The organism is Pseudomonas lini, assembly GCF_001042905.1.
Classification (GTDB): domain Bacteria; phylum Pseudomonadota; class Gammaproteobacteria; order Pseudomonadales; family Pseudomonadaceae; genus Aquipseudomonas; species Aquipseudomonas lini.
Genome location: NZ_JYLB01000004.1, coordinates 1 through 57671, shown reverse-complemented (window position 1 = coordinate 57671; position 57671 = coordinate 1). Strand labels below are relative to the sequence as shown.

General features: G+C 59.2%; 54 protein-coding genes and 1 other RNA gene (1 of these 55 running past the window's edge). 20 read left to right on the top strand and 35 right to left on the bottom strand.

Translation table 11 applies throughout. The features are described 5' to 3' along the window. Together TU81_RS12550 and TU81_RS12545 are read left to right on the top strand one after the other, a co-directional pair. On the top strand, positions 1 to 147 hold the 3' portion of the coding sequence (locus TU81_RS12550; RefSeq protein WP_038981651.1) for an NAD(P)/FAD-dependent oxidoreductase. Its footprint begins 981 nt before the window's first position; the window shows 147 of its 1128 coding nt (coding positions 982-1128); its start codon lies beyond the left edge, outside the window; the stop codon is at positions 145 to 147. A 98-nt stretch (positions 148 to 245) separates the two neighbouring features. Continuing rightward, positions 246 to 887, top strand: coding sequence for a helix-turn-helix transcriptional regulator (locus TU81_RS12545; protein ID WP_038981650.1), 642 nt, complete (start codon positions 246 to 248; stop codon positions 885 to 887). Positions 888 to 1011: 124 nt separating this feature from the next. On the opposite strand, the gene TU81_RS12540 is transcribed toward TU81_RS12545, so the two are convergent. Both TU81_RS12540 and hmpA read right to left on the bottom strand, forming a co-directional pair. Then, on the bottom strand, positions 1012 to 1788 hold the full coding sequence (locus tag TU81_RS12540) for an ABC transporter substrate-binding protein (protein WP_048395415.1): 777 nt from the start codon (positions 1786 to 1788) through the stop codon (positions 1012 to 1014). A gap of 238 nt (positions 1789 to 2026) precedes the next feature. Continuing rightward, positions 2027 to 3208 carry an NO-inducible flavohemoprotein gene (gene hmpA / locus TU81_RS12535; protein WP_048395413.1) on the bottom strand — a complete coding sequence of 394 codons (1182 nt, stop codon included), beginning with the start codon at positions 3206 to 3208 and terminating at the stop codon, positions 2027 to 2029. Positions 3209 to 3355: 147 nt separating this feature from the next. Here hmpA and norR point away from each other — a divergent pair, with 147 nt between their 5' ends. The 5 genes from norR to TU81_RS12510 all read left to right on the top strand — a co-directional run bounded on the left by norR (position 3356) and on the right by TU81_RS12510 (position 7804). Next, positions 3356 to 4906, top strand: coding sequence for a nitric oxide reductase transcriptional regulator NorR (gene norR / locus TU81_RS12530; protein WP_048395411.1), 1551 nt, complete (start codon positions 3356 to 3358; stop codon positions 4904 to 4906). A 202-nt stretch (positions 4907 to 5108) separates the two neighbouring features. Continuing rightward, a complete protein-coding gene (locus TU81_RS12525) occupies positions 5109 to 6011 on the top strand; it encodes a chemotaxis protein CheV (protein WP_007905472.1) in 903 nt (300 codons plus the stop codon). Between the two features lie 27 nt (positions 6012 to 6038). Then, positions 6039 to 6497, top strand: coding sequence for a GNAT family N-acetyltransferase (locus tag TU81_RS12520; protein ID WP_048395408.1), 459 nt, complete (start codon positions 6039 to 6041; stop codon positions 6495 to 6497). Between the two features lie 147 nt (positions 6498 to 6644). Continuing rightward, positions 6645 to 6971 (top strand): hypothetical protein, encoded by a 327-nt coding sequence (locus TU81_RS12515; RefSeq protein WP_048395406.1) that lies wholly within the window; start codon positions 6645 to 6647, stop codon positions 6969 to 6971. Positions 6972 to 7054: 83 nt separating this feature from the next. Beyond that, complete coding sequence (locus TU81_RS12510; protein WP_048395404.1) at positions 7055 to 7804, top strand: YkgJ family cysteine cluster protein; 750 nt, start codon at positions 7055 to 7057, stop codon at positions 7802 to 7804. Positions 7805 to 7960: 156 nt separating this feature from the next. Here the strand turns inward: TU81_RS12510 and TU81_RS12505 are convergent, their stop codons facing one another. Together TU81_RS12505 and TU81_RS12500 are read right to left on the bottom strand one after the other, a co-directional pair. Continuing rightward, entirely contained in the window at positions 7961 to 8218 is a 258-nt protein-coding gene (locus TU81_RS12505; protein WP_007905458.1) for a hypothetical protein, read from the bottom strand. Positions 8219 to 8585: 367 nt separating this feature from the next. Further along, positions 8586 to 8954: a DUF6124 family protein gene (locus TU81_RS12500; protein WP_048395402.1), complete on the bottom strand. Its 369-nt coding sequence runs from the start codon at positions 8952 to 8954 to the stop codon at positions 8586 to 8588. 662 nt (positions 8955 to 9616) lie between these two features. Between TU81_RS12500 and TU81_RS12495 the strand changes: the two genes are divergently transcribed. The 5 genes from TU81_RS12495 (at position 9617) to TU81_RS12475 (ending at position 17717) form a co-directional block, all read left to right on the top strand. After that, the gene (locus TU81_RS12495; protein WP_048395400.1) at positions 9617 to 10777 is read left to right on the top strand and encodes an efflux RND transporter periplasmic adaptor subunit; all 1161 of its coding nucleotides are present in this window, start codon (positions 9617 to 9619) and stop codon (positions 10775 to 10777) included. After that, positions 10774 to 13881: a multidrug efflux RND transporter permease subunit gene (locus tag TU81_RS12490; protein ID WP_038981641.1), complete on the top strand. Its 3108-nt coding sequence runs from the start codon at positions 10774 to 10776 to the stop codon at positions 13879 to 13881. Before TU81_RS12495 ends, TU81_RS12490 begins: the two co-directional genes overlap by 4 nt. Positions 13882 to 13890: 9 nt before the next feature. Continuing rightward, positions 13891 to 14568 carry a heavy metal response regulator transcription factor gene (locus tag TU81_RS12485; RefSeq protein ID WP_038981640.1) on the top strand — a complete coding sequence of 226 codons (678 nt, stop codon included), beginning with the start codon at positions 13891 to 13893 and terminating at the stop codon, positions 14566 to 14568. Continuing rightward, positions 14558 to 15922, top strand: a complete 1365-nt coding sequence (locus TU81_RS12480; RefSeq protein ID WP_048395398.1) for a heavy metal sensor histidine kinase — start codon at positions 14558 to 14560, stop codon at positions 15920 to 15922. Before TU81_RS12485 ends, TU81_RS12480 begins: the two co-directional genes overlap by 11 nt. 298 nt (positions 15923 to 16220) lie before the next feature. Continuing rightward, positions 16221 to 17717 carry a sensor domain-containing diguanylate cyclase gene (locus TU81_RS12475; RefSeq protein ID WP_048395396.1) on the top strand — a complete coding sequence of 499 codons (1497 nt, stop codon included), beginning with the start codon at positions 16221 to 16223 and terminating at the stop codon, positions 17715 to 17717. A gap of 155 nt (positions 17718 to 17872) precedes the next feature. On the opposite strand, the gene lpxC is transcribed toward TU81_RS12475, so the two are convergent. The 18 genes from lpxC to rsmI form a co-directional block, all read right to left on the bottom strand. Beyond that, positions 17873 to 18784, bottom strand: a complete 912-nt coding sequence (gene lpxC / locus TU81_RS12470; protein WP_007939852.1) for a UDP-3-O-acyl-N-acetylglucosamine deacetylase — start codon at positions 18782 to 18784, stop codon at positions 17873 to 17875. Between the two features lie 112 nt (positions 18785 to 18896). Next, positions 18897 to 20090 (bottom strand): cell division protein FtsZ, encoded by a 1194-nt coding sequence (gene ftsZ, locus TU81_RS12465; protein ID WP_007904318.1) that lies wholly within the window; start codon positions 20088 to 20090, stop codon positions 18897 to 18899. 67 nt (positions 20091 to 20157) lie between these two features. Next, positions 20158 to 21417 (bottom strand): cell division protein FtsA, encoded by a 1260-nt coding sequence (ftsA, locus tag TU81_RS12460; protein WP_007904319.1) that lies wholly within the window; start codon positions 21415 to 21417, stop codon positions 20158 to 20160. A 15-nt stretch (positions 21418 to 21432) separates the two neighbouring features. Next, on the bottom strand, positions 21433 to 22299 hold the full coding sequence (locus TU81_RS12455) for a cell division protein FtsQ/DivIB (protein ID WP_038981637.1): 867 nt from the start codon (positions 22297 to 22299) through the stop codon (positions 21433 to 21435). Positions 22300 to 22303: 4 nt separating this feature from the next. Next, on the bottom strand, positions 22304 to 23263 hold the full coding sequence (locus tag TU81_RS12450; protein ID WP_048395391.1) for a D-alanine--D-alanine ligase: 960 nt from the start codon (positions 23261 to 23263) through the stop codon (positions 22304 to 22306). After that, a complete protein-coding gene (gene murC / locus TU81_RS12445; RefSeq protein ID WP_038981635.1) occupies positions 23260 to 24720 on the bottom strand; it encodes a UDP-N-acetylmuramate--L-alanine ligase in 1461 nt (486 codons plus the stop codon). Before murC ends, TU81_RS12450 begins: the two co-directional genes overlap by 4 nt. Continuing rightward, positions 24713 to 25783 carry an undecaprenyldiphospho-muramoylpentapeptide beta-N-acetylglucosaminyltransferase gene (gene murG, locus TU81_RS12440; RefSeq protein ID WP_038981634.1) on the bottom strand — a complete coding sequence of 357 codons (1071 nt, stop codon included), beginning with the start codon at positions 25781 to 25783 and terminating at the stop codon, positions 24713 to 24715. The genes murC and murG overlap by 8 nt, the downstream gene beginning before the upstream one ends. Next, positions 25773 to 26990, bottom strand: coding sequence for a putative lipid II flippase FtsW (gene ftsW / locus TU81_RS12435; RefSeq protein ID WP_038981633.1), 1218 nt, complete (start codon positions 26988 to 26990; stop codon positions 25773 to 25775). The genes murG and ftsW overlap by 11 nt, the downstream gene beginning before the upstream one ends. Further along, on the bottom strand, positions 26987 to 28333 hold the full coding sequence (gene murD, locus TU81_RS12430) for a UDP-N-acetylmuramoyl-L-alanine--D-glutamate ligase (protein WP_048395390.1): 1347 nt from the start codon (positions 28331 to 28333) through the stop codon (positions 26987 to 26989). Before murD ends, ftsW begins: the two co-directional genes overlap by 4 nt. Positions 28334 to 28338: 5 nt before the next feature. Then, positions 28339 to 29421, bottom strand: a complete 1083-nt coding sequence (gene mraY / locus TU81_RS12425; RefSeq protein WP_007904350.1) for a phospho-N-acetylmuramoyl-pentapeptide-transferase — start codon at positions 29419 to 29421, stop codon at positions 28339 to 28341. Beyond that, the gene (locus TU81_RS12420; RefSeq protein WP_048395388.1) at positions 29421 to 30788 is read right to left on the bottom strand and encodes a UDP-N-acetylmuramoyl-tripeptide--D-alanyl-D-alanine ligase; all 1368 of its coding nucleotides are present in this window, start codon (positions 30786 to 30788) and stop codon (positions 29421 to 29423) included. The genes mraY and TU81_RS12420 overlap by 1 nt, the downstream gene beginning before the upstream one ends. After that, a complete protein-coding gene (locus TU81_RS12415; protein WP_048395386.1) occupies positions 30781 to 32244 on the bottom strand; it encodes a UDP-N-acetylmuramoyl-L-alanyl-D-glutamate--2,6-diaminopimelate ligase in 1464 nt (487 codons plus the stop codon). Before TU81_RS12415 ends, TU81_RS12420 begins: the two co-directional genes overlap by 8 nt. Further along, the gene (locus tag TU81_RS12410) at positions 32244 to 33983 is read right to left on the bottom strand and encodes a peptidoglycan D,D-transpeptidase FtsI family protein (protein WP_173667541.1); all 1740 of its coding nucleotides are present in this window, start codon (positions 33981 to 33983) and stop codon (positions 32244 to 32246) included. Before TU81_RS12410 ends, TU81_RS12415 begins: the two co-directional genes overlap by 1 nt. After that, a complete protein-coding gene (ftsL, locus tag TU81_RS12405) occupies positions 33983 to 34276 on the bottom strand; it encodes a cell division protein FtsL (protein ID WP_038981628.1) in 294 nt (97 codons plus the stop codon). Before ftsL ends, TU81_RS12410 begins: the two co-directional genes overlap by 1 nt. Beyond that, on the bottom strand, positions 34273 to 35220 hold the full coding sequence (gene rsmH, locus TU81_RS12400) for a 16S rRNA (cytosine(1402)-N(4))-methyltransferase RsmH (protein WP_038981627.1): 948 nt from the start codon (positions 35218 to 35220) through the stop codon (positions 34273 to 34275). The genes ftsL and rsmH overlap by 4 nt, the downstream gene beginning before the upstream one ends. Next, positions 35217 to 35672, bottom strand: a complete 456-nt coding sequence (mraZ, locus tag TU81_RS12395) for a division/cell wall cluster transcriptional repressor MraZ (RefSeq protein ID WP_003205355.1) — start codon at positions 35670 to 35672, stop codon at positions 35217 to 35219. Before mraZ ends, rsmH begins: the two co-directional genes overlap by 4 nt. A gap of 353 nt (positions 35673 to 36025) precedes the next feature. After that, positions 36026 to 36379, bottom strand: an RNA gene (gene rnpB, locus TU81_RS29130) — RNase P RNA component class A. A 73-nt stretch (positions 36380 to 36452) separates the two neighbouring features. Then, positions 36453 to 37358, bottom strand: coding sequence for a 16S rRNA (cytidine(1402)-2'-O)-methyltransferase (gene rsmI, locus TU81_RS12390; RefSeq protein WP_161794736.1), 906 nt, complete (start codon positions 37356 to 37358; stop codon positions 36453 to 36455). A gap of 177 nt (positions 37359 to 37535) precedes the next feature. Between rsmI and TU81_RS12385 the strand changes: the two genes are divergently transcribed. The 4 genes from TU81_RS12385 to TU81_RS12370 all read left to right on the top strand — a co-directional run bounded on the left by TU81_RS12385 (position 37536) and on the right by TU81_RS12370 (position 40982). After that, a complete protein-coding gene (locus tag TU81_RS12385; protein ID WP_038981625.1) occupies positions 37536 to 39347 on the top strand; it encodes a penicillin-binding protein activator in 1812 nt (603 codons plus the stop codon). After that, entirely contained in the window at positions 39347 to 39709 is a 363-nt protein-coding gene (locus TU81_RS29555; RefSeq protein ID WP_007904371.1) for a YraN family protein, read from the top strand. Before TU81_RS12385 ends, TU81_RS29555 begins: the two co-directional genes overlap by 1 nt. Before the next feature lie 104 nt (positions 39710 to 39813). Then, positions 39814 to 40407: a phosphoheptose isomerase gene (locus TU81_RS12375; protein WP_007904374.1), complete on the top strand. Its 594-nt coding sequence runs from the start codon at positions 39814 to 39816 to the stop codon at positions 40405 to 40407. Then, a complete protein-coding gene (locus TU81_RS12370) occupies positions 40404 to 40982 on the top strand; it encodes a BON domain-containing protein (protein WP_030129808.1) in 579 nt (192 codons plus the stop codon). The genes TU81_RS12375 and TU81_RS12370 overlap by 4 nt, the downstream gene beginning before the upstream one ends. 178 nt (positions 40983 to 41160) lie before the next feature. Here the strand turns inward: TU81_RS12370 and TU81_RS12365 are convergent, their stop codons facing one another. From TU81_RS12365 to rplM, 7 genes are all read right to left on the bottom strand, one after another. Next, positions 41161 to 41574, bottom strand: coding sequence for a ClpXP protease specificity-enhancing factor (locus tag TU81_RS12365; RefSeq protein WP_008004998.1), 414 nt, complete (start codon positions 41572 to 41574; stop codon positions 41161 to 41163). Between the two features lie 16 nt (positions 41575 to 41590). Beyond that, positions 41591 to 42208 (bottom strand): glutathione S-transferase N-terminal domain-containing protein, encoded by a 618-nt coding sequence (locus TU81_RS12360; RefSeq protein WP_007905304.1) that lies wholly within the window; start codon positions 42206 to 42208, stop codon positions 41591 to 41593. Positions 42209 to 42358: 150 nt separating this feature from the next. Beyond that, positions 42359 to 43141, bottom strand: a complete 783-nt coding sequence (locus TU81_RS12355; protein ID WP_038981623.1) for a cytochrome c1 — start codon at positions 43139 to 43141, stop codon at positions 42359 to 42361. Beyond that, on the bottom strand, positions 43141 to 44352 hold the full coding sequence (locus TU81_RS12350) for a cytochrome b (RefSeq protein ID WP_038981622.1): 1212 nt from the start codon (positions 44350 to 44352) through the stop codon (positions 43141 to 43143). Before TU81_RS12350 ends, TU81_RS12355 begins: the two co-directional genes overlap by 1 nt. Next, complete coding sequence (petA, locus tag TU81_RS12345; RefSeq protein ID WP_038981621.1) at positions 44352 to 44945, bottom strand: ubiquinol-cytochrome c reductase iron-sulfur subunit; 594 nt, start codon at positions 44943 to 44945, stop codon at positions 44352 to 44354. The genes TU81_RS12350 and petA overlap by 1 nt, the downstream gene beginning before the upstream one ends. 267 nt (positions 44946 to 45212) lie before the next feature. Beyond that, complete coding sequence (gene rpsI / locus TU81_RS12340) at positions 45213 to 45605, bottom strand: 30S ribosomal protein S9 (protein ID WP_002555064.1); 393 nt, start codon at positions 45603 to 45605, stop codon at positions 45213 to 45215. Between the two features lie 14 nt (positions 45606 to 45619). Next, positions 45620 to 46048, bottom strand: a complete 429-nt coding sequence (gene rplM / locus TU81_RS12335; RefSeq protein ID WP_007905295.1) for a 50S ribosomal protein L13 — start codon at positions 46046 to 46048, stop codon at positions 45620 to 45622. Between the two features lie 245 nt (positions 46049 to 46293). Between rplM and TU81_RS12330 the strand changes: the two genes are divergently transcribed. After that, a complete protein-coding gene (locus TU81_RS12330; RefSeq protein WP_048395382.1) occupies positions 46294 to 47334 on the top strand; it encodes an NADP(H)-dependent aldo-keto reductase in 1041 nt (346 codons plus the stop codon). Positions 47335 to 47437: 103 nt separating this feature from the next. Here the strand turns inward: TU81_RS12330 and TU81_RS12325 are convergent, their stop codons facing one another. Then, positions 47438 to 48574 carry an acyl-CoA dehydrogenase family protein gene (locus tag TU81_RS12325; protein ID WP_038981619.1) on the bottom strand — a complete coding sequence of 379 codons (1137 nt, stop codon included), beginning with the start codon at positions 48572 to 48574 and terminating at the stop codon, positions 47438 to 47440. A gap of 244 nt (positions 48575 to 48818) precedes the next feature. Between TU81_RS12325 and TU81_RS12320 the strand changes: the two genes are divergently transcribed. Further along, complete coding sequence (locus TU81_RS12320; RefSeq protein WP_173667540.1) at positions 48819 to 49715, top strand: GlxA family transcriptional regulator; 897 nt, start codon at positions 48819 to 48821, stop codon at positions 49713 to 49715. 173 nt (positions 49716 to 49888) lie between these two features. Here the strand turns inward: TU81_RS12320 and zapE are convergent, their stop codons facing one another. The 3 genes from zapE to TU81_RS12305 all read right to left on the bottom strand — a co-directional run bounded on the left by zapE (position 49889) and on the right by TU81_RS12305 (position 53083). After that, on the bottom strand, positions 49889 to 50983 hold the full coding sequence (gene zapE, locus TU81_RS12315; protein ID WP_008004987.1) for a cell division protein ZapE: 1095 nt from the start codon (positions 50981 to 50983) through the stop codon (positions 49889 to 49891). 90 nt (positions 50984 to 51073) lie between these two features. Then, positions 51074 to 52429 (bottom strand): tryptophan--tRNA ligase, encoded by a 1356-nt coding sequence (locus TU81_RS12310; protein WP_048395379.1) that lies wholly within the window; start codon positions 52427 to 52429, stop codon positions 51074 to 51076. Positions 52430 to 52453: 24 nt separating this feature from the next. Further along, positions 52454 to 53083 (bottom strand): alpha/beta hydrolase, encoded by a 630-nt coding sequence (locus TU81_RS12305; RefSeq protein WP_048395377.1) that lies wholly within the window; start codon positions 53081 to 53083, stop codon positions 52454 to 52456. 145 nt (positions 53084 to 53228) lie between these two features. On the opposite strand from TU81_RS12305, the gene TU81_RS12300 reads away from it, so the two are divergent. Then, positions 53229 to 53663 (top strand): YhcB family protein, encoded by a 435-nt coding sequence (locus TU81_RS12300; RefSeq protein WP_048395375.1) that lies wholly within the window; start codon positions 53229 to 53231, stop codon positions 53661 to 53663. A 268-nt stretch (positions 53664 to 53931) separates the two neighbouring features. Here TU81_RS12300 and TU81_RS12295 read toward each other — a convergent pair whose 3' ends face one another. Together TU81_RS12295 and TU81_RS12290 are read right to left on the bottom strand one after the other, a co-directional pair. Then, positions 53932 to 54657 carry an OmpA family protein gene (locus TU81_RS12295; protein ID WP_038981614.1) on the bottom strand — a complete coding sequence of 242 codons (726 nt, stop codon included), beginning with the start codon at positions 54655 to 54657 and terminating at the stop codon, positions 53932 to 53934. Positions 54658 to 54773: 116 nt separating this feature from the next. After that, complete coding sequence (locus TU81_RS12290) at positions 54774 to 55418, bottom strand: MBL fold metallo-hydrolase (RefSeq protein WP_038981613.1); 645 nt, start codon at positions 55416 to 55418, stop codon at positions 54774 to 54776. 215 nt (positions 55419 to 55633) lie between these two features. On the opposite strand from TU81_RS12290, the gene TU81_RS12285 reads away from it, so the two are divergent. Beyond that, positions 55634 to 57671, top strand: a 2038-nt coding sequence (locus TU81_RS12285) for a M10 family metallopeptidase (RefSeq protein WP_048395372.1), incomplete at its 3' end; no start/stop codon positions are given.

The window sequence follows — 57671 nt, the reverse complement described above, 5'->3', positions numbered from 1 at the left end:
GTCGCGGCGCAAGGCGGCTACGGCATCCAGACGTCACCGGCCATGGGCCAGGCCAGCGCTGCACTGGTACGCGGTGAAGCCTTGCCCGAGCAACTCACCCGTTTCGGCCTGGACGCCGAGATGCTCTCCCCCGCCCGCCTGGGCTGATCCTGATCCTCCCCTCAGGTGACGTGTCCACACGATTGCGGCAAACTTCCAGCGCCCCCTTTTTAACGGGGCGCTGACGCTGCCTGGAGTTCCACTGTATGAACGCACCTGAAAAAGACTCGGCCCTGGACGCTACGTCCATGGACAACTTCCGTGCGATTGCCGATGCGATCGCCACGTTGTTCTTCCCTCACGCCGAGGTGGTGCTGCACGACCTGCGCACGCAAAAGGTCGATTACATCGCCAACAACCTGTCCAAACGGGAAATCGGCGACGACTCCTCGCTGGAAGACATGCTCAGCGAAGAGGTCAGCGAACGAAACATCGGGCCGTACGAAAAGCTCAACTGGGACGGCCAGAAAATTCGCAGCCTCAGCAGCGTGCTGCGCGACAGCGAGGGTCGTCCGCTGGCGGTGCTGTGCATCAACCTGAATATCTCGCTGTTCGAGAACGCGAAAGCGGCGCTGGATTTGTTCCTGTCGCCGACCAAGCTGATCCCGCAACCGGACTCACTGTTTCGCGATGACTGGCAGGAACGGATCAACACCTTTCTGCACGCCTGGTTGCGCGAACGTCAGTTGAGCCTGAACGTGCTGACCCGCGACCACAAACGCGAACTGGTGCTGGCGCTGCACGCCGAAGGCGCCTTCAAAGGCAAAAGCGCCTCCAACTATGTGGCCAATGTGCTGAACATGGGGCGGGCGACGGTGTACAAGCATTTGAAGGAATTGAAGGGCTGAGCCCTAAGATGTGTACAGCCTGATAGGGCCCCTTCGCGAGCAAGCCCGCTCCCACAGTTGATCGAGTTCTTCCTGAAGAAATGCGATCGAATGTGGGAGCGGGCTTGCTCGCGAAGGCGATTTATCAGTCGCCGTAAATATCCGACCTGAAGTACTTCTGCGAAATCTTCTGATACTCGCCACTAGCGCGAATCTCGTCGATCGCCTTGTTCAGATCCGCCACCAACTGCGTGTTGCCCTTGCGCACGGCAATCCCGGCGCCCTCGCCCACGTATTTCGGATCCTTCAACTCCGGACCTACGAATGCGTAGCCTTTGCCACGAGGCATCGACAGGAAGTCATTCAATGGAATGGTGTCGGCAAAAATCGCATCGAGACGACCGGCCGCCAGATCCATGTAGATTTCTTCGTTGTTGCCGTAGCGCTTGACGTTGATGCCCTTGGGTTCGAAAACCTCGGTGGCGTAACGGTCGGTGGTGGTTGCGCGCTGCACGCCGATATTCTTGCCCTTGAGGCTGGCGTACTGGTCATCCACTACGGCGCCATCCTTCATCACCAGACGCGATGAGGTGAAGTAATACTTATGAGTGAAATCCACCGATTTCTTACGGTCTTCGTTGATCGTCATGGACGATAGCGCCATGTCGATTTTCTTCACCTTCAGGGAAGGAATCAGACCGTCGAACTCGCCTTCGACCCACTCACACTTGACCTTCATCTGCGCGCACAGGGCATTGCCGATGTCGTAGTCGAAACCGACTATTTTGCCTTCCTGGGTTTTGGACGCGAACGGCGGATAGGCCGCTTCGATGCCGATGCGCAGGTTTTTCTCGGCGGCGAACACGCTACTGCACGCCAACAGGCTCAAGGCCAGACCGGTGATGAGGGGGAATTTCTTCATATTCGTTCTCTCGCGGGTTGTTGTTGGTTTGGCAAGACAGAAGAAAAAACTGAAACGGGGGAAATGCCTTTTTTGTACTTAGAATTCCATACTGGACTTTTATGTATTTTCCGTCAATCAGGTAGGCAGCCTCATACCCGGCCTCTGGTCGGGTGCTAGCCAAATGTAAAAAAGGCCGGGTCGGTGCTTCGCTAACAAGCGAAACACCAACCCGGCCCTCAGGAATTACCGCAAACAGTTATTCGAGCGCCGCAGCCGGCCCGAAGAACTCGTAACGGCTCTGCTTCTCTGGCACACCCAAGGCCTTGAGGTGACGCTTGATCGCGGCCATGAAGCCTTTAGGCCCTAGGAAGTACGCATCCACATCGCGCTGTTCCGGCAACCACTCGCCAAGTTGCGCCTGGCTCAACAGGCCAACCTTGTCCGCCGCCGGGCTGACGCCATCGTCTTCGGCATAGCAATAAAAACGCTTGAGCTGCGGATGACGCTCGGCCAGGCCATCGATCCAGTCACGGAAAGCATGCACGCTACCGTTGCGCGCGCAGTGAATAAAGTGCACCGGCCGCTCGGTCGCCAGCGCCGCTTCGAGCATCGCCAGCGTCGGGGTGATGCCGACGCCGCCACTGATCAGCACCAGCGGTTTGTCGCTGGCGGTCAGGGTGAAATCGCCCGCTGGCGGGAACAGCAGGATGCTCGCGCCGACGTGCAGTTGATCGTGCAAATGGTTGGAAGCGCGGCCGCCGGCTTCACGCTTGACGCTGATGCGGTACTGGCCCTTGTTGGCCAGCGCCGACAGCGAATAGTTACGTCGAATTTCTTCGCCATCGAGGATCAGTTTCATGCCGATGTACTGGCCAGGCTCTGCCGCGAGAATCAGCCCCTTGTCCGCCGGTTCGAAGTAGAACGAGGTGATTTCCGCGCTCTCCTCGACCTTGGCCGCCACGATGAATTCCCGCGCGCCACGCCAGCCGCCCGGCGCCTGCGCTTTTTGGTCGTAGATGCTGGCTTCGGCGCCGATCAGGATCTCGGCCAATTGACCGTAGGCCGCGCCCCAGGCACTCATCACTTCAGGCGTGGCAATCTCTTCGCCCAGTACTTCGGAGATCGCGCGCAACAGGCAGCTGCCGACAATAGGGTAGTGTTCCGGAAGAATTTGCAGCGCCACATGCTTGTTGATGATCTTGGCCACCAGGTCGCCCAACTGATCGAGCTGGTCGATGTGCCGCGCATACATCAATACACCGTTGGCCAAGGCGCGAGGCTGATCGCCGCTGGCCTGGTGGGCCTGGTTGAACAACGGGCGCACTTCCGGATATTCGGAGAGCATCATGCGGTAGAAGTGAGTGATCAACGCTTCGCCGCCGCTTTCCAGCAACGGCACGGTGGACTTGACGATGGCACGGTCTTGAACGCTAAGCATAAGAGCAACCCCTGGGCTTTATATGAATAACCTTTACGTATCAGTTTCCATGCCAACAATTAAATCCTTATAAATCAGTAAATTAAAAACACAGTAGTCATATCGACACACAACGCTTTATAGTCATACCGACTACACGGAGTCATTATGACTGCAAAATTATTGCTCACGACCCTGCTGCCCCTGGTCTCCGACCTGTCCCGCGAATTGCCCGAAGGCGAGCGCTACCGACGCCTGCTCGAAGCCATGCGCGCCCTGCTCCCTTGCGACGCCGCGGCCCTGCTGCGACTCGATGGCGAATGGCTGGTGCCGCTGGCCGTGGACGGGTTGAGCACCGACACCCTGGGCCGACGTTTCAAGGTCAGCGAACACCCACGCTTCGAAGCACTGCTCAGCAGTCCCGGCCCGACTCGCTTCGCCGCCGACAGCGATTTGCCCGACCCTTATGACGGTCTGGTCGATGGTCTTCACGATCACCTGGAAGTCCACGACTGCATGGGCTGCCCGCTGTTTATCGACGAGCGTCCGTGGGGTTTGCTGACCCTCGACGCGCTCGACCCTGAACGTTTCGAACCGATCGAACTGGACGCCCTGCAAGCCTTCGCCAGCCTCGCCGCCGCCACGGTCAACGCCGCCGAGCGCATCGAGCGGCTGGCCAATCGCGTCGAAGACGAACATCAGCGCGCCGAGGTTTACCGTCAGGCCAGCGGCCAACAGAACCGCGAAATGATCGGCCAGAGCAAGACTTACAAACGACTGGTGGAAGAGATCAGCCTGGTGGGCGGCAGCGACCTGACGGTGCTGATCACCGGCGAAACCGGAGTCGGCAAAGAGCTGGTTGCCCAGGCCATCCACGCGGCATCCCCACGGGCCGACAAACCGATCATCAGCCTCAATTGCGCCGCCCTGCCAGACACGCTGGTGGAGAGCGAATTGTTCGGCCATGTGCGCGGTGCTTTCACCGGCGCGACGAATGATCGTCGCGGCAAGTTCGAACTGGCCAATGGCGGCACGTTGTTCCTCGACGAAGTGGGCGAACTGTCGCTGACGGTGCAAGCCAAATTATTGAGGGTGCTGCAGAGTGGTCAACTGCAACGCTTGGGCTCAGACAAGGAGCATCAGGTCGACGTGCGATTGATCGCAGCGACCAACCGCGACCTGGCCGAAGAAGTGCGCAGCGGTCGCTACCGTGCCGACTTCTATCATCGCCTGAGCGTTTACCCGTTGCTGGTGCCCGCACTGCGCGATCGCGGTAGGGATGTGTTGCTGCTCAGCGGCTATTTCCTGGAACAAAACCGCTCACGCATGGGCCTCAACAGCCTGCGCCTGACCAGCGATGCGCAAGCGGCATTGTTGACGTATGACTGGCCGGGGAACGTGCGGGAGCTGGAGCATTTGATTGGTCGCAGTGCGCTGAAGGCCTTGGGCAACTGCAAACAACGGCCGAAGATTCTCAGTTTGAGTGCGGCGGATCTGGACTTGCCCGGCAGCGTTGAACCCGCGCCAGAACCGGTGGATGCTGCGCCGGCGGCGGTGTTGGTTTCAGGGGATTTGCGTGAAGCCACCGAACATTATCAGCGCCAACTGATCAGCGCTTGCCTGGAACGGCACCAGAACAACTGGGCCAGCGCGGCGCGGGAGCTGGGTCTGGATCGGGCGAACCTTGGACGGATGGCCAAGCGGCTTGGCATGAAATAAGCCAAGATCGCAGCCTTCGGCAGCTCCTACAGGTTCACGCCAATCCCTTGTAGGAGCTGTCGAGCGAAGCGAGGCTGCGATCTTTTGATCTACCCAACATTCATTGGCACTAAAGCCTGCCCCCAACAAGTCGATAACCCGGCATCGATAGCTGTTGGCGATCTTCACAATCGCCCATCACCTTTCTCCACAGAAGGTTTTTATGTCTTCCAACAAAGCCCGCGCAGATTCACTTTCGCTTCTGCTGTTTACCTTGCGCAGCGGCAAGCTGATGGCGATCAACCTGCTGAAAGTCAGCGAAATCATCCCCTGCCCGCCGCTGACCAAGCTGCCGGAGTCGCACCCCCACGTCAAAGGCATCGCCACCCTGCGCGGCGCCTCGTTGTCGGTGATCGACCTGAGCCGCGCCATTGGCGAGCGACCGCTGGAAGACCCGAACGGTGGCTGCCTGATCGTCACCGACGTCAGCCGCTCCAAGCAGGGCCTGCACGTTCAGGCGGTGAGCAAGATCGTCCATTGCCTGACCACCGACATCCGTCCACCACCCTTCGGCTCCGGCGGCGTGCGCTCGTACATCACCGGCGTGACCTCGGTCGACGGCACGCTGGTGCAAGTGCTGGACATCGAAAAGGTCATCCACGGCATCGCTCCGGCGCAGATCGAAACAGCCCCGACCGAACTGAGCATGGAAGACGCCGAAGTACTCGGCAATGCGCGAATCCTGGTGGTCGATGACAGCCAGGTCGCCCTGCAACAATCGGTACACACCCTGCGCAACCTCGGCCTGCAATGCCACACCGCACGCAGCGCCAAGGAAGCCATCGACTGCCTGCTGGACCTGCAAGGCACTGCCCAGCAGATCAACCTGATCGTCTCGGACATCGAAATGTCGGAAATGGACGGCTATGCCCTCACCCGCACATTGCGCGAAACGCCGGACTTCTCACACCTCTATGTATTGCTGCACACCTCGCTGGACAGCGCCATGAACAGCGAGAAAGCGCGACTGGCCGGGGCCAACGCGGTGCTGACCAAATTCTCTTCGCCGGAACTGACCAAATGCCTGATCGCGGCGGCCAGGGCCGTCGCCGAACAAGGTCACTGAGTTGTGGCTGAGGTTTTTTGTTTTCTGATGCGGCGCAACCTCGCTGAGGATGTGCCGCCTTTTACTTGGCCAAATGGCATTGAGTTGACCGACTACCGCCCTGAACTTGCCGAAGACGTTCATCACTTGATGGAGCTGGGCTATCTGGAAGGTAGCGGTCGCGTACCGGCGCTGGAAGTCTGGCAACGGCGCTTCGAAACCGATCCTGAATACGATCCGTCCCTGTGCTTCATCGCGTTCGACGCCGAAGGCATCGTCGGCGTCGCTCAGTGCTGGACCAGTGCCTACATCAAGAGCCTGGTGGTGCATCCGCGCGCTCAAGGCCTCGGACTTGGCCGTGCGCTGCTGCTGAATGCATTCAACGTGTTTCAGCAACGCCGCGAAGGTTTTGTGGATTTGAAGGTGCTGGAAAACAACCTTCGGGCTCAGCGTTTGTATGAAAGTGCCGGGATGTATGTGGTCCGCCGGGAGCCGGTTCCAACCTGACACCACCTTCGCGGGCAAGCCTCGCGCCCACAGGATTTAGGTGATCCCTGTGGGAGCGTGGCTTGCCCGCGAAGAGGCCCGCACAACCACCCAAAACCATCAGGCATACTCCGACCTCGGCCACTACACGCCAAGGATGCCCAAACCATGAAAGCCATCACCCCGACCTTCCTCTGCCTCACCGCCCTCGCCACCCAAGCCCATGCCTCCAGCCCCGACGCCTGGGCCGCCTACGACAAAGCCGTGCTCGCCAGTTGCACCAAAACCAGCGGCCTGAAAAACGTCAAACCCGTCGGCAACGCCGCGCAGTTCGATGACCGAGTCGGTTATACCGCGCTCCTGCTGCAAGGCCAGTACCCGCAAAAACACATGAAAGGCCAGCAAGGCATCGAGCTGTGCCTCTACAACAAGAAAAGCAAAACCGCCTACGTGACCGAGTGGGACTCCATCCGCCCAACAGCAAAAGCGCAGTGAATGGCGCATAACTTGCTTCGGCACAGGCCTTTGCGGTGGCTTTTTGTCGCCATTTCATGCCCCCACAGGTGACTGGCCGTTAGATGAATACAACGTTTTCCTGCGTAGGTTGTGGCAAATGCTGCAACGACCACCACGTGCCCCTGACACTGGCCGAAGCCCGGATGTGGGCGGCCGATGGCGGTCAGGTGATCGTGCTGGTGGAGGCCTTCCTCGCCAATGGCCTGGGCCTGCCCATGCAGCAACGCGAACACGCCGAACGCCGTTCAATTGTGGTTCGAAGCGGCGCCTGCGAGGCGCATGTGGCGATCACCTTTGCCGCGTACAACGTCGGTCCCTGCCGGAATCTTGACGAAGACAACCTCTGCCGCATCTACCAACGCCGACCGCTGGTGTGCCGCATCTACCCGATGGAAATCAATCCGCACATCCCGCTCAACCCGGCGATCAAAGAATGCCCACCCGAGTCCTGGGAAACAGGGCCGGATTTGATCATTGGGGGTGAGCTGGTGGATCAGGAACTGGCAGGATTGATCCAGCGCTCGCGTCAGGCGGATCGCGATGAGATTCAGGCCAAGGAAGCGATTTGCGCGTTATTGGGGATTCGGACGACAGCGCTGAAGGGCGATGGATTTACTGCTTATCTGCCGGACATGACGGCGTTTGCCATGGTCATTGATCAGGTGGCGCAACAGCCGTTGGCGGGGTCGGGCGGTGAATGGGTCTTTCATGTTTCAGGCGATGATATTGCCGGGCAAGTGCTGGCAGCCGGGGCGCAAGTGGCGACTGAAGCGCCGCTGAACTATGCGTTTATTTCGTTGCGGGCGGCCTGAGCCCAAGATCTGTGGTGTTTGTGCTGGCCCTTTCGCGAGCAAGCCCGCTCCCACAGTGGATTTGTGTCGTACACCGAATCTGTGAACGACGATGAACTACTGTGGGAGCGGGCTTGCTCGCGAAGACGGCAGATCAGGCACCGCAGAGGTAAAGACTCAGCGCTTACCCATCGAACGACGAGTGCCAGGAGGCGCTGCACCCGGGGTCTTGGTGTGACCATTCTTGGCGCCGTTCTTGTACCAAGGCTGGCTGGCATTCTTCGCCGCGGCCAATTCACCCGGCTTGAACGGAAACTTGAACGCTGGAATCGCCGCTTTGGTTTCGCTGTCTGCGCTGGAGTCGACGCTGTCTGGCAGGTCTGCCTGGTCGTCGCTCAAAGCGTCGGCAACCGGCGGTTGTGTCGGGGAAGTCATGAAAGCTCCGGGTGATGCTCAAAGAGTCGGGCCCGGTAGGCGAGCCGCGAAAGGCGGCAGTATACCTGTGTCGGGAGCCGCAAGCTGCAGTTGGTCAGTTGGGTTTTGTGTTGACTGACCAACCGCTTTCGCGGGCAAGCCTCGCTCCTACAGGCGCATTGTGTCGTGCACTGAATCCGTGAACAACAATAATCCCTGTGGGAGCGAGGCTTGCCCGCGATAGCGGTGTGTCAGTCACAGGGACGTTGGATGTGCCGCCGTCATCGCGGGCAAGCCCGCTCCCACAAGTGGAGCGGTCATATACAAAATCTGCGTACGACACAAATCCTGTGGGAGCGAGCCTGCTCGCGATGAACGATAACGCGGCCTACGCCGGATCGACGTTATCCAGCGCCCGGTTCACCGCCAGCTCTGCCAGCATGATGACCTGCTGAATTGCCAACGCCGTATGACGCTGCGGGCCGATCAGGTTGTTGGCGAAATCGGTGGCCAGGACACTCGCTGAGGCCAACGATTCACAGGCGTGGGCCAGCAGGCTTTCGGTGCCTGCACCCGGGGCGACCATGAACATGGTGCTGGGGCGGCGGGGTTTTTCGGTGTATTGCGCCGGGGGATCGAGGTAGTAGTCGAGGGCGCGTTTTATGGCTTCGCGGTCTTTGAGTAATTCTTCGGTGCGCGAGGCTTCGGCGTTTGGGTTGGTTTTGTTGAACTTCGAATCAGAATTATCGTTTTCCATTTGTAGCTCCTAATCTCAATTGGAGCCATCACTTGCCGTTATGGTCGTGAGGCTTTCGCCTACTCGTTTCGGGGATCTCACGCCCGGTCGCTGAATGTGCAGCGACAGCCAAAGACTAGAGAGCCTGCTTCCGACGGACAACCTGAAAAATGCGTGGGAAAGTTCCATGTTTTGACACATCCGTTAAACATTCAAAAGCGGAACGCGGAGCGTCCCGGGCGGCATTCCCACGCTGGAGCGTGGGAACGATCAATCCCGCGTCTGACACCGAATTCTCGTCTGACACGGATGACTGTAGGAGCTGTCGAGTGAAACGAGGCTGCGATCTTTTGATCTTGAAAATCAACGTCAAAAGATCGCAGCCTTCGGCAGCTCCTACGGGGGGTTGCGTACACCCGCGATAGATTGGTCGGCTGTCAGGCCGCCTTCGCGAGCAAGCCCGCTCCCACAGTAGAGCGGCGTACACCCGCCCCTTACCGCAGAAATGGATATGTACTCAATCAACAAGAACCTGGTCGGCTATAAGGCCGCCAAGATCAAGATTCCGGCCAAAACTGACAGCGCCGTCAGTTACCAGTCACTCTCCTGACGGGCGAACAGGTTTATAAAGGAAGGTATAAACCTGACAAAACTCCGACCACTCTGCCCGGCGCCCCACTCGCATGCGAATTCAGAAAAAAACCGCCCTGTTCGCCGCCCTTCTGATCGTCCTGGCAGCGCTGGGCGTGTGGTACGCCGCCAAACCCGCCACGACCAAACTGGCCACCTCCACCGCCATCCCCGTGCGAGTAGTCAGCGTCGCCGAAAAAGACGTGCCCCGCTACATCAGCGGCATCGGCTCGGTGCTGTCATTGCACAGCGTGGTCGTACGTCCGCAGATCGACGGCATCCTCACCAAGCTGCTGGTCAAGGAAGGCCAACTTGTGAACAAAGGTGATTTGCTGGCCACCATCGACGACCGCTCGATCCGCGCCAGCCTCGATCAGGCCCGGGCGCAACTGGGCGAAAGCCAGGCGCAACTGCAAGTGGCACAGGTCAACCTCAAGCGCTACAAACTGCTGAGCGTCGACGATGGCGTGTCCAAGCAGACCTACGACCAGCAACAAGCGCTGGTCAACCAACTCAAAGCCACCGCCCAAGGCAATCAGGCCTCGATCGACGCCGCTCTGGTGCAGCTTTCCTACACACAGATTCGCTCCCCAGTCACCGGTCGCGTCGGTATTCGCACAGTGGATGAAGGCAACTTCCTGCGCATGACTGACACCCAAGGCTTGTTCACCGTGACCCAGATCGACCCGATTGCCGTGGAGTTTTCCCTGCCGCAACAAATGTTGCCGACCCTGCAAGGTCTGATCAACGATCCACAACACACGCTGGTCAAGGCCTACATCGGTGCCGACACCGACGGCGAAACCGGCAACCTGCTGGGCGAAGGCCACCTGACCCTGATCGACAACCAGATCAACGCCAATACCGGGACCATCCGCGCCAAGGCTGAATTCGCCAACCCCGCACAGAAACTCTGGCCGGGCCTGCTGGTAACGGTAAAAATTCAGACAGCACTGGATAAAAATGCGCTGGTGGTGCCGCCCACTGTCGTACAACGTGGCCTCGATCAACATTTCGTCTACCGGGTCAATGGCAACAAGGTCGAAGCCGTTCAGGTGCAGATGGTTTATCAAGGCAGCGGCCAGGACATCATCAAGGGCGTGAAACCGGGCGATGTGCTGGTCAGCGACGGCCAGTCGCGGCTCAAACCTGGTTCGACCGTGCAGGTAGTGACCGACCCACCACAAGTGGTGCAATCGGAGCCGAAACCATGAAGGGCCATGGCTCGGTTTCCGCGTGGTGCATCGATCATCCGGTGGCGACGGTCCTGCTGACTTTTGCCTTAGTGCTGCTCGGTGTCATCGCCTTCCCGCGACTGCCGATAGCGCCATTGCCGGAAGCGGAATTCCCGACCATCCAGGTGGCTGCGCAACTGCCCGGCGCTAACCCCGAAACCATGGCCTCGTCGGTGGCCACGCCGCTTGAAGTGCAATTCAGCGCCATCCCCGGCGTGACCCAAATGACCTCGAGCAGCGCCCTGGGCTCGACCATTCTGACCCTGCAATTCACCCTAGACAAAAGCATCGACACCGCCGCGCAGGAAGTCCAGGCCGCGATCAACACCGCCGCCGGCAAGCTGCCCAAAGACATGCCGAACCTGCCGAACTGGAGGAAGGTCAACCCGGCCGACAGCCCGGTGCTGATCCTCAGCATCAACTCACCGCAAATGCCCGGCACCGAAGTCAGTGACCTGGTGGAAACTCTACTCGCCCGTCAGATCAGCCAGATCGATGGCGTAGGCAATATCAACATCACCGGTCAGCAACGTCCGGCAATCCGCGTGCAGGCGTCGGCGGACAAACTCGCCGCCATTGGCCTGACCCTGGCGGACATTCGCCTGGCGATCCAGCAGACCAGCCTCAACCTGGCCAAAGGTGCGTTGTACGGCGAGTCAAGCATTTCGACCTTGTCCACCAACGACCAATTGTTCCACCCGCAGGAATACGGTCAGCTGATTGTTTCCTACAAGGACGGCGCACCGGTTCATCTCAAGGATGTAGCCAAAGTCGTCAACGGTTCGGAAGACGCCTACATCCAGGCCTGGGCGGATGGTCAGCCGGGGGTGAACCTGGTGATTTTCCGGCAACCGGGAGCCAACATCGTCGCGACCGTCGATCGTATCCAGGCGGCCCTGCCCACGCTGACGGCCATGCTGCCGGCCTCGGTGCAGGTCAAGGTGTTGGTCGATCGCACCCAGACCATCCGCGCGTCGTTGCATGAAGTGGAAGTCACCCTGCTGATCGCGATCCTGCTGGTGGTGGCGGTGATGGCGCTGTTCCTGCGGCAGTTGTCGGCGACCCTGATCGTGGCGTCGGTGCTCGGTGTGTCGTTGATCGCCAGTTTTGCCCTGATGTACATCATGGGCTTCAGCCTGAATAACCTGACGCTGGTGGCGATCGTGGTGTCCGTCGGGTTTGTGGTGGACGATGCAATTGTGGTGGTGGAAAACATTCACCGCCACCTGGAGGCCGGCGACGGCATGCGCGAGGCGGCGATCAAGGGCGCCGGCGAGATCGGTTTTACCGTGGTCTCGATCAGTTTCTCGCTGGTGGCGGCGTTCATTCCGCTGCTGTTCATGGGCGGCGTGGTCGGGCGGCTGTTCAAGGAGTTCGCCCTGACCGCCACCTCGACCATCATGATTTCCGTGGTGGTGTCCCTGACGCTGGCGCCGACCCTGGCCGCGCTGTTCATGCGCGCGCCGGTGCATCACGCCCACGACAAACCGGGTTTTGGCGAACGCTTGCTGGCGCTGTACGAGAAAGGCCTGCGCCGCGCCCTCGCCCATCAGAAATTGATGATCGGTGTGTTCGGCCTGTCCCTCGGCCTGGCGGTCGCCGGGTACATTTTTATTCCGAAGGGTTTCTTCCCGGTGCAGGACACCGGTTTCGTCCTCGGTACCACCGAAGCGGCGGCGGACATTTCCTACGGCGACATGGTGAAAAAACACCTGGCGATGGCCGAAATCGTCGCCGCCGATCCTGCCGTCGAGACGTTCTCCCACTCAGTCGGCGTTTCGGGCAGCAACCAAACCATCGCCAACGGACGGTTCTGGATTTCGTTGAAAAAACGCGGCGACCGTGACGTGTCCGCGAGCCAGTTCATCGACCGGATTCGCCCACAGCTGATGAAAGTCCCGGGCATCGTTCTCTATTTGCGCGCTGGCCAGGATATCAACCTCAGCTCCGGCCCGAGCCGCGCGCAGTACCAATACGTGCTCAAGAGCAACGACGGTGCACTCCTGAGCACCTGGACCCAACGCCTGACGGAAAAACTGCGCAGCAACCCGGCGTTCCGCGACATTTCCAACGACCTGCAACTGGGTGGCAGCATCACCCACATCAGCATCGACCGCAGTGCGGCGGCGCGTTTCGGCCTGACCGCCAGTGATGTCGACGAAGCGCTGTACGACGCCTTCGGCCAGCGGCAGATCAACGAGTTCCAGACCCAGACCAACCAGTACAACGTGATTCTGGAGCTGGACACCAAACAGCGTGGCAAGGCCGAAAGCCTCAACTATTTCTACCTGCGCTCACCGCTGAGCGGGGAAATGGTGCCGCTGTCGGCCTTGGCGAAATTCGATGCGCCGACCATCGGTCCGTTGTCCATTGCTCACGACGGGATGTTCCCGGCGGCCAACCTGTCGTTCAACCTGGCGCCCGGTGTCGCGTTGGGCGATGCGGTGATCATGCTCAATCAGGCCAAGACCGATATCGGCATGCCGGTAGCCATCAGCGGTAATTTCCAGGGCGCGGCCCAGGCGTTCCAGAGTTCGCTGGCCAGCCAGCCGTGGCTGATTCTGGCGGCGCTGGTGGCGGTGTACATCATTCTTGGCGTTCTGTACGAAAGCTTCGTGCACCCGCTGACCATCATCTCGACCCTGCCCTCGGCGGGTCTCGGGGCGGTGATCATGTTGTGGATCTGCGGCCAGGACTTTTCGATCATGGCGCTGATCGGGCTGGTGTTGCTGATCGGCATCGTCAAGAAGAACGGCATTCTGATGATCGACTTCGCACTGGACGCCCAGCGCAACCGTGGCTTGCCGCCAGAAGAGGCGATCTATGAGGCCTGTATGACGCGGTTCCGGCCCATCATCATGACCACCCTCGCCGCCCTGCTCGGCGCCCTGCCGCTGATGCTCGGCTACGGCACCGGCGCCGAATTGCGCCAGCCGCTGGGGATCGCGGTGGTCGGCGGCTTGCTGGTGAGCCAGGCGCTGACGCTGTTCACCACGCCGGTCATATACTTGTGGCTCGAGCGGCTATTCCATCGACCTAAACCAGCCCCAGCACCACTGCCGGTGCAGGCGACCACAGACTGAGGCGGGGTCATGCGCGTTCTGATTATCGAAGACGAAGAAAAAACCGCGGACTATCTGCATCGCGGCCTGACGGAACAGGGTTACACCGTGGACGTGGCTGGCGATGGTGTCGAAGGCCTGCACCTGGCGCTGGAAAGCGATTACGCAGTAATTGTCCTCGACGTCATGCTGCCAAGCCTCGACGGCTTCGGCGTATTGCGTGCGTTGCGGGCACGCAAACAAACGCCGGTGATCATGCTCACCGCCCGCGAGCGGGTGGAAGACCGCATCAAGGGCCTGCGCGATGGCGCTGACGATTACCTCGGCAAACCGTTTTCCTTCCTCGAACTGGTGGCGCGTCTGCAAGCGCTGACCCGTCGCAGCGGTGGCCACGAACCGGTGCAGGTGAGCATCGCCGACCTGTGGATAGATTTGATCAGCCGCAAGGCCACCCGCGCCGGCACTCGCCTGGACCTGACCGCCAAGGAGTTTTCGCTGCTCAGCGTGCTGGCGCGGCGGCAAGGGGAAATCCTTTCGAAAACCGCCATCGCCGAGATGGTCTGGGACATCAATTTCGACAGCGACGCCAACGTGGTCGAAGTCGCGATCAAACGCCTGCGGGCTAAACTCGACGGGCCGTTCGAAGAGAAATTGCTGCACACCATTCGCGGCATGGGTTATGTGCTGGAGAGTCGTAGTGTCCAGTAATTCGATCGCGCTACGCCTGAGCGGGATGTTCACGCTGGTGGCGCTGCTGGTGTTTCTGTTGATCGGTGGTGCGCTGTATCAACAGGTCGACAAGGGTTTGGGCCTGCTGCCCGAAGCCGAGCTGGATGCGCGTTACAGCGTGCTTGAATCAGCGCTCAACCGTTACGGCACGCCCGAGCATTGGGTGAAGATCAACGCCAAGCTCAAGCTGCTGAGCGAAGAAGACAAGCGCATCCGCTTTTGGGTAGTCAGTGGCAATCCCGGTTATGAATACGGCCAACCCGATGCGCCGATCCGCGCTTTCGCCCAGGGCCCATTGGGCATGCGCGACATGCAATTGCCCGACCATCCGTACCCGCTGAAAGTGCTGGTCACTGAGCTGCCAGCCAAGGATCAGCGCCCGCCGCTGCGCTTCATGATCGGCATCGACACCGAAACCTTTTACGAGACGCAGCACCACTTGCTGATCGCCCTGATCAGCCTGGCGATCGTGGGTGTATTGCTGGCCTCGGCACTCGGTTACTGGGTGGCGCGGATCGGCCTCAAGCCGCTGATCAAGTTGTCACAGGAAGCCCAGCGACTGGCGCCGCCGAGGTTGTCCGGGCGCCTGCAACTGTCGCCATTGCCACCTGAACTGAATCAGTTTGTCAGCTCGTTCAACGCGACTCTGGAGCGGGTCGAACAGGCCTACTCGCGACTGGAATCGTTCAACGCCGACGTGGCCCATGAACTGCGCTCGCCGCTGACCAACCTGATCGGCCAGACCCAGGTTGCACTGACCCGTGGGCGTTCGGCCGAACATTATTTTGAAGTGCTGCAATCGAACCTCGAAGAGCTCGAACGGCTGCGCTCGATCATCAACGACATGCTGTTCCTCGCCAGCGCGGACCAGGGCAGCAAGGCCACTAAACTGACGTCCACCTCATTGGCCGACGAAGTGGCGACCACGTTGGAATATCTGGATTTGATTCTTGAGGATGCGCAGGTTCAGGTCGAGGTCAGTGGCGATGCGCAGGTACGAATCGAGATCGCCCATTTGCGTCGGGCGTTGATCAACTTGCTGAGCAACGCGGTGCAGCACACCGAGCCCGGGCAAGTGATTCAGGTACGGATCGAAGTCGAAGCGCATCAGGTCAGCATCGGCGTCGCCAACCCGGGATCGCCGATTGCCAATGAGCATCTGCCACGATTGTTCGAGCGCTTCTACCGGGTCGATGCATCGCGCAGTAACAGTGGCAACAATCACGGTCTGGGACTGGCAATCGTCAAGGCGATTGCGCTGATGCATGGCGGGGATGTGTTTGTGCGCAGTGATCATGGGATGAATACGTTCGGCATCCACCTTCCGGTCTGACAGACCTCAAAAGATCGCAGCCTTCGGCAGCTCCTACAGGGGAACGCATTCCAACGTAGGAGCTGCCGAAGGCTGCGATCTTTGCCTTTTCCCTCGCAACGATGCACTGGGTACCGGGTAATTATCGACTACCCGCTGAATGTCTTCTAAGCTTCAATTAGCAAAAGGCCAGCATGTTTTGCTGGTCTTTTTTTTATCCGGCATTTATACAGGCGCTCTGGACGCGACCGGTTTCTGGGACTCTGCCCGATTCTTGTAAAAGAACTTTCATAACGCCTTATTTGCAGAAGTCAGAACCATGAGTGTGAGCAGTGCGAAATCTCAACATCCGATCCGTTCGACACGATCGGAGCAGCTTCTGGTTCTCGGCAGTTCGTTGTTGGTGATTGCAATACTCAGCATCGTGACTTTTCTGCTGATCCGTGAACGCGCCAATGCCGAATTGTCCGCTGCTCGCGCCGCCAACAATATCGTGCAATTGATCGACGCCGACGTGCTGCGCAATGTCGAACTCTATGACGTGTCGCTGCTGGGTTTGATCGCTGCCTCCCAGCGAGAAGACCTCAAGAGCGTTTCTCCAGCCATTCGCCATCTGGCCTATTTCGATCGCGCCACTGCCGCGCCGTACAAGGGCAACATTTTGTTGCTCGACAACAAGGGCGACGTGATCGCCGACTCGGCCTCGGTGGAGCCCAGGCAGGGCAACTATGCCGATCGCGAATACTTCCAGTCTCACGTGAACAACCCGGATCCGGGCATGTTCATCAGTCCCCCCTTCAGAGCCAGGTCGCCCGAACAGGATTGGCGGATCAGTTTCAGCCGGCGGGTGAACGGCTCCCAGGGTGAGTTTCTGGGCGTGGCCGAAGCAGCCATGCGCTTGAGTTACTTCGATCAGTTGTTCAACAGTTTGAGCATCGGCCGTGACAGCACGGTCAATCTGATCAGCAAGGACGGGACGCTTCTGGCTCAGCAACCACACCTGGCCGAAGAGCTGATCGGCAAGAACTTCAGTAACCGCCCCAACTTCCAGCGCATCGTCAAGGAAGGTAACGGCAGCTTCACCAGCATGTCCGATCGATACAAGGACAAGCGCCTGTACACCTTCTCCAAGGTCGGGAACCTGCCGTTGATCGTCATCGTTGCGCTGTCCAGTGATGAAGTCTTTGCGGCCTGGAAGCGCACTGCGGTGGTGGTCAGCTTTGCGACTGTCGCCCTGTGCGTGAGCCTGCTGTGGCTGACCTGGTTGCTCTGCCGGGAATTGCGTCGGCGCCAAAGTGCCGAACAGGAACTGGCACAACTGGCCGCCACCGACCCCTTGACCGGTCTGGCCAATCGCCGAACCCTGGATCAGGCCCTGCGCCATGAATGGTTTCGCGCCCAACGTTCCGGTCTGCCACTGTCGTTGTTGATGATTGATGTCGATCACTTCAAGGCGTTCAACGATCGTCATGGTCACCAGGGCGGCGACGATGCCTTGCGCTGGGTGGCCAAGGTGATCAGCACTCATGTTCGACGGCCCGCGGATCTGGTCGCCCGTTACGGTGGCGAGGAGTTTTCGGTGATCCTGGCTGAAACCGACAGCGCCGGCGCCCAACAGATTGCCGACAACGTCCGTGCAGCAGTGGAGCAGTTGCCGTTGGTGGGGGGCGATACGTCGTCGATTACTGTCAGTATTGGTATCAGCACCTGGACGACAGCATCCGATATCAGCCTGGAGCAGTTGTTGTTTGCGGCGGACAAGGCGCTGTATCAGGCCAAGGAAAGTGGGCGGAATCGGGTGGTTTGCGCGGATTAGAAGCCAGAATCAAAAGATCGCAGCCTTCGGCAGCTCCTACATTTGGAACGCGTTTCCCTGTAGGAGCTGCCGAAGGCTGCGATCTTTTGATACTGATCCAGCCATAAAAAAAGGCCACCCGAAGGTAGCCTTTAAAAACTAGAGAGGTTTTTTGCTTACACGGCCGCAACAGGACGCATGTAAGAGATCGGTGCAGTGCTGGCGTCTTCGAAAGTCACGACTTCCCAAGCATCTGTCTGCTCAATCAACTTGCGCAGCAGCTGGTTGTTCAATGCATGTCCGGACTTGAAGCCCTTGAACTCACCAATCAGGCTATTGCCCAGCAGGTAGAGGTCACCAATTGCATCGAGGATCTTGTGCTTCACGAATTCGTCTTCATAGCGAAGGCCGTCTTCGTTCAGTACACCATCCGCGTCGACCACAATAGCGTTTTCAACGCTGCCGCCGAGTGCGAGGTTGTGCTTGCGCAGGTACTCGATATCACTCATGAAACCAAAGGTACGGGCGCGGCTGACTTCTTTTACGAACGAAGTACTGGAAAAATCCACGCTTGCACTTTGTGTGCGGTCACGGAAAACCGGGTGATCGAAATCGATCTCGAAGCTCACTTTGAAACCTTCGAAAGGGACGAAAGTGGCGCGCTTGTCGCCGTCTTCCACTGTCACTTCCCGCAGGATCCGGATGAACTTCTTGGCGGCGTCCTGTTCTTCCAGGCCGGCCGATTGAATCAGGAATACGAAGGGTCCAGCGCTACCATCCATGATCGGGACTTCGGACGCGGAGAGCTCGACGTAGGCGTTATCGATGCCCAGGCCAGCCATGGCCGAGAGCAGGTGCTCCACCGTGTCCACCTTGACGTCACCGTTAACAAGCGTGGTCGACATAGTGGTTTCGCCAACGTTTTCCGCGCGGGCAGGAATCTGCACCACAGGGTCGAGGTCAGCACGACAAAACACAATGCCGGTGTCGACGGGCGCTGGCTTGAGGGTCAGGTAGACCTTCTCCCCGGAGTGCAGGCCGACACCTGTGGCACGGATAATATTCTTCAGGGTGCGTTGTTTTATCATGGCATGGGCCGCTTCAGCGCAAATTGCGAACTGGTATCAACAAAGGCTGGCGATGATAGCAGACCAGACCTTTGCTGAACACCAATCACCCTAATACCCCTGATACATTTCATCAATCGGCCTGACGACGCAGGAAAGCCGGGATGTCCAGGTAGTCCAGGTCATCTTGCGGGTTCATCTTCGCGGCAGTCGCAGCACCGGCCTGAGCCTGGTTGCGCATGACGGTCGGACGATCCAGGTCACGGTAGTTCACCGCAGGCTGTTCTTGACGAACAGGGGCTTGTTGTTGTGGCTGGGAAGCCATCGAGGTGTGAACGGTATTGTCGATGACCTTCACAGGCTTCTCGATTTTAGCGCCTAAACCAGTGGCAACAACAGTCACGTGTAGCTCGTCGCGCATATCCGGATCGATAACGGTACCGACCTTGACCATTGCGTGCTCGGAAGCGAAGGCTTCGATGATGCTACCCACGTCGGAGTACTCGCCCAGGGACAGGTCAGGACCGGCGGTGATGTTCACCAGGATGCCGCGTGCGCCTTGCAGGTTCACGTCTTCGAGCAACGGGTTGCGAATGGCCGCTTCGGTGGCCTCACGTGCACGGTTCGGACCGCTGGCGCAGCCAGTGCCCATCATCGCCATGCCCATTTCGCTCATCACGGTACGCACGTCGGCAAAGTCGACGTTGATCATGCCCGGACGCTTGATGATGTCGGAGATACCGCGAACGGCGCCGGCCAGTACATCGTCGGCCTTGGCGAAAGCCGACAGCAGGCTTGCGTCTTTACCGAGGATGGTCAGCAGCTTCTCGTTGGGAATGGTGATCAACGAGTCGACGCTTTCAGACAGCAGACGAATACCTTCGTCGGCGATCTGCATACGCTTGCGACCTTCGAACGGGAACGGACGAGTCACCACCGCAACGGTGAGGATCCCCATTTCCTTGGCCACTTCGGCAATGATCGGCGCAGCACCGGTACCGGTACCACCGCCCATGCCGGTAGTGATGAACACCATATTGGTGCCCTGCAGGACTTCGGCAATGCGCTCACGGTCTTCGAGAGCGGCCTGACGACCTACTTCAGGGTTGGCGCCAGCGCCCAGACCTTTGGTCACGCCGGTACCCAGTTGCAGGATGGTCCGCGCGCCGATGCTTTTCAGCGCTTGGGCATCAGTGTTGGCGCAGATGAATTCAACGCCTTCAATGTTGCTCTTGACCATGTGATTGACAGCGTTGCCGCCGCCACCGCCAACACCGATAACTTTAATTACCGGGCTTGCGGGGATGTTGTCTACGAGTTCGAACATTTTCCCTCTCCTTACATTCTCTAGTTTTTTCGCCTACTGCTGTTTGAAGCGGTGTTGCGGTAAAGCTTTAGAAATTGCCTTGTACCCAGCTCTTGAAGCGATCGAGCAAGGCGACTTTCGGTTCGTCATTGCTGTAGCTGTCGCGGCTGCCGATGCCCGAGAACGAAATCCCGTCGGACTGCTTCTGCAGGCCGTACATCAACAGGCCAACGCCGGTGGAATAAATCGGGTTGCGGACCACGTCGTCCAGACCCTTGACGCCATGCGGCACGCCCAGGCGAACCGGCATGTGGAAGATCTCTTCGGCCAGTTCGACCGCGCCTTCCATCTTCGACGTACCGCCGGTCAGCACGATGCCGGCCGGGATCAGGTCTTCGTAGCCACTGCGACGCAGCTCAGCCTGGATCAGGGTGAACAGCTCGTCGTAACGCGGCTCGACCACTTCGGCCAGGGCCTGACGGGACAGCTCGCGCGGTGGACGATCGCCGACGCTCGGCACCTTGATGGTTTCACCGGCACCGGCCAGTTTGGCCAGGGCGCAGGCGTAGCGAATCTTGATTTCTTCGGCGTACTGGGTCGGGGTGCGCAACGCCATGGCAATGTCGTTGGTCACCTGATCGCCCGCAATCGGGATCACCGCGGTGTGACGGATCGCGCCTTCGGTGAAGATCGCGATGTCGGTGGTGCCGCCGCCGATGTCCACCAGGCACACGCCCAGCTCTTTCTCGTCGTCGGTCAGGACCGAGTAGGCCGAGGCCAACTGCTCGAGAATGATGTCGTCGATTTCCAGGCCGCAGCGGCGCACGCATTTTTCAATGTTCTGTGCGGCGTTGACGGCGCAGGTGACCACGTGAACCTTGGCTTCCAGACGTACGCCGGACATGCCCAGCGGCTCGCGAACGCCTTCCTGGTTATCGATCACGTAATCCTGCGGCAGGGTGTGCAGCACACGCTGGTCAGCCGGGATCGCCACAGCCTGGGCGGCGTCGAGAACGCGCTCAAGGTCGGCGGAACTGACTTCGCGATCACGAATCGCCACGATGCCGTGGGAATTCAGGCTGCGGATGTGATTGCCGGCCACGCCGACAAACGCCGAGTGGATCCGGCAACCGGCCATCAGCTGCGCTTCTTCAATCGCGCGCTGGATCGACTGGACGGTGGACTCGATGTTCACCACTACGCCTTTTTTCAGGCCGCGGGACGGATGAGTACCGATCCCGACGATTTCGAGCGTGCCGTCGTCCGAGACCTCGCCTACCAGCGCCACCACCTTGGAGGTGCCGATATCGAGACCGACGATCATTTTGCCGCTTTGCACGTTTGCCATGGGTCCTGCCTCTTCTTAATTCTTCGCGACAGCGGGTTGGGCTGTCGTGGGCGCTACAGGTTCCCGCCAGCCAACAGCGAGGCCGTTGGCATAGCGCAGATCGATGCGCGCAATGTTCGTAATCTGCTCTTTGAGCGTCTTGTCATAGATGGCAATGAAGCGGCGCATCTTTTCCACCAGCTTGCCGCGTCCCAGCAGCAGTTCGATTCCCGGGCCCGCGCTGCCGGCGCCGGTGGTCAGGAACCAACTGCCTCGTTCACGCAACTCCAGGCGTGCAATCGAGAAGCCTAATGGCCTGAGCATCTGGCTCAGTACCTGGTATTGCTGCATCACTTGCTGCTGGGCCCGCTGCGGGCCGAACAGCTGTGGCAAGTGTTCGTAGTTCGCCAGCTCGCGCGGGGTGAACGCCTGTCCCTGGTTGTTCAACAGCGATTCATCGCCCCAACGGGCCACCGGCAGTTGTTCTTCCAGGCGAATCACTACCTGATCCGGCCATACCCTGCGCACTTCGGCGTGGGCAATCCATGGCATCTGTTCAAGCTCGGTGCGCATGCCCGCCAGGTCGATGGTGAAGAAGCTCGACGCCACGAATGGGGCGATCCGCTGCTGCACCGCTTGCTGACTGATGTAACTCAAGTCGCCCTGCACCGCGATCTTGGTGATCGGCCGGTCGGCGTACGGCAGCAAACGCTGTGCGCCTTCATAAGTGCCGAACCCCAGCGCAACCAGCAGCACGGGCCAGAACAGGCTTTTCAGAAAACCAAAGTTGGCTTTCGGCAGGCGCGCGGACATCGGCTCTTTGGCAACCATTCGGCTGGCACCCCGCGGCACCGGCTTGCGGCCGGGTGCGGAAGGCTGATGTCTAAGCTGTGCGCCTTGCATCGTCTTAACCTCTAGGTTCTTCAACACTGGCGGCCAGAATCGCCAGAACCAGTTGCTGGAAATCCAGGCCAGCGGCACGGGCCGCCATCGGAACCAGACTGTGATCGGTCATGCCCGGTGCGGTGTTGACTTCCAGGAACCAGAACTGCCCGTCGGCGTCCTGCATCACGTCTGCCCTGCCCCAACCGGCGATACCCAACGCCTCACAGGCTTTGGCCGTGAGGTCCATGAGTTCTTTTTCTTTGTTGCTTTCCAGGCCACACGGAATCCGGTACTGGGTATCGGAAGCCACGTACTTGGCGTCGTAGTCGTAGAAAGTGTGTGGCGTGCCCAAGGCAATCGGTGGCAACACCTGGTCACGCAGGGTGGCGATGGTGAACTCCGGACCTTGAATCCATTGCTCGACCAACACTTGCGAATCGTAGGTACTGGCCGCTTTCCAAGCGTCGATCAATTCGGACGCGGAAGTCACTTTGGCCATCCCGATACTGGAACCTTCATGGGCCGGTTTGACGATCAAAGGGAAGCCCAGTTCCGTGGCCGCCGAAATACAATCGGCCTCAGAGCTCAGTACCGCATGGCGTGGCGTCGGAATACCAAGACTGTGCCAGACCTGCTTGGTGCGCAGTTTGTCCATGGCCAGTGCCGAGGCCAGAATGCCGCTGCCGGTGTACGGAATGCCCAGGCATTCGAGCAGGCCCTGCATGCTGCCGTCTTCACCGCCACGACCGTGGAGGATGATGAAGGCGCGATCGATTTTTTCGCTCATCAGACGCTGCAGCAGGTCATCGCCCACATCAAGACCGAAGGCGTCCACACCGGCGCTTTGCAGTGCTTCGAGTACTGCGTTACCCGACTTCAGGGAGACCTCACGCTCGGCACTTTTACCGCCGAACAGCACGGCGACACGGCCGAAGTCTTTCGGCGCGATAGTGGAGACGAGGTTGGCATAAGCAGCAGTCATTTCAACTTCCCCACGCTTGGCGCGGCAACCGCACCAGCGAACAACGGACTATTCAACAGTTTCGGTGCGAGACCGCCGATATCACCGGCGCCCTGGCACAACAGAATGTCGCCGGCACGCAGCAGCGGCTTGACGATTGGCGCGAGGTCGATACCGCGCTCGATGTAGATCGGGTCGAGCTGACCACGCTGGCGAATGCTGTTGCACAGCTTGCGGCTATCAGCGCCCGGGATCGGCTCTTCGCCGGCCGGGTAGACTTCCATCAGCAGCAGCACGTTGGCGTCGGCCAGCACATTGACGAAATCGTCGTACAGATCGCGGGTGCGGCTGTAACGGTGCGGCTGGTAAACCATCACCAGACGGCGCTCCGGCCAGCCACCGCGCACGGCTTTGATCACGGCCGCGACTTCAGTCGGGTGGTGACCGTAGTCGTCCACCAGCATCACGTTGCCGCCTTCAACCGGCAGCTCGCCGTACACCTGGAAGCGGCGACCGACACCCTGGAACCCGGACAGGCCCTGGACGATGGCTTCATCGCTGACGCCTTCGTCGGTGGCGATGCAAATGGTCGCCAGCGCGTTCAGCACGTTGTGGTTGCCCGGCATGTTCACCGACACATCCAGTGGCTCGCGGTCAGGGCGCAATACGGTGAAGAAAGTCTGCATGCCCTGCTGACGCACATTGATCGCGCGCACGTCGGCGTCTTCGCCGAAACCGTAAGTGACCGTCGGACGTTTCACCTGCGGGAGGATCTCACGCACTACCGGATCGTCCAGGCACACCACAGCCAAACCGTAGAACGGCAGGTTGTGCAGGAACTCGACGAAGGTTTTCTTCAGTTTGTTGAAGTCGCCGTCGTAGGTCGCCATGTGGTCGGCGTCGATGTTGGTGACCACGGCCACCAGCGGCTGCAAGTGCAGGAAGCTGGCATCGCTTTCGTCGGCTTCGGCAATCAGGTAACGGCTGGTGCCGAGCTGGGCATTGGTGCCCGCGGCGTTCAGACGACCACCGATCACGAATGTCGGGTCCAGGCCACCGGCGGCGAACACCGAAGCGATCAGGCTGGTGGTGGTGGTTTTGCCGTGGGTACCGGCGACGGCGATGCCGTGGCGGTAGCGCATCAGTTCGGCCAGCATCTCGGCGCGCGGCACCACCGGAATCCGGCGTTCCAGGGCGGTGGCGACTTCCGGGTTGGAAGTGTTCACGGCGCTGGAGGTGACCAGCACATCGGCGTTCGCGGTGTTCTCGGCACGGTGGCCGATATAGATGTGGGCACCGAAGGATTCCAGGCGCTCGGTCACCGGCGATGCTTTCAGGTCGGAACCGGACACTTCATAGCCCAGGTTCAGCAACACTTCGGCAATGCCGCACATGCCCACGCCGCCGATACCGACGAAGTGGATGCGACGGATGCGGCGCATTTCCGGGTGCGGCATGGCTTTCTTGTTCTCAACCATGGGCCACCTCCAGGCAGGTATCGACCACGTTACGAGTGGCATCGGGTTTGGCCAGGCGGCGTGCCGCGGTGGCCATGTCGTTGAGTCGTTGCGGTTGCATCAAGACCTCTGTCAGGCGAGCGGCAAGATCCGCTGCGCCAGTCGTTCTTTGCGGCATCAGGAGGGCAGCGCCTTCACGGGCCAAATAATCGGCGTTGCGGGTCTGGTGATCGTCGATCGCGTGGGGCAAGGGCACCAGCATCGAGGGCAGACCGGCAGCCGCCAGTTCACTGATGGTCAGCGCGCCTGCGCGGCACACCACCAGGTCGGCCCAGCCATAGGCTTGGGCCATGTCTTTGATGAAAGGCTGCACTTGCGCCTCGACGCCAGCCGCGCGATAGCGCTCTGCAGTCACTTCATCGTGGTTTTTGCCGGCCTGATGAAACACGTCCGGACGCAGGTCGGGGGCGACTTGCGACAGGGCTTCAGGCAGCAACTTGTTCAACGGCTCTGCGCCCAGGCTTCCGCCCAGGATCAGCAAACGCGCCTTGCGACCGGCCAGGGCAGGTCGCGGTGTTTCGAGGAACAGCTCGGTGCGCACCGGGTTACCGGTGGTGCGACGGCTGCTCGACAGGGTAAAGGTGTCGGGGAACGCTTCACAGACTCGGGCGGCCAACGGCACCAGCAACCGATTGGCGGTACCTGCCACAGCGTTCTGCTCATGAACAATCACTGGCACGCCGGCCAGTTTGGCTGCAACGCCGCCGGGGCCGGTCACGTAACCACCGAAGCCGACCACACACACCGGCCGCAACTGACGAATAATCGCCCGCGCCTGCCAGATCGACTTGAGCAACATGAACGGTGCCTTGAGCAGGGACAATTTGCCCTTGCCGCGCAAACCGCTGGCGTTGATCCGATGCAATTCAAGACCGGCCGCCGGCACCAGATCGTTTTCGATCCCGCGCGGCGTGCCCAGCCAGTGCACGGTGTAACCGCGGGCCTGGAACTCTCGAGCGCAGGCCAACGCCGGGAACACGTGCCCCCCGGTGCCGCCAGCCATGATCAATACGTTAGCGCCCATGGTTCGGCTCCTCGGCGAAGTCGCTCTCATGGAACTCCATTTCTTCACTGCCCAAGTGGGTTCGACTCTCCCACTCGATGCGCAGCAACAAACCAAGACAGGCACAGCAGATCACCAACGAACTGCCGCCATAACTGAGGAATGGCAGGGTCAGACCTTTGGTCGGCAGCAAGCCGACGTTCACCCCGATGTTGATCAGGAACTGACCGATCCACAGGAACGACAAGCCATACGCGATGTAAGCGGCGAAAAACTGTTTGGCCTTCTCGGCCCAATAACCGATGTACATGCCACGAATACAGACAAAGACGAACAGCGCCAATGTGCACAACGAACCCACAGCACCCAGTTCTTCGGCCAGGACCGAGAACACGAAGTCGGTGTGGGCTTCCGGCAGGTAGAACTGTTTCTGCACGCTGTTGCCCAGGCCAACGCCCAGCCATTCGCCACGACCGAAAGCGATCAACGCTTGAGACAACTGATAGCCAGCACCGAACTGGTCGGCCCACGGGTCCGCAAAGTTGGTCAGACGCGCCATTCGATAGGGCTGCATTTGAATCAACAACACCACCGCACCGACAGCCAGGACAACCATCAAGGAAAAACGGAACAGCCCGACGCCGCCGAGGAACAGCATCGCCGCAGCAGCCCCCATCATCACGACGGTGGCACCGAAGTCCGGTTCCATCAGCAACAGGCCCGCCATCGGCAGCAGCACGATGAACGGTTTGAAGAAGCCCATCCAGCTTTCACGCACTTCTTTCTGGCGACGCACCAGATAACCGGCGAGGTAGATCACCACGAACACCTTGGCGATCTCGGAAGGCTGAACGTTGAAGAAACTGAAGCCGATCCAGCGCATCGAACCGTTCACTTCACGGCCGATCCCGGGGATGATCACCATTACCAGCAAACCGAACGCACCAATCAGCATCAGCCAGCCCAGGCGTTGCCAGGTAGCAATCGGAATCATCATGGTGACGATGCAGGCACCAAGGCCCAGCGCCACGTAGATAAGGTGGCGAATCATGTAATACAGGGCACTGCCCGACTGCACCGCTGCCACTTCGGTTGATGCCGATGCAATCATCACCAGCCCAAGACCCAGCAGCGCCAGGCAACCGGCGAGCATCGGGAAATCGAGGTCGATGCCGCGCCCGGTGATGATCGGCGACGGGTACGGCTTGATGATATTCAGGAGGCTCATGCCAAGTCCTCCACGGCGCGGACAAACTGGTGACCGCGATCTTCGTAGTTCTTGAACATGTCGAAACTGGCGCAGGCCGGCGACAGCAGCACCGCGTCGCCCGGTTCGGCGATGGCGCGGCATTGCGCGACAGCTTCGTCCAGCGAATTGACGCGAATCAGTGGTACGCCATCGCCGATGGCCTGGGCGATCAACTCGGAATCCCGGCCCATCAGCACCACGGCACGGCAGTTGGCCGCGACCGGATCACGCAGGTCCTTGAACTCGGCACCCTTGCCATCGCCACCGGCGATCAGCACGAGTTTGCCGTCAATGTCTGCACCCAGGCCTTCGATGGCGGCCAGAGCGGCACCGACGTTGGTGGCTTTGGAATCGTTGTAGTAGCTCACGCCATTGAGGTCGCGAACCCATTGGCAGCGATGCTCGAGGCCGGCGAAGGTACGCAGGCTCGAGAGCATGGCGTCAAACGGCAGCCCCACGGCGTGGCCCAGCGCCAAGGCCGCCAGGGCGTTGGACTGGTTATGCGCGCCACGAATCTTCAACTCGCGTACTGGCATCAGGTTCTGGAATTCGAAGGCCAGGTATTTCTCGCCCTCCTCTTCCCGGATACCAAAGGCCTTGAAATCGGGTTTGCTTAAACCGAAAGTCCAGCACGGCTGACCTTCGCCCATCAGCGGACGGCTCAGGGCGTCCTGACGATTAACCACAAACTGCTTCGCGCCCCGGAAGATCCGGTGCTTGGCCAAGTGATAGGCCGGCAGGCCGCTGTAGCGGTCCATGTGGTCTTCGCTGATGTTGAGCACGGTCGCCACTTCGGCGTTGAGTTGATCGGTGGTTTCGAGCTGGAAGCTCGACAACTCCATCACGTACAACTCGATGTCGTCGCTGAGCAAATCCAGCGCCGGCGTGCCAAGGTTGCCGCCGACGGCCACACGCTTGCCGGCCGCAGCCGCCATCTCGCCCACCAGCGTGGTGACGGTGCTTTTCGCATTGGAACCGCTGATGGCGACAATCGGTGCCTTCGCGTTACGCGCGAACAGCTCGATGTCGCCGGACAACTTCACGCCACGGGCGGCGGCAGCCTGCAGGGCCGGGGTCGCCAGCGCCAGGCCGGGGCTCACGTAGAGCTCGTCGGCACGGCACAGGAATTCGACGTCCAGCTCGCCACAACGCACTTCCACGTGCGGATAGTCACGCTTGAGCGTGGCCAGTTCCGGTGGATTTTCCCGCGTATCGGCGACAGCAAACGACACGCCCCGGTTCGCCAGGAAGCGAACCAGGGACATGCCGCTCTTGCCGAGGCCGACAACGATGCGGAAGTGGTCAGAAGCGATCAGAGACACTCGTTCTACCTCAGCTTCAGGGTGGCAAGGCCGACCAGTACCAGAATCACGGTGATGATCCAGAAACGGACGATCACACGCGGCTCGGGCCAGCCCTTGAGTTCAAAGTGGTGGTGTATCGGTGCCATGCGGAACACACGGCGACCGGTCAACTTAAAGGAGGCAACCTGGATGACAACCGACAGGGTCTCCATCACGAACACGCCGCCCATGATGAACAGGACGATTTCCTGACGGACGATCACCGCGATGGTGCCCAGGGCCGCGCCCAGCGCCAGTGCGCCGACGTCGCCCATGAACACCTGGGCCGGATAGGTGTTGAACCAGAGGAACCCCAGGCCCGCGCCGATCAACGCGCCGCAGAACACGATCAACTCACCCGCGCCCGGTACATAAGGGATCAGCAGGTATTCAGCGAATTTCACGTTACCCGACAGGTAGCAGAAGATCCCCAAGCCGCCGCCGACCATTACGGTAGGCATGATCGCCAGACCGTCGAGACCATCGGTCAGGTTGACCGCGTTGCTCGAGCCGACAATCACGAAATAGGTCAGGACGATGAAACCCGCGCCCAGCGGAATGCTGTAGTCCTTGAGCATCGGCAGGATCAGGGTGGTTTCTACCGGCGTCGCTGCAGTCATATAAAGGAAGATCGCCGCGCCCAGGCCGAACACCGACTGCCAGAAATACTTCCAGCGGCTCGGAAGGCCGCGGGAGTTTTTCTCGATGACTTTGCGGTAATCGTCGACCCAGCCGATGGCGCCGAACAGCAGGGTGACCAACAACACGACCCAAACGTAACGGTTGGCCAGGTCAGCCCAGAGCAAGGTACTGACACCGATGGACGAAAGAATCAGCGCGCCGCCCATGGTCGGGGTGCCCGACTTGGACAGGTGCGATTGCGGACCGTCATTGCGAACGGATTGACCGATCTGACGGTTCTGCAAGGTGCGGATCATCCACGGGCCATAGCACAGCGACAAGACCAGCGCGGTCAGCACACCAAGGATCCCGCGCAGGGTCAGGTACTGAAAGACCGCGAAGCCTTTGTAGAACTGTTGCAGATACTCCGCTAGCAGCAGCAGCATTAATGTTTCTCCAGACGGGTCCCGCACAAAGCGGCGACGATGTTTTCCATCGCGGCGCTGCGCGAGCCCTTGATCAAAATGGTGGTGTTTGTGTCCTGCTCGGCTTCCAGGGCCTTGATCAGCTCAGCCTGAGTGCTGAAGTGAAAAGCCTGCTCGCCGAAAGCGTTCACGGCGTGAGCCATCATTGGCCCGACCGCGTAAAGCGCGGAAACTTTGCCGCGGGCGTACTCGCCCACGTCGCGGTGCCCCTGCTCCGCCCAATCGCCCAACTCGCCGATATCTCCGAGCACCAAAACGGTGCGACCGGAAAAGCCGGCGAGTATATCAACGGCGGCGCACATGGAGGTGGGGTTTGCGTTGTACGTGTCATCGATCACGCGCATACCGTTAGTTGCCAGTTGCGCGACGGTGCGGCCCTTGACCGGTTGCACCGCGCCGAGACCGGTGGCGATGCCGAACAGCGACACGCCCAAGGCATGGGCTGCAGCGGCGGCGGCCATCGCATTGGCGACGTTATGGGTGCCGAGCAGGTTCAGCTGAACCCGCTCCACACCTTCAGGGCTGTGCAGGTTGAACGCCGGGCAACCGCGAGCATCGCGATCCAGATCGCTGGCGTAGAAGTCGGCGCTGATGTTGCTCAAGGCAAACGTCAGCACTTTGCGACCGGCGGCTCGGGTTTTCCAGATTTCAAACGCCTTGTCGTCGAGATTCAGCACGGCGATGCCATCGGCATCCAGCCCTTCGAGAATCTCGCCCTTGGCTTCAACTATTTTTTCCGGCCCGCCGAACTCGCCGACGTGGGCGGTTCCGGCGTTGTTGATGACAGCCACGTGGGGCTTGGTCATGCCGACGGTGTAGGCAATCTCGCCGAGTCGCGAAGCGCCAAGTTCGATCACAGCCGCGGTATGCTCCGGTGCCAGTTCGAGCAGGGTCAGCGGAGCGCCCAGGTCATTGTTCAGGTTGCCACGGGTCGCCAGCACTGGACCGCGCGTGCGCAGGATGCTCGCGAGCATTTCCTTGACCGTGGTCTTGCCGCTGGAACCGGTGATGGCCACCACCGGCTGAGTGAATGCCGCACGGTTCATCGCGCCCAATTGGCCGAGGGCCTGGCGGGTGTCCTTGACCAGCAGTTGCGGCAGCGCGCTGTCGGTGACTTCGCGCTCGACCAAGGCACCCACGGCACCTTTGGCTGCGACGTCATTGAGGTAGTCATGGCCATCGAAACGCGGGCCGGCCAGAGCAATAAACAACTGGCCGGGCGTGATCGCGCGGCTGTCGATGCTAACGCCGTCGAAGCTGGCGTCGCTGGCAATCAGACGGCCATTCAATGCGCCGGTCAGTTCGCTCAGTTTCATGGCTTTAAGCATGGGCCACCTCCCATGCGGTCAGGGCGTGATCGGCTTCGACCAGATCGGAGAAAGCGTGACGCTCGCCATTGATTTCCTGATAGTCCTCGTGACCTTTACCGGCCAGGACAACCACATCATCCGCCGAAGCACTGGCGATCAATTGGGCAATCGCCTGGCCACGGCCGGCAACGAAGGCAACTTTATCCACTGCGGTGAAACCGGCGCGAATGTCGTCGAAAATCACGGTCGGGTCTTCGGTGCGCGGATTGTCATCGGTGACCAGTACGCCATCGGCCAGACGCTCGACCACTTCCGCCATCAGCGGACGCTTGCCGCGATCGCGATCACCACCGCAACCGAACAGGCACAGCAACCGGCCTTTGGCGTGAGGACGCAGGGCCATCAAGACTTTTTCCAGCGCATCCGGTGTGTGGGCGTAATCGACCACCACCAATGGCTGAGTACCGCCGCCCAGGCGCTGCATGCGACCGGCCGGGCCTTCGAGTTTCGGCAGCACTTTGAGGATTTCGTCCAGCGCGTAGTCCAGCCCGAGCAAGGCGCCGATGGCGGCCAAGACGTTGCTCAAGTTGAAACGACCGAGCAAGGTACTGCGCAAATGGTGCTCGCCTTGCGGCGTGACCAATGTGGCGCGCACGCCTTCGTCATCGAACTGCGCTTCGCGGCAATACAGGTAGGCGCTGGAATCTTCCAGGCTGTAAGTGATCAGTCGCGACTCGCCTTTATCGGCAGCCAGTTGCCGACCGAAATCGTCATCCAGGTTGACCACCCGGCATTTCAGATCATTCCAGGCGAACAACTTGGCCTTGGTTTCGCCATAGGCCTGCATGGTGCCGTGATAATCCAGATGATCGCGCGACAGGTTGGTCATCACCGCCACATCGAATGCCAACGCAGTCACGCGGCCCTGATCCAGGCCGTGGGAAGAGACTTCCATGGCCACAGCTTTGGCGCCGGCCTTTTTCAGATCGGCGAGGGTCGCTTGCACCGCAATCGGGTTCGGTGTGGTGTGCAGACCGCTTTCCAGCGCGCCGTAGAAACCGGAGCCCAGAGTGCCGACGATGCCGCAGTGCTGACCGAGCAGGTCGAGCGCCTGGGCGACCAATTGGGTCACGCTGGTTTTACCGTTGGTGCCGGTCACGCCGATCAGGTTCAAATGACGGCTCGGGTCGCCATAAAAGCGCCCGGCGATGTCCGACAGCTGCGCCGCCAGACCTTTGACCGGAATCAACGGCACATCGGTGATCGGCAGCACAGTCGCGCCTTCGACTTCATAAGCCACGGCAGCAGCGTCGCGTTGCAAGGCGTCGGCGATATGCGCACGCCCGTCGAACTTGCCACCAGGAACCGCGAGAAACAGATCGCCTGCTCGTACGTTGCGGCTGTCCAGCGCCAATTCGCGGATCAACAGATCGCGGCCGGCGTGGGCGAAAATCTTGTTCAGGCTCAGCGACATCAGCCGCGCCCTCCATTAGCTTTCAGCGGAACGACCGGTACGGCGTTCGCTTGTTGAGTGGCAGGCAGGTTGTCCGGAGTGACGTTCATCAGGCGCAGGGTCCCGGACATCACTTTGCTGAACACTGGCGCCGATACCAGACCACCGAAGTAACCGGCCTTGGTCGGTTCATCGATCACCACCACGATTGCGTAACGCGGATCGCTCATCGGGCCGAAGCCGGCGAACAGCGAGCGGTAGGAATTCTCTGCGTAGCCTTTGACGCCGACCGACGTTTTACGCGCGGTACCCGATTTGCCGCCCACGTGATACGCCGGCACCTGCGCACGGAATACACCGCGCGGGGCTTCGATCACTTGTTGCAACATGGTTTGCATGGTTTTCGCGACGGCTTCCGGCAATACCTCTGTGGTTTGCGGCGCCTTGTCGGTTTTGATCAGGGTCAGCGGCGCGAGGCGACCATTGTTGGCCAGGGCCGAAAAGGCGTGGACCAACTGGATCGCAGTCACGGAAATACCGTAGCCATAGGACAGCGTGGCAGTTTCAGCCTTGCGCCATTCGCGGTAGTTCGGCAGGTTGCCGACGCGCTCGCCCGGGAAGCCGAGGCCGGTGTCCTGGCCGAGGCCGACTTTCTGCGCCAGGCGGAAAATCGTTTCGCCGCCGATATCGAACGCGACCTTACTCATGCCGACGTTACTGGAATTGATCAGGATACCGGTCAGGTCGAGTACCGGACCTTCACTCTTGGATACGTCCTTGATGGTGTACTTACCAATCTGCAAAGTGCCTGGATATACCTCGACGGTATCGGTCGGCTTCCAGCGCCCGGTTTCGATCGCGGCACTCATCGAGATCGCCTTCATGGTCGAGCCCGGCTCGAACACATCGATCATCGCGCGGTTACGCATCATCGCCGGCTGCAGGTTGCGACGGTTGTTCGGGTTGTAAGTCGGCTGGTTGACCATGGCCAGGATCTCGCCGGTCTTCACGTCCATGATCACCAGGCTGCCAGCCTTGGCGCCGTTCTCGATGATCGCGTTGCGCAGTTCACGGTTGGCCAGGTATTGCAGACGCAGGTCAATGGACAACGCCAAGGGCTTGCCGGCCTTGGCGTTTTTGGTGACCTGGACATCTTTGATCAGCCGGCCGCGCCGGTCCTTGATCACCTGTCGCTTGCCGGGCACGCCGGCGAGCCATTCGTCGTAGGCCAACTCGACGCCTTCGCGCCCGTGGTCATCGATGTCGGTAAAGCCGACCATGTGGGCGGTGACTTCGCCGGCCGGATAGAAACGCCGGAACTCTTCGATGCCATAAACGCCCGGCACTTTCAGATCGAGCACAGCCTGGCCCTGCTCGGGGGTCAGCCCGCGCACCAGATAAATGAATTCTTTGTTGGCCTGGGCTTCGAGACGCTCGGCCAGGGCTTTCGGGTCCTGCCCCAAGGCAGCCGCGAGTGCTGGCCACTTCTCTTTGGCTGTTTGCATTTCCTTGGCATTGGCCCACAGGGTGGTGACTGGGGTACTCACGGCCAAAGGCTCGCCGTTACGGTCGGTGATCAGACCACGGTGAGCCGGAATTGGAATATGACGAACGCTGCGCGCATCGCCCTGACCTTTAAGGAAGGCACGGTCGACCACTTGCAAATCGATGATGCGCCAGGCAATCGCCGCCACCATGATGCCGAGCAACCCGACCACCAGACGGAACCGCCATGGAAAGAGCGCGCCTTCGAGTTTCATCATGGCGCCACCATCTGCACTTCAGCGGCGCCAGGAATGCGCATCTTCAGTTGCTCGGTGGCCAGGACTTCGATACGGCTGTGGGCGGTCCAGGTGCTCTGTTCGAGAATCAACCGGCCCCACTCCGCCTGCGCCTTGTCGCGCACGCTCAGTTCGCCGTACAGCGAATTCAGCAGCTGACGGTTCCAGTGCGCGCTATAGGACACGCCAATGGCCGACACGAGCACGCCGACAAACAACAGCAGCATGAAAAAGCTTCCGCCGGGAAGTGGCTTGGCGAAAAGCTTGCTCACCGCAACTTCTCCGCGACACGCATGACGGCGCTACGGGAACGTGGGTTGGCTTTGAGTTCGGCGTCGGAGGCCGTCTGCGCTTTGCCATGGATTTTGATTACCGGTTCGAAAGCGACGTGACGGACCGGCAGGTTGCGCGGCAGGTTGTCGGCTTCGCCTTTCACCAGCTTGCGCATGAACAGTTTGACGATGCGGTCTTCCAGCGAATGGAAGCTGATGACGACCAGACGGCCGCCCACTTCCAGGCATTCCAGTGCGGCTTCGAGGCCGGCTTCCAGATCGCCCAGTTCGTTGTTGACGTGAATGCGCAGGCCCTGGAATGCACGGGTGGCCGGGTTCTTGCCCTTTTCCCATGCCGGATTGGCGACTTTCAGCACTTCAGCCAGATCGCCAGTGCGTTCGAACGGCTTGATGTCGCGACGCTCAGCCACGGCACGCGCCATGCGACCGGAGAAACGCTCTTCGCCGTATTGCTTGAACACCCGGGCGATTTCTTCCACCGGCGCGGTGTTGACGAACTCGGCGGCGCTGATTCCACGGGATGGGTCCATGCGCATGTCCAGCGGACCGTCATTGAGGAAACTGAAACCGCGTTCAGGGTCGTCGAGTTGCGGCGAAGACACGCCGAGGTCGAGCAGAACACCGCTGACCTTGCCGGCCAGACCGCGTTCGGCGACTTCCGAACCGAGTTCGGCAAAGCTGCGCTGCACAACGACAAAGCGGCCGTCTTCGGCCGCTAGCGTTTGCCCGGTGGCAATCGCTTGAGGATCTTTGTCGAATCCGAGCAACCGGCCATCTGGTCCGAGCTGGCTGAGGATCAACCGACTGTGTCCGCCACGTCCGAACGTACCGTCCAGATAGCAGCCATCAGGACGTACGGCGAGAGCCTCGACGGCTTCGTCAAGCAGTACGGTGATGTGGTTAAAGCCGCTATCAATAGTCACAGGATTAAATCACGCAGTTCATCAGGCATGGCGCCCGGTTGTTGAATAGCAGCCAGGTCAGCGGCAGAAACCGCATTCCAGGCATCCTCGTCCCACAATTGGAACTTGTTCAGTTGGCCTACCAACATTGCGCGCTTATCCAACTTGGCATATTCGCGAAGACGTGGCGGAACCAGAAAACGACCACTGCCATCGAGCTCGAGGTCGACGGCATTACCAATCAGTAAACGTTGCAGGCGGCGGTTCTCTTCGCGAAGCGAAGGCAGTGCGCGCAGTTTGGTTTCGATAATTTCCCACTCATCGAGGGGATAAACACACAAACACGGATCAACGGCATCGATGGTGACGATTAATTGACCGGAACTACGCGAAACCAGCTCGTCACGGTACCGGCTCGGCATAGCGAGACGGCCCTTTGCATCGAGACTGATAGCGTTAGCTCCGCGAAACACGTCAGCGTTTCTCCAAATATTAGCGTTTTACGCTCAAAAAACCCACTTCATGCCACTTTCCGCCACTTGCGCACACTATAGGAATGCGCCCACCACACCGTCAAGGCGCTGATTAAAGGAAAACCCTTACAGAACGGAGATTTAGGAGCGCAAAAGGAGGGTTAACGAGAATCTGACGGATGAATTCGCTCAATAACTTGAATCAGCACAGAAGGCTGCGTTCAGAAGTTAAAGTAGTTTGTTAAGAGTAAGATTTTTTCGGTATTACAAAAGCGCTTCTGCTATTGATTCAGCAGGGAGGGAAATTGCCATTACACACATCGCTGCCAATGACTCGGCAGAGAGGAAAAAAGGTGGAGAGTCGATCTGTAAGCCGGGTTCTGTCTTGAACAGTCATTCGTCTACGATGGCCATCACTGGACATCTTTAGCAACCTACCCGGTCCCAGCGCGGGCCACGCCTTGGGACCCTATTTGGTCTTGCTCCAAGTGGGGTTTACCTAGCCACGAACTGTTGCCAGACGTGCGGTGCGCTCTTACCGCACCTTTTCACCCTTACCGGCGCCGAAGCGCTTAGGCGGTTATTTTCTGTGGCACTTTCCGTAGGCTCACGCCTCCCAGGCATTACCTGGCACTTCGCCCTATGGAGCCCGGACTTTCCTCCCCCCCCTAATTTTCATAGAGGGCAGCGACTGTCCGATCGACTCTCCGCCGCGAAGATTAACGGCAGAGCGGCCGAAGAACAAGCGCTAAAAGCCTCTGGCCGGCGCTGCATGTCGGTTTACTCGCCCTTCTGTTTATCCAGCGCGACCTGATAGAGCACATTCTTGCGTTCGCCGGTAATTTGCGCTGCCAACGCCGCCGCACGCTTGAGCGGCATCTCTTCGAGTAGCAGGTCGAGAATACGCATGGCTTCACTGCTGACCGCGTCTTCGGTCTCAGGGGCAGTCCAGCCCGCCACCAGCACCACACACTCGCCACGCTGCTGATTGCTGTCCGATTCGACGAACTCGCGCAACTCGGCCAGCGGCAAGCCTTTGAGGGTTTCGAAGGTCTTGGTCAGTTCACGCGCCAGCAACGCCGGACGCTCGGCACCAAATACCAACTCCATGTCTTGCAGGCATTCAAGGATCCGATGGGGTGCTTCATAGAAAATCAGCGTACGCGGTTCTTCTTTTACCAGTTCCAGACGAGCACGTCGGCCGACAGCCTTGGCCGGCAAAAAACCTTCGAAGATGAAACGGTCGGACGGCAGCCCCGCCGCCGACAACGCAGCAATCAAGGCACATGCACCCGGAACCGGCACCACATTGATTCCCGCGGCACGGGCCTGACGCACCAGGTGATAACCCGGATCGGAAATCAGCGGCGTCCCGGCGTCGGAAATCAACGCCACATCGTCGCCCGCCAGCAGACGGGTGATAAAGCGGTTACCCTCCTCCCGCTCGTTGTGTTCATGGCAGGCCGCCAGCGGCGTGGGAATGCCGAAATGCTGCATCAATCGCTGGGAATGACGAGTATCTTCGGCCGCGATCAAGGCGACCTCGCGCAGGATCTTCAGCGCACGCGCACTGATGTCGTCCAGGTTGCCGATGGGCGTCGCCACCACATAAAGCGAGCCAGCAGCGGAATTCAAAGCACCTGGAGCAGTCAAAGCGCACACCTCATGATCGGTAAAAGGCGACATTGTAGCGCGTAGCGACGCTTGCGATACGTCTCGCCCTCCCCGGGTTTTCCAGTCTTTTGTGCAGTGCTGCAACATTTGCACGAGCTAAATTGATCGATTCACGCCAGTAACATCGCGCCCCGGCCAGTGCTTGGGTACAATTCCACGCTAATTTGATCGAGTATCAGGAACACTTACATGATCGCTTGCCTGCGGCTGCTCACTGCCCTCTGCCTCGCTGCCTTGCTGGCGGCTTGCGCCAGCTCGCCCTCTTCCAGCCTTGGCGAACTTCCACGGACCCCGGACGCCAGTATCGAGCAACTGCTCGAACAGGCCACGCAAAGCAAAGATCCGGAAAAAGCCGCTCTATTGCGTTTGAGCGCAGCAGACCTGGCTTATCGTCAGGGCAATGCCGGCCAGTCCGCGCAAATCCTGCAACAGGTGCCGGTGGAACAACTCAAGCCTGGTCAACAAGTCTTCGCCAACACCCTGGCGGCTGAACTGGCCATGGTCCGCAATCAGCCCAAAGCGGCGCTGACAGCCCTGAGCCATCCGAGCCTGCAACGCCTGAGCGAACTGCCCGTCGAACAACAGGTTCGCACCGGCACCGTTCATGCCCGCGCCCTTGAGGCCGACGGCCAGACCCTGGCCGCCGCACGGGAGCGCATCTTCATTGCCCCGATGCTTGAAGGTGAAGCAGCCAGCAAAAACCACGAAGCAATCTGGACCCTGATCGCGTCGCTGCCGACCGATCAATTGCAGCCGACCACCGACGATGACCTCGGCGGCTGGATCCGTCTGGCGCTGGCGGTGAAAACGGCCGGCACCCTGGAACAGCAGCAAGCCGCGATCGACCACTGGCGCGAACAAAATCCCAAGCATCCGGCCGCCATCCAGTTGCCATTGCCACTGACCAAACTCAAGGAACTGGCCAGCCAGCCCCTGAGCAAAATTGCCCTGCTGCTGCCGCAAGACGGCCCGCTGGGTTCGGTTGGCAAAGCACTGCGCGAAGGCTTCATGGCCGCTCACTACCAGGCGCAACAAGCCGGGCAGAAGCCGCCAGCCATCGAGTTCTATGACAGCTCGCGCCTGACCTCCCTCGACGAGTTCTATCGCAAGGCCCAGGCCGATGGCGTGCAACTGGTGGTCGGCCCGCTGGAGAAGCCGCTGGTCAAACAGCTCAGCGCGCGCCCGCAACTGCCAATCACGACCCTGGCGCTGAACTACAGCGAAGGCGAACAAGGTCCGGCCCAACTGTTCCAGTTCGGTCTTGCCGCTGAAGACGAAGCCCGCGAAGTGTCCCGTCGTGCACGCGCCGACGGTCTGCATCGCGCTGCCATCATGGTGCCGAAAGGCGAATGGGGCGACCGCGTACTCAGGGCGTTCAGCCAGGATTGGCAAACCAACGGTGGCAGCATCGTCGCCACCGAACGCGTCGACCAGCCAGTGCAACTGGCCCAGCAGATTGCCGACATGTTCCAACTGCGCCAGAGCGAAGGCCGCGCCAAGAGCCTGCAAAGCACCGTTGGCTCGCAGGTTGCCGCACAACCTTCGCGTCGTCAGGACATCGAGTTCATCTTCCTGGCCGCGACGCCGCAACAGGCTCAACAGATCAAACCGACCCTGAACTTCCAGTACGCGGGTGACGTGCCGGTTTACGCCACCTCCCACGTATTCAGCGCCAGCGGCGACCAGAACCAGTACAACGACATGAACGGTATTCGCTTCTGCGAAACCCCATGGCTGCTGGATGCCAACGACCCGCTGCGTAAACAAGTCACTGCACAATGGCCACAAGCCGGCGGCAGCCTGGGCCGCCTGTACGCGATGGGCGTTGACGCGTATCGCCTGGCACCGCGCCTGGGGCAACTCAAGGCCTTGCCGGACAGCCGCATCCAAGGCCAATCGGGCAGCCTGGGCATGACTCAGAATCAACGGGTCGAGCGTCAGTTGCCATGGGCAGAGTTCACCAACGGTCAGATTCAACGCCTGCCGGACACCTCGCGCTGATGCCTGACAGGTCACGCCAGCAAAGCGGTAAAGATGCCGAGCGTCATGCGCTCGAGCATCTTCAACAACAAGGTCTGCGCCTGCTGGCGCAGAACTGGTTGTGTAAACGCGGCGAGCTTGATCTGGTCATGCTTGATGGCGATACAGTAGTATTCGTCGAAGTCCGCTATAGAAAAAACACCCAATGGGGTGGCGCTCTCGATAGCATCGATGGGCGCAAACGGCAGAAACTGATTTTTGCCGCGCAGTATTTTCTTCAGCGCGAGTCGCGTTGGGCCAATTCCCCCTGCCGCTTCGACGTGGTTGCCATCGACAGCAACCTTGATCAGTTGAACTGGTTGCAGAATGCCTTCGACAGCTGATCGCTTGCGTCCCGAACCGGACACCTTCACCCAACACTTTTGCTCTTTGCTTTGCGGGCTGCACATTCATGTGCCGAGTAGCCGCGCTAATTAAGGTCACACAGATGGACATGCAATCGCGAATTCGCCAGCTTTTTCAGGCCAGTATCGACACCAAGCAACAGGCGATGGACGTACTTGCACCGCACATCGAGCAAGCCAGCCAGGTCATGGTCAACGCCCTGCTCAACGAGGGCAAGATGCTGTCGTGCGGCAACGGCGGTTCCGCCGGTGACGCACAGCACTTCTCGTCCGAGCTGCTCAACCGCTTCGAGCGCGAGCGCCCGAGCCTGCCCGCCATCGCGCTGACCACCGACAGCTCGACGATCACCTCGATCGCCAACGATTACAGCTACAACGAAATCTTCTCCAAACAGATTCGTGCCCTCGGCCAGCCGGGTGATGTTTTGCTGGCGATTTCCACCAGCGGCAACTCGGCAAACATAATTCAAGCGATCCAGGCCGCACATGATCGCGAAATGATTGTCGTAGCATTGACCGGTCGTGATGGCGGCGGCATGGCGTCACTGCTATTGCCTGAGGACGTCGAGATTCGCGTACCGGCCAACGTCACCGCACGTATTCAGGAAGTCCACCTGCTGGCGATCCATTGCCTTTGCGATTTGATCGACAGCCAACTGTTCGGGAGTGAAGAATGACCCCTAATCGCCTAGGCCTTCTGGCCTTGACCCTGTGCCTTGGCATCAGCGGCTGCACCTCGGTGGTTAACGCCAGCCGTGAAGCGCCGATCGATGATGACCGTGGCACTCGTACCTTCGGCAGCAAGATCGACGACTCCCTGATCGAAACCAAGGCCGGTGTAAACATCGCCAAGGCCGATCCTGACCTGGACAACAACTCGCACATCGTCGTCACCAGCTTCAACGGTGTGGTGCTGCTCGCCGGCCAAACCCCTCGCGCCGACCTCAAGGCCAAGGCCGAACAGGTTGCCGCCGCCGTTCAGCGGGTGAAGAAGGTGCACAACGAACTGCAAGTACTGGCGCCCTCCTCGCTGCTGGCGCGCCAGAATGACACCTGGCTGACCACCAAGATCAAAACCCAGATGCTCACCGACGCCTCCATCCCGGGGTCGCGTATCAAGGTTGTGACCGAAAACGGCATCGTCTACTTGCTGGGTCTGCTGACCAAGCAGGAAGCGGCACAGGCGACCAATCTGGTACAAGGCGTTTCCGGCGTGCAGAAGATCGTGAAGTTGTTTGAGTACATCGACTGATACTTGCTTACCGGCGGTGGCATCCTCGAGATCGCCATCGCCCCTGTAGGAGCTGCCGAAGGCTGCGATCTTTTGATCTTGAAAAGCAAAATCAAAAGATCGCAGCCTTCGGCAGCTCCTACCCGTTTGAAGGTGGTGAAGTAATAAAAAAGGCGATCCATTCGGATCGCCTTTTTTATTACTTCACCACCTTCAAACTCGGTCGACCGCTGGGACGCGGCGGCTCGCTGTCGGGTGGCGGAACATCATCATCCGGTTCGATCTCTTCCTCGTCTTCCAGAGGCGATTCCATATCGAACACCATGCCCTGACCGTTCTCCCGAGCGTAAATGCCCAGGATCGATGCGATAGGCACGTACAGGGTATGCGGCACGCCACCGAAGCGCCCCTCGAAACTGACTGCCTCGTTGTCCATGTGCAGATGACGCACGGCTGCCGGGGAAACGTTCAGGACAATCTGTCCGTCACTGGCAAAACCCTGAGGCACCTGCACCGATGGATACTCGGAATTAACCAGCATGTGCGGGGTGCAATCGTTGTCCACAATCCACTCGTAGAGCGCGCGGACCAGATAAGGTCGACTGGAGTTCATAGCGGCTCCTTAAGCCTTAGCGCATATCGCGTTCGACACCAGACAGACTCGCCTGGAAAGCCTCACGCGCAAACGAGCGCTCCATATAATCAAGCAGCGGCTTGGCAGGCCGCGGCAGTTCAATACCCAGAATCGGCAATCGCCAGAGTATTGGCAATAGGCAGCAATCCACCAGACTTTGTTCCTCACTGAGGAAAAACGGCTTGTCGGCAAACAACGGCGACACGCCTGTCAGGCTTTCGCGCAGCTCTTTACGAGCCACGACACGGGCTGCTTCCTTGGTCCGCGAATCCAGAATCAGATCCACCAGACCACACCAGTCACGCTGAATGCGATGAATCAGCAGACGACTGTTGGCACGCGCCACAGGATAAACCGGCAGCAATGGCGGGTGCGGGTAACGCTCATCCAGATATTCCATCACCACGGTCGACTCCCACAACGCCAGGTCACGATCGACCAGGGTGGGCAGGCTTCCGTAAGGGTTCACTTCAATCAGTTTAGGCGGCTGGCGACCAGCTTCCACGTAAATGATCTCGGCGCTGACACCCTTCTCTGCAAGTACGATGCGCACTCGGTGGGAATAGTGGTCGGCGGGGTCGGAGTAACAGGCCAACCGATTGGTCACGCCCATGGCGGTCCTCCTCGCTTGTTGAAATTATCGGAAACGGAAAAACACGCGCGCCCAGAGGGCGCCTCCCGTAACGCCTGGATCACCAGACTCGTTACACCTTCAGAGACGCCCCTGGGCGCGCGCGATTAACAGCAATGGCTTACAGCTCTATCAATGGACGTCTTTCCAGTATTCACGCTTGAGCAAGTAAGCGAATACGAAGAAGAACGCCAGGTACAGCAACACATAGGTACCGATGCGCTGATGCTGCAGCTTCACCGGGTTGGCCGAGTAGGCCAGGAAGGTCACCAGGTTCTTGACCTTCTCGTCGAACTGCTCTTCGTTCAGCGTGCCGGTTTTCGGCAATACAGTCAGTTGATCGCAGGCTTCATGGGTCAAAGCGGTGCCGGTCAGCGGATCGTATTGCTTCTTGCCGTCTTCGACGATTTGAACTTGTTTACAGCCTACCACCTGACGACCCTGCAGGCCGACCAGAACGTTAGGCATGCCGACGTTCGGGAACACCTTGTTGTTCACGCCCCAAGGACGCGACGGGTCTTCATAGAAGGAACGCAGGTAGCCGTAGAGCCAGTCTGTGCCACGAACACGAGCCACCAGCGTCAGGTCGGGCGGTGCCGCACCGAACCAGGCCTTGGCATCAGCCGGTTGCATGCCGATGTTCATGTGGTCACCGATCTTGGCGCCGGTGAACACCAGCTTCTCAAGCATCAGCTCATGAGGAATGCCCAGGTCATCGGCAACACGCTCGTAGCGCTGGAACTTGGCGCTGTGGCAGCCCATGCAATAGTTGGCGAACGTACGTGCGCCGTCCTGCATGGCAGCCTTGTCAGAAACGTCGATATCGACCTTTTCCAGCTCCGGACCACTCGATGTCGATGCGAAAGACAGTACAGGCATCGCCGCAAGAATCAGTACAGCAAATAGCTTTTTCATCAGCCAGTCACCCTTTCCGGAACCGGTTTGGTCTTCTCGAGCCTGGTGTAGAACGGCATCAGAATGAAGTAGGCGAAGTACAGGAAGGTACATACCTGCGACAGCAACGTACGGCCTGGCGTTGGAGCCAGAACACCCAACACACCCAGGATCACGAACGAGATGCAGAACACCCAGAGCCAGATCTTGCTCAGCCAGCCTTTGTAGCGCATCGACTTGACCGGGCTGCGATCCAGCCATGGCAGGACGAACAGCACAGCGATGGCCGCGCCCATGGCGATTACGCCGAGGAGCTTGTCCGGAACCGCCCGCAGAATCGCGTAGAACGGTGTGAAGTACCAGACTGGAGCGATGTGCTCAGGGGTCTTGAAGGCGTTCGCCACTTCAAAGTTCGGCTTCTCGAGGAAGTAGCCGCCCATTTCCGGGAAGAAGAATACGATCGAGCAGAAGATGAACAGGAACACCACCACGCCGACGATATCTTTCACGGTGTAGTACGGGTGGAAGGCAATGCCGTCCAGCGGTACGCCGTTTTCGTCTTTGTGCTTCTTGATGTCGACGCCATCCGGGTTATTCGAACCGACTTCGTGCAGCGCCAGAATGTGCACCACCACCAGACCGAGGATCACGATCGGCAGGGCAACCACATGCAAGGCGAAGAAGCGGTTAAGGGTAATACCGGAAATCAGGTAGTCACCACGAATCCACTGGGTCAGGTCGTTACCGATGACCGGGATCGCACCGAACAGCGAGATGATTACCTGGGCACCCCAGTAGGACATCTGACCCCACGGCAGCAGATAACCCATGAAGGCCTCAGCCATCAGCGCCAGGTAGATCAGCATGCCGAACACCCACACCAGCTCGCGCGGCTTCTGGTACGAACCGTAAAGCAGGCCACGGAACATATGCAGGTAAACGACGATGAAGAACATCGAAGCCCCGACTGCGTGCAGCATGCGCAGGATCGAGCCGTGCTCGACGTCGCGCATGATGTATTCGACGGAAGCAAACGCCTCTTCCGCCGACGGGGTGTAGCTCATGGTCAGCCAGACACCGGTAACGATCTGGTTGACCAGAACGAGCAGCGCCAGCGAGCCAAAGAAATAGAAGAAGTTGAAGTTCTTCGGGGCATAGTACTTGCTGAGATGGTCTTCCCACATTTTGGTCGCGGGAAAGCGTGCATCAACCCAATCCATGAACTTGCTCATCACGCTTTCTCCGTATCGACGCCAATGACAATGACGTCATCGGTCTCATAGGAATGCGGGGGAACTGGCAGGTTCAAAGGCGCAGGTTGCGACTTGTAGACGCGGCCAGCCAAATCGTAGTGAGAACCGTGGCAAGGGCAGAAATAACCCCCTACCCAATCCTTGCCCAGGTCTGCAGGTGCCACTTCTGGACGGAAAGTCGGTGAGCAACCCAGGTGTGTGCAAATACCGATCAGCAGCAGAACTTCTGGCTTGATCGAACGCGTCTCCGGGTCGACATAGGTCGGTTGCGTCGAGTTCTTGGAGGTCGGGTCAGACAGCTGGCCCTCGATCTTTTTAAGATTCCCCAGGATTTCCTCGGTACGGCGGACAATGAACACCGGCTGGCCGCGCCACTCAGCAATCATTTGCTGACCTGGCTCGATTTTGCTGACATTCACTTTCACCGGTGCACCTGCGGCTTTCGCCTTGGCACTGGGAAACCATGACCCCACGAACGGGACCGCAGCCCCCACCGCTCCTGCAGCACCCACCACGGATGTGGCTGCTACCAAGAAGCGACGCCGGCCTGCATTCACGCCGTCATTGCTCATTCAGTCCTCTCCCATCAGCTTTGTGGCCTGTTAAATCAGGCGTCTACTAAGTAAAAATCTGAACTTATAAAAATTTTGCCGAATGGTAATGAAAAGCCCCAATTCTGACAAGGTAATTACCGAGGGGCTCCACTGCCAAGCCTTGCAGTATAGGGCCTCTGCGGATGTGGCAAGTTGTCACAGCGCAATTCCTTGATAAATCGCGCCCATAAAAAAACGCCCAGCTTCGCGAGGAAACTGGGCGTTCTTTTTGAACGCGAAAGCGAATTAACGCTTCGAGTACTGCGGACGCTTACGCGCTTTACGCAGACCAACTTTCTTACGTTCAACTTCACGAGCATCGCGAGTAACGAAGCCAGCTTTGCGCAGAGCGCCACGCAGGGTTTCGTCGTACTGCATCAGTGCGCGAGTGATACCGTGGCGGATTGCGCCAGCTTGACCACTTACACCACCGCCGATCACGGTGACGTAGATGTCGAACTTCTCGACAGTCTCAGTCAATTCCAGCGGCTGACGAACTACCATGCGGGCAGTTTCGCGGCCGAAGAAATTATCCAGCGAACGGTTGTTGATGGAGATGTTACCAGTACCCGGACGCAGGAAAACGCGTGCGGTTGCGGTCTTGCGACGGCCAGTGCCGTAATTTTGAGTCGCCGACATAATGAACTATTCCGTTAAAACTTCAGTTCTTGGGGCTGCTGAGCAGTATGAGGGTGTACAGCGCCCGCATAGACTTTCAGCTTACGATACATGTCGCGACCCAGCGGGTTCTTAGGCAGCATGCCTTTGACCGCGGTCTCGATCACGCGCTCAGGGGCTTTAGCGATCAGTTTTTCGAAGTTGATCGACTTGATGCCGCCCGGGAAACCGGAGTGGGAGTAGTAGATTTTGTCGGTGGTTTTAGCACCGGTTACACGAATCTGCTCGGCATTGATAACGACGATGTAATCGCCGGTGTCAACGTGAGGAGTGTACTCAGCTTTATGCTTGCCACGCAGACGGCTCGCGATTTCGGTGGCCAGACGACCCAGGGTCTGACCTGCAGCGTCGACGACAAACCAGTCGCGCTGTACTGTTTCCGGTTTAGCAGTAAAAGTTTTCATTCTTTATAGCCTCAGGGGCCGCCCTGTAAATTAGACGGCGGATCTTACTGAATAGTGCGTACTTTGACAAGTCAAAGGCAGCCGGATACAGACGCTTTCGGGGGCTCGGGTCGGCGCGTCCGTTCAACGGCAAGATTCTTCGGCGGCGGCGCATCACTTCCACTGCAGAAAGAGGTGCGCAATTATGCAGATTGCGAAAAATAATTCAACCTGCTTTTATGATTGTTTTGCCCAAGGAGCACCCGATGGACTATCGCCAGCTAGGCCGTACCGATCTGAACGTGAGTGCAATCTGCCTCGGCACCATGACCTGGGGCGAGCAAAACAGCGAGGCTGAAGCCTTCGCCCAGATCGAACGGGCCAAGAGCGCCGGGATCAATTTCATCGACACCGCCGAAATGTACCCGGTGCCGCCCAAGGCCGAAACCTACGCCACCACCGAGCGCTACATCGGTAACTACTTCAAAAGTCGTGGCGATCGCGCCGGCTGGATCCTGGCGAGCAAGATCGCCGGCCCCGGCAACACCATTGACTACATCCGCGACAAACACCTCAAGCACAACCGCGAGCACATCGTCCAGGCCGTGGATGCGAGCCTCAAGCGCTTGCAGACCGACTACATCGACCTCTATCAGTTGCACTGGCCGGAACGCAGCACCAATTTCTTCGGGCAACTGGGCTACAAGCACACGAGCGAAGTCAACCTCACCCCGCTGGAAGACACCCTCGAAGCACTGGACGAACAGGTCAAGGCCGGCAAGATCCGCCACATCGGCCTGTCCAACGAAACCCCGTGGGGCACCATGCGTTTCCTCGCCATCGCCGAAGCCCGGGGCTGGCCACGCGCCGTATCGATCCAGAATCCCTACAACCTGCTCAATCGCAGCTTCGAAATCGGCCTGGCGGAAATCGCCATCCGCGAACAGTGCGGCCTGCTCGCTTATTCACCACTGGCGTTCGGCTTCCTGTCGGGCAAATACGAAGGTGGCGCGCGTCCGCCCAAAGGTCGCCTGAGCCTCTACAGCCGCTTCAGCCGCTACTTCAATCCTCAGTCAGAGGCAGCGTGCAGCCGTTATGTGGCATTGGCTCGTGAACACGGCCTGGATCCGGCGCAGATGGCACTGGCATTCGTCACACAGCAACCGTTCGTCACCAGCAACATCATCGGCGCCACCACGCTCGAGCAACTGGACAGCAACATTGCCAGCTTCGAGCTCAAACTTTCCGACGAAGTGTTGGCTGGGATCGAGGCGATTCACCAGGATCATCCAAATCCTGCACCTTGATTGATTCATAGGCCCAATCGCGGGCAAGCCACGCTCCCACAGGAAATCACAAACCTGTGGGAGCGTGGCTTGCCCGCGATGGCGTCTGCCCAGTCACTGCAAATTACAGCGACCGCGCAATAATCTCCTTCATGATCTCATTGGTCCCGGCATAGATCCGCTGCACCCGCGCATCCGCCCACGCCCGGGCGATCGGGTATTCCCACATGAACCCGTAACCGCCATGCAACTGCACGCACTCATCGAGCACCTTGCATTGCAGGTCGGTGCCCCAGTACTTGGCCATCGCCGCTGTCGGCACGTCGAGCTTGCCTTGCAGGTGCAGTTCCAGGCAGCGATCGACGAAAACACGGCCGATCTGGATTTCGGTCGCCATTTCAGCGAGCTTGAAGCGGGTGTTCTGGAAGTCGGCGATGGCCTTGCCGAAAGCCTTGCGCTCACGGGTGTAATCCAGCGTCCATTGCAACGCCGCTTCGGCTGACGCCAAGCCACCCACCGCGACCGTCAGACGCTCCTGCGGCAGTTCCTGCATCAGGTAAGCGAAGCCCATCCCGGCCTGGCCCAGCAGGTTTTCCTTTGGCACCCGAACGTCCTGGAAGAACAGCTCCGAGGTGTCCTGAGCCTTCATACCGACCTTTTCCAGACGCTTACCCTTGGCGAAGCCCGGCGTATTGGCCTCCACCAGAAACAGACTGGTGCCCTTCGCTCCTGCCTTTGGATCGGTCTTGGCCACGACGATCACCAGGTCAGCCAGAAAACCATTGGTGATGAAGGTCTTCGAACCGTTGATCACGTATTCGTCGCCATCCAGCACAGCGGTGGTTTTCACCCCTTGCAGATCGGAACCGGCACCCGGCTCGGTCATGGCAATCGCGGTGACCATCTCGCCAGACACCAGTTTGGGCAGGTATTTATGTTTCAGCGCTTCACTGCCGTAATGCAGGATGTAAGGCGCGACAATATCCGAATGAAGAGAAAAGCCGATGCCGGTCAGACCCAGGCGGCCGACCTCCTCGATCACCACCGCACTGTAGAGAAAGTCCGCCCCCAGCCCGCCATATTCTTCCGGCAGATGCGAACAGAGCATCCCCGCCTCCCCCGCCTTGTTCCAGAGTTTGCGGTCGATATAACCTTGTTTTTCCCATTGCCCATGGAACGGCACGGCCTCTTTTTCGAGGAACGTTCGCACGCTGTCGCGAAAAAGTTCGTGCTCGGAGCTGAACAAGGTTCTGGGGATCATGCGGCACCTGTGATTATTGTTAGGCGGAATTGACCTTTAGAGACTAAGCCTCGCTTCCGATACAGGACACTGGACACATCCGACAAAAAATAAGACGATCCAGCCGTCTGGTGACCACTTTCCCCTATAAGAATAAAGTTGAATTATGTCTAACCAAGTCTCCACGCCCTTGCGGCGCGTCAGCATCCTGGCTATCGACCGGGTTTTCGCTTCCACCCTCATGCAAGCCAAGGATTTCTTCCATCTGGCCAGCCTGCGCTATGGCAAACAACTGGGCCACGGCCTGACACCGGCGTTTGAAACCCGGTTGGTCAGCCCCGACGGTAAACCGGTTAATAGCTTCAGTGACGTGATCATGCCGGTGGACGGCGGCCTGGAAAACGCCGACGTCATTATCCTTCCCGCCTTCTGGGACGATTTCGACACCCTCTGCAAACGTTATCCACAGGTCCTGCCGTGGCTGCGTCAGCAGCATGCACGCGGCGCCGTGTTGTGTGGCGAGGCCACCGGCGTGTTCTGGCTGGCCGAGGCCGGGCTGCTCGATGGCAAGGAAGCGACGACCTACTGGCGTTTCTTCAATGCGTTTGCCGAGCGCTTCCCGCAGGTCCAGCTCAATCAGGACAAACACCTGACCGACGCCGACAACCTGTATTGCGCCGGCGGCACCACGTCAGCCTGCGACCTCTACATTTACCTGATCGAGCGTTTTTGCGGCGCCAACGTGGCCCAGGCTGTGGCCCGCGACATTCTTTACGAAGTGCAGCGCAGCTATGCGCCGGGGCGGATCGGTTTCGGCGGGCAGAAGCTGCACCAGGACGTGATCATCCTGCAGATCCAGCATTGGCTCGAAGAACACTTCGCCGACAAGTTCCGCTTCGAAGACGTGGCCCGCGAACACGGCATGAGCATCCGCAACTTCATGCGTCGTTTCCAGACCGCTACCGGCGACAAACCGCTGCATTACCTGCAGCGACTGCGCATCGAGACGGCCAAGGGCTTGTTGTCCGGCAGTCGCAAGAGCATCAAGACCATCAGCTATGAAGTTGGTTACGACGACGCGAGCTTCTTCGCCCGACTGTTCCGCCAGCACACGGAGTTGTCGCCGAACCAGTATCGACAGCAGTTTCAGCAAGCGGCTTAAGGACTGAACACAAATCCAATGTGGGAGCGGGCTTGCTCGCGAAAGCGGTCTGACATTCAACATTGATGTCGACTGAACCGCCGCTTTCGCGAGCAAGCCCGCTCCCACATGGTTTCTTCGGCGCGCACAAAAAGGGCCTGCATATGCAGGCCCTTTTTATTTTCCGAAAACTCCTACGGCTTATGCGCCCGGGACAGAAACTCGTGGGACTGCATTTCCAGCAGGCGGCTAAGCGTGCGCTGGAACTCGAAGTTCAGGCGACCACCGGTGTAGAGGTCTTTGAGCTCGACTTCGGCGGAAATGATCAGCTTCACGTTGCGGTCGTAGAACTCGTCGACCATGTTGATAAAGCGGCGGGCGATGTCGTCGGTGGTGACGCTCATCTGCTCGACATTGCTGAGCAATACGGCGTGGAAGATTTTACCCAGTTCGATGTAATCGTTCTGGCTGCGTGGGCCGTCGCAGAGTTCGCGGAAGTCGAACCAGGCCACGTCATCGCAAGTGCGCACGGCACGGATTTCACGGTTCTCGATCACCAGCACGTCGTTCTCGATGGCTGCCGTGCATTCCGGCGTCAAGGCCCGGAAGCTCTTGCGCAGGCTTTCCTGGGCAGCATCATCCAGCGGAAAGTGGAACAGCTCCGCTTGCTCGAGGTGGCGCAGACGGTAATCGACGCCGCTGTCGACGTTGACGATCTCGGTGTTCTGCTTGATCAGCGCAATGGCCGGCAGGAAACGCGCACGCTGCAAGCCGTCCTTGTACAGGCCGTCCGGCACGATGTTCGACGTCGCGACCAGGGTCACGCCGTTCTTGAACAACTCTTCCATCAACGTGCCAAGGATCATCGCGTCGGTGATGTCGGAGACGAAGAACTCATCGAAACAAATCACTCGCGACTCGTCGGAGAAACGCTTGGCGATGATGGTCAGCGGGTTTTTCTCGCCGCCGAGGGTCTTCATCTCTTCATGCACGCGCTTCATGAAGCGGTGGAAGTGAGTGCGAGTCTTTTCCTTGAACGGCAGCGCTTCGAAGAAGGTATCGACCAGGTAAGTCTTGCCGCGACCCACGCCGCCCCAGAAGTACAGGCCCTTGACCGGCACCTGGTCTTTCTTGCCAAACAGTTTGCCGAGCAGGCCCGGCTTGTTCTGCGAGGCCGCGACCAGATCGTCGTACAGACGCTGCAAATGACGCACCGCCGTTTCCTGGGCAGCATCGTGGAAGAATTCCGGGCGTTTCAGATCAGCTTGATATCGTTCTAGGGGCGTCATAATTCGTTAGCAAGGCAACAAAAACGGGCCGTCACTGTAGCGACGGCCCGTGGGAATGGCAATCGGCCCTTGGTCGGACCGAGCCGTTGATTATTCCTGAACCGGTGTCAGGGCAACGCGCAAAGCACCGATGGCAGCATCGCGAGCAGCGCTGTCGGCGAAGGCCGGACTGTCGGCAACGCACTCGCCTTCCAGCCAGACGCTGAAGCTCAGGTCTTCACTGCGCACGTCCAAGGCTTGACCGGATTGCAGTTGCTTGGTCACTTGGCCTGCGGTTTTACCGTCGGCGAAGTTGCGCGACAGCAGCAGTTGTTCGCCATCGGCCGCCAGCAGACGGAAGCGAAAACTGCCGTCGTCTTCACGGAAGCTGACGAAGCGCGCGGCTTTCGCAGCCTTCTTCTTGGTGGTCGCTGCGACTTGGGTCTGAGCGACGAAAGAACGCAGGCCAACCGCCTCACGCAGTTCGTGGAGGAACGGCGTCGCCACCGAACGGGCCTTTTTGGCGCCGATCTGCAGCATGTCTTCCAGATCCGCCGGGCGTTCGATCAGCTGGTGATAACGCTCGCGGGATTCGCCCAATTCGCTGTCGAGCAGTTGGAACAGACGATTCTTCGCCTCGCCCCAACTTAGGCCCTGAAGCAATTCGCTGCGGAATTCGTCGGATTGTGCCGGCGTAGCGAAGGCCTGGAACAAGGTGAACAGGTGCGAATTGTCCGGATCCTTGGCTTCGCCCGGGGCACGGGAGTCGGTGACGATCCGCGAAATCGCGTCTTTCATCTCTTTGGCGCTGCTGAACAACGGAATGGTGTTGTCGTAGCTCTTCGACATCTTGCGACCGTCGAGCCCTGGCAAGGTGGCGACGCTCTCCTCGATCAGCGCTTCGGGCATGGTGAAAAACTCTTTGCCCTGGCCGAACAAGTGGTTGAAGCGCTGACCAATATCCCGCGCCATTTCCACGTGCTGGATCTGGTCACGACCGACCGGCACCTTGTGGGCGTTGAACATCAGAATGTCCGCAGCCATCAACACCGGGTAGCTGTACAGGCCCATGGTGATGCCGGCATCCGGGTCTTCGCCATTTTCGACGTTCTTGTCCACCGAGGCCTTGTAGGCGTGAGCGCGGTTGAGCAGGCCCTTGGCGGCCACGCAGGTCAGCAGCCAGGTCAGTTCAGGGATTTCCGGGATGTCGGACTGGCGATAGAACGTCACGCGGTCCACGTCCAGGCCACCGGCCAGCCAGGTCGCGGCGATTTCCAGACGCGAGCGCTGGATGCGCAGCGGGTCATCGCATTTGATCAGGGCGTGGTAGTCGGCCAGGAAGTAGAACGAATCGGCATTGCTGTCACGGCTGGCGATGATCGCCGGGCGGATAGCGCCGGCGTAGTTGCCCAGGTGCGGCGTTCCGGTGGTGGTGATGCCGGTGAGGATACGGGTACGAGTCGTCATGGGTAATCGCTTGTCAGACTGCAATCAATTCGAAAGACGCGGCAGGATCAGATCCTTGAGATCGGTCAGCTTGCCATGAAAAAAGTGTCCGCATTCTGCCACTTTCAGCAGCTCATGGGGGCGATCGAGTGCGTCGGACCAATCGTAAACGAGCTGTGGATCGATGACTTCGTCGGTTTCCGGCTGAATCAGGGTCAATGTACCTTGTTGCGGCAGTTGATCCTGATCGCCCAAACGCATGACGGCGGGCGCGACCATGAACAAATGCTTGAGTTGTTCGCCCTTAGCTTCCAGGCGTCCGCCGAGACTTGCTGCAACAAATCCGCCGAAGGAGAAACCGAACAGGGTCAGGGGCACGTCAGGATGTCTGGCTCTCAGCCACTCGGCCGCCGCCTGGGCATCGTCGACTTCGCCAGTGCCCATGTCGTGCGTGCCTTCACTGGCGCCGACGCCACGGTAGTTGAAACGCAAAGTAATCAAACCGGCGTCGCGCGCGGTGCGCTGCAAGGTCGAGACGACTTTGTTGAGCATGGTGCCGCCCTGCACCGGGTTCGGGTGGCAGATCAGCGCAATGCCGCGCGGCTGCTCGTTATCCAGGTACAAACTTTCCAGTTGACCGACCGGGCCATCAATCACTACAGGGGTTTCGCGCATAAGCAAGGAAGGAACTCCGTGACCTCGAATCGGGTCGACTCGTCTAGCCAATTGTCTGTGCCAATTCTATTGCGAGTGAATCGCGGTATACAGCGCAGGTTCGAGCCGTTAACGTAAAGCAAAGCCGTTTATAGAGGAAGGACTCGTGGAACACTCGCTCTTAGTTTGGTTGTTGCCGACTCTTGCCCTGGTTGTGGGTGTCGCCATTGGATTCCTGATCGCTCGCCTGGTGCCGAATGCCGCGCCTAACCGCACGCAACGTCAGCTGGATGATATTCAGGAACGTTTTGACAATTATCAGAACGAAGTGGTCACCCACTTCAACAGCACTGCCACCCTGGTCAAGAAACTGACTGCGAGCTATCAGGAAGTGCAGGATCATCTCGCCGAGGGCGCCAACCGTTTGGCCCTGGACGAGCAGACTCGCCAACGCTTGCTGGCTGCCCTGCACGCCGACGCGGCACAGGCTCCACGGGAACGCCTGACGCCACCGCGCGATCAGGAACCACCTCGCGACTACGCCCCAAAAATGCCGAACGCGCCAGGCATGCTCGATGAGCATTACGGCCTGAAGAAGTAATCAGGTTTCGCGCGATACAAAAAGCCCTCGGACAAGCGATTGTTCGAGGGCTTTTTTGTTTCTGATCCGATATCTCAGGTGCCTGGCAGGGCCTCTTCGCGGGCAAGCCCGCTCCCACAGGATTTGTGGTTGACCACTATCTTGTGATCGACGAGGAACACTGTGGGAGCGGGCTTGCCCGCGAAGAGGCCGTGTCAGTCGAGATTAATGTCGCCTGGCACACCGCTTTCGCGAGCAAGCCCGCTCCCACAGTTTTTATGGGCAGGTGTTACTGATACTGCTGAACAGGCTGGCCCTGCTGCTGATATTCCTGACCAGGAATCGGCTTCAGGTTGACCTCGACGCGACGGTTCTGAGCCCGGCCATTCACATCACCATTGCTGGCAATCGGGTTATCCGGCCCGGCACCACGCGCCGACAGGTTGGCCCCGCTGACACCCTGGGAGGTCAGGTAAGTCGCCACGCTCTGGGCACGACGCTGGGACAGGTCCATGTTGTGCTGACGGCTGCCGGTGCTGTCGGTGTAGCCGACGATCTCGATCTGGTTCTGGTTGAACTCCTTGAGCGAGCCCGCCAGATTGTTCAGCGGCTGGTAGAAGCCCGACGCGATGTTCGCCGAATCGGTTGCGAATGTGATGTTGCCCGGCATGATCAGCTTGATCTGATCGCCTTGGCGCTGCACTTCAACCCCAGTGTTGGCCATGCTGGCCCGCAGTTTTTTCTCCTGCTGGTCGGCGTAGTAACCGTAACCGGCGGCAGAAGCCCCCACCACGGCGGCGCCAATCAGCGCGCCCTTGCCACGGTTATCGTGACTGATGGCAGCACCGGCCAGTGCACCGGCCAAGGCGCCGAGGCCACCGTATTTGGCGGTTTTGCTCATGCCCGTGGAGCCGCTATCAGCCTGACCCTGATTGTCATAAGGGTTCTGCGTTGCGCAACCGGACAACAAAGCCACAGCAGTAGCGACAATAATCAAACGACGCGAGGTGAACATGGAGAGCTCCTACTTTTTTGCATTCTGTGGTGCAGCGGACTTAAGCAATGAACCTTTGCGGGCGTTGGATCATGGCCAACGCCAAAAATTCCGTCGTGCCTTTCACAACTGCATCTTCAGGCTCGTACAAAGGGGTTACCGCGCATTTCATCGCCCAGGCGAGTATCCGGACCATGACCGGTCACCACCGTCGCCTCTTCGTCGAGGGTATACAACCGTTGTTTGATCGAACGCACGAGAGTCGCCTGATCGCCTCCCCATAAATCCGTGCGCCCTACCCCACGCTTGAACAGCGTATCACCGGCAATCAGCAGCTTAGCCTCTGAAAACCAAAAACTCATGGAACCTGGTGTATGACCCGGCGTGTGCAACGCCACGCCACACCCGCAAGCCAGCTCTTCATCGTCGGCCAACCAGCGATCTGGCGATGGCACGGGGGTATAAGGCACACCAAACATCTGACACTGCATCTCCAGGTTGTCCCAGAGGAATTGATCTTCTTTATGCAAATGCAGCGTCGCGCCGGTTTTCTCCTTGAGCTGCCCGGAAGCCAGGAAGTGATCGAGGTGCGCGTGGGTGTGGATGATGCTGACCACCTTCAGGCCCAAGGCGTCGAGGCGCGCGAGGATCAGTTCGTGATTACCGCCCGGGTCGACGACGATGGCTTTTTTCGTGATCGGATCGCCGATGATCGTGCAGTTGCACTGCAACGGGCCGACGGGGAAGGTTTCGCGGATGAGGGCGGGTTTTACAGCGTTCATAAAGAGTCCTGGAAGAGCAAGGCAGTCTTGTGCAGATAAGTTGAGGCCCTCAGGATTAAACGGCCGTGGCCGATACAAAACTGGAGCCGCCATACGTCGGTCTCACCTCAAAAAAATAGTGGCCATATGATGTCAATGGCGCTATTTATCATGCAGAATTGCAGATTGTAGCGGCCACATCCAGGAAGGGTCGCAGCCTACCCCAGGAATTTCACATGCCACGTCCCACTGGTTATACCGATAGCTTGTCTTCTTCGCTGACAGGCTTTAAAGCCGTCGACAGCTTAATCTCCGGCTTCCAATGGGAAAGCTCCAAGTGGTGGATGCCTGGAGCTGTGACCAATCTGACGTACAGTTTCATAACGCCAGGCATGGCTTACTTCGCGACCAACTACAGTGCTGACAATGAGTACAAGAACATGTACGCATTGACCGCGGCGCAACAAACTGCGATTACCGGCGCGCTCGCCTCCTGGAGTGCGGTTGCCAACATTACCTTCCGACTGACCACCGACAATGCAACCAACGTGGGCGATTTGCGTTTTGGTGGTTATACGCAGATGGACAACACCGCAGCGGCATGGGCGTATTTCCCCTCCGACGACCCAAACGGTGGCGACGTCTGGATCGGACCAAATACCAACGATGCTACACCCGACAAAGGCAGCTACGACTTCATGACGTTTATTCATGAAATCGGTCATGCGGTAGGCCTCAAGCACCCGTTCTCGCCAGGGGGTTCAAACACAATCACGCTCGATCCGGCGCTGGATGACGTCTCATTGACCGTCATGAGTTACAACAACTCGTACTCCTACCAACCCACGACACCGATGCTGCTCGATATTCTGGCCATCCAGAGTCTGTATGGCGTCAACAATCTGTGGATGACGGGCAACAACGTTTATTCCTGGGCGCCCACCCAGTCGGTGTTCGAAACCATCTGGGATGCCGGCGGAAACGATAGCATCGACGCCAGCAACCAGTTGGCTGCCGTGCGCATCAACCTCAATGAAGGTCAGTTCAGCCAGATCGGCCAAGCGTTCACCGACCAGAATGGCGATGCTTTCAATGAAGGGCTGGCGATTGCCTTTGGCGCGAAGATCGAAAACGCCTATGGCTCGGCGTTTGACGACTCGCTGATCGGCAACGCACTGGGTAACTTGCTCAATGGCATGTCTGGCGCGGACACCATGGATGGCGGTGCAGGTAATGATAGCTACATCGTCGATAGTGTCGGCGATGTGGTCATTGAACGTGGCCTAATGCTCTCGGAAATAGACACGGTCTACTCCTACATCGACTACACCCTGGGCAGTAATGTCGAGAACCTGATACTGGTGGACGGGGCCAACCTCAACGGCACCGGCAACACCCTGAACAATGTGATCACCGGCAATATGGGCGGCAACCTCCTCGACGGCGGTCTCGGTGCCGACACCCTGATCGGTGGCGCCGGCAACGATACCTACATCGTCGACAACCTCGGCGACATGGCCATCGAGACCAGTACCCTAGCCGGTGAGATCGACACCGTGCGTTCTTCGTCGAGCTACATCCTGAGCAATAACCTGGAAATCCTCACGCTGACCGGCACAGCCAACACCTATGGCATCGGCAACGCCCTGAACAACGTGATTACCGGCAACGACGGCAACAACCAGCTCAATGGTGCCGCCGGTGTGGACACCCTGATCGGTGGCAAGGGCAACGACGATTATTTTCTTGATCAGGCCGGCGAACTGACCCTGGTCCAGGAAAACGCCAGTGAAGGCACCGACACCCTGTACGTCGTCTACAACGCCACGGCACAGACCAACACCGTCGACCTGAACCTGAGCAACCTGCACAACGTCGAGAACGTGCTGTTGCTCGGCGCCGGCGCTTTTACCGCGCTGGGCAACGACCTGAACAACAGCCTGACCGGCAACGCCGCGGACAACCTCCTCAATGGCGGCCTCGGTGCCGACACCTTGATCGGCGGTGCCGGCAACGACAGCTACGTCGTCGACAACCTCGGCGATGTGGTCATCGAAACCAGCACCCTGGCCAGCGAAATCGACGCCGTCTATTCCACCTTCGATTACACCCTGGGCAACAACATCGAGAACTTGATACTGGTGGATGGGGCCAACCTCAACGGCACCGGCAACACCCTGAACAATGTGATCACCGGCAATATGGGCGGCAACCTCCTCGACGGCGGTCTCGGTGCCGACACCCTGATCGGTGGCGCCGGCAACGATACCTACA

Bases quoted from the DNA above. Each gene is read 5' to 3' on its own strand.
- TU81_RS12545 (WP_038981650.1), top strand. From the start codon at position 246: ATGAACGCACCTGAAAAAGACTCGGCCCTGGACGCTACGTCCATGGAC.
- TU81_RS12540 (WP_048395415.1), bottom strand. From the start codon at position 1,788: ATGAAGAAATTCCCCCTCATCACCGGTCTGGCCTTGAGCCTGTTGGCG.
- hmpA (WP_048395413.1), bottom strand. From the start codon at position 3,208: ATGCTTAGCGTTCAAGACCGTGCCATCGTCAAGTCCACCGTGCCGTTG.
- norR (WP_048395411.1), top strand. From the start codon at position 3,356: ATGACTGCAAAATTATTGCTCACGACCCTGCTGCCCCTGGTCTCCGAC.
- TU81_RS12525 (WP_007905472.1), top strand. From the start codon at position 5,109: ATGTCTTCCAACAAAGCCCGCGCAGATTCACTTTCGCTTCTGCTGTTT.
- TU81_RS12520 (WP_048395408.1), top strand. From the start codon at position 6,039: ATGCGGCGCAACCTCGCTGAGGATGTGCCGCCTTTTACTTGGCCAAAT.
- TU81_RS12515 (WP_048395406.1), top strand. From the start codon at position 6,645: ATGAAAGCCATCACCCCGACCTTCCTCTGCCTCACCGCCCTCGCCACC.
- TU81_RS12510 (WP_048395404.1), top strand. From the start codon at position 7,055: ATGAATACAACGTTTTCCTGCGTAGGTTGTGGCAAATGCTGCAACGAC.
- TU81_RS12505 (WP_007905458.1), bottom strand. From the start codon at position 8,218: ATGACTTCCCCGACACAACCGCCGGTTGCCGACGCTTTGAGCGACGAC.
- TU81_RS12500 (WP_048395402.1), bottom strand. From the start codon at position 8,954: ATGGAAAACGATAATTCTGATTCGAAGTTCAACAAAACCAACCCAAAC.
- TU81_RS12495 (WP_048395400.1), top strand. From the start codon at position 9,617: ATGCGAATTCAGAAAAAAACCGCCCTGTTCGCCGCCCTTCTGATCGTC.
- TU81_RS12490 (WP_038981641.1), top strand. From the start codon at position 10,774: ATGAAGGGCCATGGCTCGGTTTCCGCGTGGTGCATCGATCATCCGGTG.
- TU81_RS12485 (WP_038981640.1), top strand. From the start codon at position 13,891: ATGCGCGTTCTGATTATCGAAGACGAAGAAAAAACCGCGGACTATCTG.
- TU81_RS12475 (WP_048395396.1), top strand. From the start codon at position 16,221: ATGAGTGTGAGCAGTGCGAAATCTCAACATCCGATCCGTTCGACACGA.
- lpxC (WP_007939852.1), bottom strand. From the start codon at position 18,784: ATGATAAAACAACGCACCCTGAAGAATATTATCCGTGCCACAGGTGTC.
- ftsZ (WP_007904318.1), bottom strand. From the start codon at position 20,090: ATGTTCGAACTCGTAGACAACATCCCCGCAAGCCCGGTAATTAAAGTT.
- ftsA (WP_007904319.1), bottom strand. From the start codon at position 21,417: ATGGCAAACGTGCAAAGCGGCAAAATGATCGTCGGTCTCGATATCGGC.
- TU81_RS12455 (WP_038981637.1), bottom strand. From the start codon at position 22,299: ATGCAAGGCGCACAGCTTAGACATCAGCCTTCCGCACCCGGCCGCAAG.
- TU81_RS12450 (WP_048395391.1), bottom strand. From the start codon at position 23,263: ATGACTGCTGCTTATGCCAACCTCGTCTCCACTATCGCGCCGAAAGAC.
- murC (WP_038981635.1), bottom strand. From the start codon at position 24,720: ATGGTTGAGAACAAGAAAGCCATGCCGCACCCGGAAATGCGCCGCATC.
- murG (WP_038981634.1), bottom strand. From the start codon at position 25,783: ATGGGCGCTAACGTATTGATCATGGCTGGCGGCACCGGGGGGCACGTG.
- ftsW (WP_038981633.1), bottom strand. From the start codon at position 26,990: ATGAGCCTCCTGAATATCATCAAGCCGTACCCGTCGCCGATCATCACC.
- mraY (WP_007904350.1), bottom strand. From the start codon at position 29,421: ATGCTGCTGCTGCTAGCGGAGTATCTGCAACAGTTCTACAAAGGCTTC.
- TU81_RS12420 (WP_048395388.1), bottom strand. From the start codon at position 30,788: ATGCTTAAAGCCATGAAACTGAGCGAACTGACCGGCGCATTGAATGGC.
- TU81_RS12415 (WP_048395386.1), bottom strand. From the start codon at position 32,244: ATGTCGCTGAGCCTGAACAAGATTTTCGCCCACGCCGGCCGCGATCTG.
- TU81_RS12410 (WP_173667541.1), bottom strand. From the start codon at position 33,983: ATGAAACTCGAAGGCGCGCTCTTTCCATGGCGGTTCCGTCTGGTGGTC.
- rsmI (WP_161794736.1), bottom strand. From the start codon at position 37,358: ATGTCGCCTTTTACCGATCATGAGGTGTGCGCTTTGACTGCTCCAGGT.
- TU81_RS12385 (WP_038981625.1), top strand. From the start codon at position 37,536: ATGATCGCTTGCCTGCGGCTGCTCACTGCCCTCTGCCTCGCTGCCTTG.
- TU81_RS29555 (WP_007904371.1), top strand. From the start codon at position 39,347: ATGCCTGACAGGTCACGCCAGCAAAGCGGTAAAGATGCCGAGCGTCAT.
- TU81_RS12375 (WP_007904374.1), top strand. From the start codon at position 39,814: ATGGACATGCAATCGCGAATTCGCCAGCTTTTTCAGGCCAGTATCGAC.
- TU81_RS12370 (WP_030129808.1), top strand. From the start codon at position 40,404: ATGACCCCTAATCGCCTAGGCCTTCTGGCCTTGACCCTGTGCCTTGGC.
- TU81_RS12365 (WP_008004998.1), bottom strand. From the start codon at position 41,574: ATGAACTCCAGTCGACCTTATCTGGTCCGCGCGCTCTACGAGTGGATT.
- TU81_RS12360 (WP_007905304.1), bottom strand. From the start codon at position 42,208: ATGGGCGTGACCAATCGGTTGGCCTGTTACTCCGACCCCGCCGACCAC.
- TU81_RS12355 (WP_038981623.1), bottom strand. From the start codon at position 43,141: ATGAAAAAGCTATTTGCTGTACTGATTCTTGCGGCGATGCCTGTACTG.
- TU81_RS12350 (WP_038981622.1), bottom strand. From the start codon at position 44,352: ATGAGCAAGTTCATGGATTGGGTTGATGCACGCTTTCCCGCGACCAAA.
- petA (WP_038981621.1), bottom strand. From the start codon at position 44,945: ATGAGCAATGACGGCGTGAATGCAGGCCGGCGTCGCTTCTTGGTAGCA.
- rpsI (WP_002555064.1), bottom strand. From the start codon at position 45,605: ATGTCGGCGACTCAAAATTACGGCACTGGCCGTCGCAAGACCGCAACC.
- rplM (WP_007905295.1), bottom strand. From the start codon at position 46,048: ATGAAAACTTTTACTGCTAAACCGGAAACAGTACAGCGCGACTGGTTT.
- TU81_RS12330 (WP_048395382.1), top strand. From the start codon at position 46,294: ATGGACTATCGCCAGCTAGGCCGTACCGATCTGAACGTGAGTGCAATC.
- TU81_RS12325 (WP_038981619.1), bottom strand. From the start codon at position 48,574: ATGATCCCCAGAACCTTGTTCAGCTCCGAGCACGAACTTTTTCGCGAC.
- zapE (WP_008004987.1), bottom strand. From the start codon at position 50,983: ATGACGCCCCTAGAACGATATCAAGCTGATCTGAAACGCCCGGAATTC.
- TU81_RS12310 (WP_048395379.1), bottom strand. From the start codon at position 52,429: ATGACGACTCGTACCCGTATCCTCACCGGCATCACCACCACCGGAACG.
- TU81_RS12305 (WP_048395377.1), bottom strand. From the start codon at position 53,083: ATGCGCGAAACCCCTGTAGTGATTGATGGCCCGGTCGGTCAACTGGAA.
- TU81_RS12295 (WP_038981614.1), bottom strand. From the start codon at position 54,657: ATGTTCACCTCGCGTCGTTTGATTATTGTCGCTACTGCTGTGGCTTTG.
- TU81_RS12290 (WP_038981613.1), bottom strand. From the start codon at position 55,418: ATGAACGCTGTAAAACCCGCCCTCATCCGCGAAACCTTCCCCGTCGGC.